Raw genomic sequence first — 47,827 nt, forward strand, 5'->3', positions numbered from 1 at the left:
GCGATCTTGTTCGCGGTGATTGCACCCGCCGCGATCATGCCAGCCGTGATCGAGTTTGCCGCGATCTTCCCGGCCGTGATGGCGCCGTCGACGATCAGTTCCGCGTTTGCGCGCCGGAAAAGCCCGACATAGCCGACGCGCCAGGTTCCCGTTATTGTCGCCGGAAGGTTCACGTCGACTTGAGCAAAGACGGCGCTCGTAGGATCGGGCACGTCAATATTCATTGACTGCCTTACATAGTCCGATCCCGGTTGAGACGATGGAAACGTCATCGTCGAGGTTGAGACCAGGGACCCTGCAGCGTTTGTGAAGCGCACTCGGACTTGGATATTGCCGCTTGCGCCGACATTCTTGGTATAGGCCGCCAGCAGGAATTGATCGCCAGGAGCCACTTTAACGAAGTTGGAGTTGCCGGCCGCGATAGCATTCGTTCCGGTGACGGCCAGGGAATACCTGCCCGTATAGGAGGTTCCTGCCGATACGTTGTTATCGACGATCGTCCCGTTGGCGCCAAGGTTCCAGGCGGCGCCAGCGGCTTCAAATGCAGGCTCGATAGCGAGGTTGGTGTAGTCCGTCAGGATCATCTCACGGGCGGTGATCGTGCTGGCGACCAGCTTGTCGCCGGTAATGGTGCCCGCTGCGATCTTTGCGCCGGTAATGGAGCCTGCCTGGATTTTGACCGCGGTGATCGCATTGGTTGCGATTTCTGTTGCAGTGACGGAGCCCGCCGCGATCTTGGCCGTGGTGACGGAGTTCGTAGCGAGCTTGTCAGCGATGATCGATCCATCGACGATCAGTTCCGCAGTCGACTTGCGACGAAGCACCAGCGCTGCGGCGCGAACGGCATTCGTGCTCGGCACGTTGTTATACACAACGAAGCGGCCACGACGCGCCCCGGCGACAGCGGGAATATTCACCGCAACGTCGGTCATCGCCGTGTTTGTCGTATTGCCGACCGTATAGGAATTGAGTAGCGTCAGCGCGCCGGCCGCATCGACAGAGAACGTCTGGAACACCAGCGTGACATTGCCGCCCGAAAGGTTCCAGATAGTGCCCTTGGCGAAGTGCTCAACCGTATCCTCGATCGGGATATACCCCGTCGTGACATAGGTTTGCGTTGCCGGCGTATTCGGGACCGCAAGGAAATTAAGCCCGGTCTGTCCGCTGGCCGATGCAACGAATGAGTAGCCCGTAGCCGTTCCGCTGTAGAACGCCGGGTCAACCATATCGTAGTCGGGATAAATGTTGCTGTAGTCCTGAAGGAACAGCTTGCTGGCGATGATCGACTGAGAGGCGATTTCTGTTGCGCTGACCGCTCCAGCCGCGATCTTGCCGGCAACGATGGAGCCAGCAACGATCTTGTCGGAAGTCACCGCATTGGTGGCGATCGAGTTCGCAACGACCGCGCCCGCCGCCAGCTTGGGCGTCGAGATCGCCCCATCGCTGATCTGGGTTGAAGTGATCTCACCAACAAGATCGCCGGCAGCCGTGGCGGCTGTGAAGCCTGCCGCGCCCGAAGGCGAACCGGCATGGCGATAGAGCTTGCCGTCCGTTGTCAGGAACACCATACGCCCGGCAAAATTGCCCGTCGCCGGAAGCGCGCCAAGTATCTCGACCGGGCGAATGCCCGATGCGAACTTCGAGATGGTAAGAGCGGCATCCTGTATCTTGGCGGCGGACACCGCGCCGGAAGCCAGGATCGCTTCGGTGACCGCACCGACCTGAAGCTTTGCCGTCGAAACGGCCTCAGCCGCCAGTTTCAGTTCGGTGACCGCCTCATTCTCAAGCTTTGCCGCATCGATCGCCGCGTCCGCGATCTTGTTGCGGATGATGGCATTGTCGAAGATGTCGACAGAGTTGATTAGCAGTTCGAGCGTGGTGACCGCCAGCCAATCCGACCACAGGGTCTCGCGATCCGAACGCGGCAAATACCGGCCGCGAACCTGATACTCCGTCAACGGCAAAAGGTTCTGCGAGATGAGGATTGCGCCCGCTTCGGGGTTGTCCGTCCGGCCCCGATAGTCGACGGCTAGATTGCTTGCCTTACGAACCTCGAAAGCGACCGCTTCAACGTCGCGCTGATCACCGTCCCAAGCCAGGAGGATCGCCGGGCGTCGTTGCATGCCGGTGCTGTCAGTGATCGACGAAGCCGTGGCCGACCAGTCAATGATCGGTTGCGGAACGGGCCGGTTAGGTCCGACAGGCCCATCCACCGGCACTCGGTAATCGGTCCCATCATTCCAATCGAAGTCAGCCGGATCGACTTCGGTGAGGTCCACCATCACGTCGAGGTTGGCGCGGTCTATGACGCCGTCGACCCGGAATAGCTTGGTCACATAGCCATTGCGCTCTGAGGTCCAGGAAATGACATCGCCCGGCTCCAGCACCCAATATTCGGGTGGCAGCACAAAGGTATGGCGGCGCGCGCGCTGCGCTTCCTCGATCGCCGATTTCATCAGGCGCTGGACCTGATCTGCGTACGGCACGAAGTCGAAGGACACATCCGCCAGCAATCGGCGATTGCCCGACAGCACTTCGAGGTCGGCACGGTAGATCGGCGGCGCGACCTTGACGTTCCAGCCTTCAGCCGGGTTCGGATGCTTGGCCGTGATACCGTTGATGGTGTCGGCAAGACCGAAGAACGGCGTGAAGCTCTGCTCGTCGGTCGAGATGATCACGCCGTCGTCGATGTTGGCGACCAGCGCACCAGGCGCACCAACGAATAGCTTGTAGACGCCGCCGGCTTCCGAAAGCCTGGCCTGACATGTCGTCAGCAGGCCCTGGAATGCGTCGCCGAGCTGCGCGCTGACTGCAACCTCACCGCCACTGCGATAGGTCGGAACTGTTGCCCCGCCGGATGTGATCGGAGCGCGGCACTTCTGGATCTGTCCGATCCAGTGTGCAGCCGGCAGTCGTGCCGCTGTTACGCCCTGCAGGCCATAGAACCACTGCCCGGCATAGGTGATGCCGCGCCCGAGATTGTACATTTGGACGGCCGGCAGATGGTCGCCGTCACCGCCCCAGGTCGAGGGATCGGACCAGCGGTGCGTGCCGGAGCCGCCCGCCGTGCTGTCCTTGGAGAGGTCATAGAGCTTCGCGCCGTTGACGGCGAACTTGAACGAGGGAAAGCCGGTGAACAGATCTTCCTTGACCTGCGACGTGATGATCGCATAGGCGACGCCATGTCCAACGCGCGTGCTCTCATATGGACGCTCGGCGCTGGAAACTTCATTGACCAGATACGGATCGGCGACGGTCTGCGTGCCGTCATAGAACTTGATCCAAAGATTGTTGTCACCGCCGTCCTTTTCATACTCGACGATGTTCCAACCAGCATTGGAGATTGGAGGCTGGGTGAAGTCGGGAAGCGTTACTTTCTCGCCATTGACCCAGAGCTCGACCAATCCACCGATCGGCAGATCGGAAAGCGCGATAACCTGCGTCAAGTAAGCGTTTGGTGTTTTGCCAGCTTTGCCCCAGGTGTTCGCATAGACGAGCGAACCTGCGGTCGCCGTGTAGCCGAGCGGGAAGGAGCGCGGAACGTCGCCACCCGACTGCAGCTTGCCCTGAACAGCAAAGGACGGTCCTTCCGGCTGACCGGCGATTGCCTGCGCGGCGAGGTTTATGCCGATGCCGACCGCCGCCTTGAGCAGCAGCGTGCCGAGTCCGCCGGATAGGAAGGTGGACGTGAGAAGGCCGCCGATGCTCGTAGCAATGGCGGTGATCGTGGAAAAGATCATGTCGCTATAGAGCTTTCAGGAAGTTGGTTTCGGCGACGCCATAGCCGCGGCGAAGGTAGAGTTTTGAGACGACGGGATCGGCGCCCATGCCGGCCATGCCGGCAAAGGCACATCCCTGATCGCGCGACCACTTCTCATAAGCATCGAGCATGCGCACGGCAGCCGAACCGCGATGCGTGGGATCGATCCACCACAGCGTTTCCTGGCTGATCCAGACCGGGCCGAACATGTGCTCAAAAGCGCGCGCCATAAGCACGCCCTGCGCTCGGCCTTCCGGTGCGTAGACCAGGCAGAGCGCGCGAGGATCTGCGCAGTGCTGCTTGAACATGGCCTCGGCATAGGCAGCGACAAACGGGAATGTGAAGCCCGTAGGCCCGGCCCGATCATCAAAACCAGCACCGGAGCGCGAATCCTTCAGCAACTGAACGACACGCAGCCGGTCGTATTCCTTCGCTAGCCGGATCATCGGGTGCCACCGGACGATGAGGGGGCAGCTTCGCCGGCATCACGCCCGCTCGGTTTCACGGCGCCGCCGCTCGGCTTCGATACCGTCGCGATTTTTCCGGAGCTCTTGCCCCAGAACTGTTCCCACTCCCCGACAACAGCCGTGTCCTGATAGAAATTGTCGGTCGCGCTGCGCAGCTTCTGGCTTTCGTGGCTGCGCGTGTCGGGATTGGAACGGGTGATTTCCTGCGTGTGCGACACGCCGGTCAGTTCAACGCCACCGTTCTCATTTTCCGAGGGGGTCTTGATCTCGATGTTGTCGCAGAAGCCGACGAAACGGCAGGCAGCAGCGGCAACCATCTGGCGCGACACTGTGCTGAACAGGCCGCGATAGACCTCGATGCGCGCCTGTTTACAATCGTAAAGCCGCACGGCCTGCTCGACCAGGTCGTCGATCTGCGACATACGGATAGTAATCGACTGCACCGTCAGATTGGCGACAAGCGGAATGTCGTCGATGCCAATCAGCGTGCCGGAGCCGTACCAGTCGCGCGTGACATCAAGACCGGTATCGGGATTGACCACGGCCGCCGCGACGTTGCCGACATCGGACCAAAAGCCCACCGACTGCGGCGCGCCGGTCGAGCGGTCGCGCGCCACGATCCAGAGGAAGTCACGAGCCACCAAGGCACGCGCCTGTAGCGCCGCGAAGTTCGCAGCCGAAAGATTGCGCATGGATGATCCTGAAATGTGGGGGCGTTCAAATTGACGCTTGAAAGCAGCCTAAAAGGCTATTCTCACAGAGGCTTAATCGCCTATTCTGTAGTTTCGCGTCAGGCAGGAGAAGGCAACAGAATGCATTGCATGTTTCCCCAAGAGCAGGAGGCGTTGGAGATGTTGGCTGGCCTCCGGCCCAGGACATCCGAAGCCTGGGTCCATGTATGTCTGAAGAACCTTCACAAGGATGGCCTTTGCACCGAAGGCCCCAACTATCACCTGACCGACGAGGGGCGGATGCTGCTCCAGCAGATCACCTCGACTCAATCGCCTGAAAGCTGACGCTACCGCGTCCGGTCTGAAGATCAGCCGTTGACGATATCGACCCGGGAACGATCGTCATCAGGGTGTACGGTTTGACGATGTTGACGGCTTGGCCAACATCCGCAGCGGGCCAAAGATGCGGACGGATTTCAAACTGATTGGTTGGCGTTCCGGTTGCCGGCTCCTGCACGCGGTGGAGATCACGGCCGCCAACCCGGATCATGTCGCCGATGCTAAGACTGACACCGGCAAGTCCAGACACAGAAATAGCTTTGCGATTGGCATTGATCGTTGCGATTGAACCGACCGGCAGTGCTGACGAACCCGGATGCTTGATCGGCCGGCACCGAGACAGCGGCCATCCCCGGAATTGCTGAATGCCGTTTTCCATGACATCCAGGCGCGCCCGCCATTCGTCGAGTAGGTTCGGCGACAACGAGCGCGTGACATAGGAGGTCTTCCAGAGTGGCGAACCGAGATCCTTGGCCCGCGTGACGCCGTTGGCCTGCCGCGACTGCTCCTGTCGCCACAGCAATTCGAATTCTGTCGACCAGCCAGGGAAGATGTCGAGAAAATCGAGGGGATAGGTGATCGCCATCTGTTACCACCTACCGTTCGGTCTGCCCTTGACGATCATCTTGACCCGGGACTCGAATTCCATCTGCTGCTTGGCGACCACCTTCTGAAGCCGATCAACGGCAGCCGCATCTGCTCCGCGCGCGTCGATGACGGGTGCGAATGTCATGCTTGGACCGTTGTTCTGATTGGCCGGCGAATGAATGCGTGGCATGCTAGGAGCGCCTACAAGGCCGCCGTTGGCGTAGCCCTGCATCTTCCGCAGATTGTCGACACCTATTCGCTTCGTCGTCTCCGCATCGAAGACGTACTCGCCTTTGTGGACAATGCCGGCTGGCTGGTACTTACCTCCGGGGCCGGTGTAACCGCCTTTGTCGAAGCGTAGGCCGGCCCAAGGATCGGACCCGCCAGAAGCAAATCCGCCTCCGCCGCCTCCACCAATACCGAATAGCTGACCTATCAGACCGAATCCATTTCCATTGCCGCGACCGAACAAGTCGTTCATGGCTAGTTCTAGGAGTTGATCGCCGATCTTCTTCAGGACATTGGCAAACGCATCGCCCGCTGACGCACCACTAATCAGGTCATCAATGAACCCGCGCGTCGCATCGCGGCCGACGCTCATCCATTCCTGTAGATCCTGCTGGGCTTCTTCCGCCTTCCGCAAAGCTTCCGCCTGGCGAGCATAGGCGTCGGAGACCTCGTTGATCTTGGCAATCTGCTCGTCGGTAAGTTTGGCATTTTGCCAATCTTGGTCGCCCTTCTTGCGGGCTTCCTCGCGAACTTGCTTTAGAGCTTGCTGCTCGAGGTCAAAGGCAGTCTTCCGTTTGGTCTGAGCCTCAAAGGAAGCGCCAACCATCGCAGTTTCCTGCGCGAGTGCCGCCGTGCGTTGCCTGATAGCCTCGATGTCCTCAAAGAAGCGATCATCCGCAGTTTTAGCTGGAGCTTTAGTGCGCGGTGTCTTGGTCTTTTTCGACTTGTTCGGATCGAGCTTGCTGTCGTTGTCGTATCCGAAGCGGCGCCACATGGTGAGCGCGTCGTCATACTTCGACTGCGCATCGTCCATCCGATTGAAGCCAACACGATCTTGCGTCGGCGTCGTGTGAGCAAGACCGAGGGCGGCACGCTGAGCGCGCTCCAACTGATCGGCCAAACCTGAAATCTCAGCGATAGCGCCGGAGAAGTCCGGAGTAATTCCGGACAGCGCGGCGAGCGCATCCTTAAACTGATCGGCGGAAATCTTCCCGCTTTTCAGTCGGTCGATCAGGTCTTCAACATACTTGCGCTGCTCATCCGACAGTTGCGAGAGGCGGGAAGACACGTCCCGACCCAGAGCGTCCGCCATGTCGGCGATTGCTTTTGCGGCTTCGTTAACCGAGCCAGAAACACCACGAAGACTCTGTTCAGCGCTGTATGCCTCGTCCGAAGCAGCCTTTAGGTCCTGCGCGACCTTTTCAGTAATCCGGCCTGATAGAGCAAGTTGAGCAATCGTCTCCTGAAACTTAATCGCTTCTGGATTTCCGGCTTTAATCGAGGCGATGAACGCGTCAATGGCGTCCTTAGCACCAGAAAAGCGAGAGGAGAAAACCCCTTCCGCTCTGACAATATTCTCTATTGAAGTCTGCGCATCAGCCGATCGCCTCTTAAGGGCATCATCGGCATCACCGCGAAGACGTAGGTTTGCCAAAGCCGCACTCTCATTCGAGTACATTTGAGCGGCCTTGAGCGCTTCCTCGTACGCAGGTCCGAGACGCTTTATGTTTTCTTCGTGAGTCTTAAGAACCTCATCAACCGTTTTGACCTTGTCCTCGGCCAAGAATTGATATGCTGCAAGTGCAGCACCTGCGGCAACAATCGCTGCTGTAGCGAGAGGAAATCGCGCCACGAGCCCCATGACTGACTCGCCGATTGCTTTCAGAGATCCTTTGATGCCGTTCGGTCCGCTCTCAAGCGCGTCATAAATCTGGCCGGCCTGTGACGCGAAAATCTGCATCGGCGGCGCGCCGAGGGCAAACATGGTGATAACATCGTTGCCCTGCCGCGACAGATTGAGCATCTGGTTAGCGGTTAGCTTCGCCGCTCCTTCTGCCTTCTTCAGGACGTTGTTCGCGCTGTTTATTGCAACGACATTTCCGGCGAACGACGCCTTCTCTCGCATCACGGCGGATGCCATTTCGTTGGCACTGATAGCGCCAATGGCATGTGCGGTCTTTATGTCGCGCAGATTGGCGAGGTATGTCTGCTGCGCAGCGAACAGCGGGCTGTACTTGGCCCGCAACTGTTCAAGTGCCTTTCCCTGATCCGCAAGCGCCCCACCCCACTCTTTGGTGCCCTTAGATGCAATTCCAACCATGTCATTGATGCGGGACTGCAACGCAGTCGTCATAGATCGGTCGATGCCCTGTCCGACTCCGTCGAACTTTTTACGGATGCCGCTCGTGGTGGCGTCAATATCCTGCCCAAGCTGCCGAAGTTGCCTTTTGATCGACGTCAGATCAGTACTGACGCTAATCAGGATATCGTCGTTATTGTCAGCCATGCGGGATTCCTGATAAACAGCGGGTCGAGGGCTTGGGGGTGGCATGATGAAATGGCTTATCGGGACGGCCTGCGCGGCCATCATTCGTTCGGCGACCGCAGTAACGGGAACGGTTGCCTACAATTGGAAGAAAGAAAGCGACCGCGCGGCCGGCATTGCAGAGCGGGAAGCGGTCGCTGGATGCAACGGAATGATTGCAGATGGTGAGGGGCGAAAGGCAGGACGTGACGCGACAGGCTTAGAATCTGGCGCGCTACTCAGTCTTCGCCTCAGAGGTTGCCGCGACCAGTTTCCGTGGCTCGCCGCGCAAATCAACGCAATCGGCGTCGACTAACCGCCATACCGCCGCACCAGTTCATCAAGTTGATCGTCGCTCGGGCCTTCGGTTTTTTCCTCGCGCCCGTTGACCTTGTTGTAACCGTCAATGGCCGACATGTACTCAGTGAGGGTGGCGCGCCAGAATGTTTCTGGCGACCATTGAAGAGCGCCAAACGCGCTCCTCATCCACTCTCGCCAAGGGAAAGGCTTGGTTACGCCGCCTCTGCCTTCGCGGCGTCCCCGTTTCCCTCGTCATCCTCGAACTGATGCGCCAACGCCGAGTTGATCGCTTCGGCGCACTCCTTGAAGTGCTTAAGCTTCAGCTTCGATGCCGCCTTCTTGCCGTCACCCTTGATGGCCAAAAGTTCGACGGCTGCGGCAGTAGCTGCAGGCTCAACACCCGATAGCCGCTGAAACAGGTCGGCCATCGACTTACATTCCAGCCTGGTCGACACAGCGGACAACCCGGCCATAGTCGCAGCAATCACAAGGTCAACGTCGCCAATCTTCAGTGCGACTTCTCCTCGTGCGCCATTAACCTCATGTGCCATGATTATACCTCAGCTGCGAAAGTAAGAACGCCGGCCGCAACGAAGGTGGCATCAAAGCCCATCGTGCCTTCCTGCTCACCATTGAAGGTAAAGTCGGTCACGTACCAAGCGCCGGTAAACGTACCCAAGCCGGGGACAATAACCTTCGCATTGAAGACCGTCGCGTCGGTAACGTGCTGAATAAAGGCCGTCGAACTCGCGCCCGCCACATACTTGCCAGATCCTGAGAAGGTGCGGTTCTTGATGCCTGGAGTACCAGTTTTCTGCGGCGTATTAGCGGGAGTCACGCAGTCCGGAATCGTGGTGTCGACGTCGTTGGCCGACATGTTGAAGCTTCGCGTCTGAATGCCGCAAAGGTTCGAGAACACTTCCGGCTCGGCACCATCGCCGATCTGGATGAGCAAAAGACGGCCAGTCTGCTGGCCGGGAGTGATCGCCATGCGACCTTCCTTTCAAAGAAAAGGCCGCGCGATGGCGGCCTATATGTTGGGGGATTTTGGCTTTGATCTACGATTCAATGATCGCAGAGAACTCAACGATGCCGTGACCGGTGGTTCCGTCGGGATCGTAAAACACCCGCTCGCCGCGGTGCTCGAGCGTGACTAGCCGCTTAGTTGGCAAGGCGAGAGGATAGTTGTGCAACGCGTTCACTACTTCGAATCCTATCGCCCTAGCGTCCTGCAGTGCGCCGCCCCCGTTCGAAAGCGGATGACTATCGTCGGTCCAGACGTGGATGTTCAACGTTACGGATAGGCCGGAAATGCACGATGCGTCATCACGCGTGGAATACGCATCGTCGAGCACAACGTATGGGGCAACCATGGTCGCCGACGGTCTGTAAAAGACTTTGTTGGCGCCCATCAACGCCGTCAAAGGCGCGTAAGTTCGCAGCCTTGCCGTGGCCACGCCAATCAGCTCGTGTGTCGGTGCGGCCATTCATTTACCCAACGAGGTTTTGACGGCCTTGCTGATGGCCCGGCTGATTTTGGCTTTGGCGTTCTTGCGGTAGGACTTCCACGTCGGGAAAACATGCGGTTGCCGTATCGTCCCCGGATGCGCTGTTCCCGGAAACAGGCCGCCATTGATATGCGGAGCAGTTCCGAACTCCAAAAAACGCCAGATGTAGTCAGCGTAAACGGCCGTCGCGTCGGGATCTTTCGATTGCTGGCCGCCTACCGGCGTGATGCCTGGATTGTCAGCCTGCCGGGCGCCCTTAATGCTGGCTTTGTAGTCACCAGAAACACCAACTGGGGCGACCGCGGCAATTCGTTTCGCAGCTTCCTGAGCAACCTCAAGCTTGGCCTCTGCCGCCGCCTCGGTGACACCGGGCGTGATACGCTCAAGCTTTCGCATAAGGGCTTCGCGGCCAAGGACTTTTGTTTTGAAAGCCATTACGAACTTTCACCCGCTACGACGAGAAGTTCCAAATAGGCATTGCGCTCGTCGATATTCACGATCGCCTTGATGTTGTAAGTCACGCCCGTTCGGCTATTGACGGCCCGCCACGCAGGAGTGATTTCTCGCGTGCGGATGGAACTGCGAACGGTCAAGAGAAACGGCTGTACGCCGGTTAGGCGGGCGGCAATGACGGGCTCACTGCCCAGCCGAGGTGCAAGGCGTGCCGGCTCGGTGAACTGATCCGCGAACGGCCCGGTTATCGGATTGCCGTAGCCGTCGTCCACTTCGCCGCGAACCTGAAAGACAATGCGCTCTGACAGTGAGCCGGCGCCGCTACGTTTTCTCATCGGCAACCTCCGGCTTCTCACCTTTACGTGGTGTCTTCAACCGCACGGCCTTGCCCGCAGCAACGGCGGCATCAGCCGCCGCGCGCGTGACATTGCCCATCCAACCGGCCTTGTAGGCAATCGTGCTTCCGGGAAGTCGAAAGTCGTAGTCGGCCGTAAAGCGGAGCCAAGGCATTAGGTGTAAAACCTATAGTTCGAGAGAAGGCTATCGAAAGCCGACCAGTCAGCATCATCGACACTGCCGCGGTTCTCGTAGAGATCCTCGATGCGTAAAAGCATTGCGTGTTTCACGGCGGGTGGGCAATTGGTGAATCCAGCAACGGCCGTAAGGGTAATGAGCGAACCGGGCTGTGTAGCCGGCCAAGACTGGCCGTACTTCAGAACGAGGCCGTCGCCACGTAACTCGAAAACCGTGTCTGGCAACGCCGTCACAACACCGGCCGTATCGACATACTCGATGTCAGCGTCGGTCACTGGTGTGACCGGCAAGCGCGCCATGTCGACCCAGCATGTCGCCTTAGCCTCGATAACCTGAGACGCAAAACGCGCGCCGCAGTATTTCTCGACGTGGTCGCGTGCAGCGGCAATGATGCCACCAATCAGCACATCGTCGTCGTCATGGAAGAGGTTAAGATGCCGCTTCGCCTCGGCCAGCGATATCGGCTCCGCCGACGGCGCTGTCGTCACCTTCGGTGGATACCACATCGGGTTTGCCCTTCTTTCGCTTTTCGATGACGGGCGTCGAAACAGCGCGCTCGATCGTTACGTCAGCGGCAAGGATCGCGTACCCGGCTTGGATTAACCGGATTGCCTCACCCTGCGGAAAGTCGCGCTCGTCGCCGGGCGCGAGCGAATATTCATTGCCAGATAGGCCGATCAACATCTTGATTTTCATGGTCTCTCCTTGGAAGGAGGCGGGCCGAAGCCCGCCATCCAAGATTAGGCAGCAGCCATTATGAGGTGCTTGACTGCAGCGGTATCGCCGAGCTCACCGTCGAATCGGATCAAGCCAGCGATGCCGAGATCCGGCCAGAAGCGCTCGCGAAGGACGCCGATGACCGGCGAGCCGACCTTGCGGACGAAATACTTCGAAAAGTCACCGAAGATCACCGGCTTCGCAGACGCGGCGATGAGCGGAACGTCGTCGTTGATCTCGTAGCGGAAACCAAGCAGCGTGCCAGGCTCGCCCTTCTGGATGTCGCCGGCCGACCAGATGTAGCGGCCTTCAGCGTCCTTCAGCTTGCGGATGGCAGCGAGCGTTAGGTCAGCGAACTGCCAACGGGTCTTCGGCGAACGACGGTAAGCCGCGTTGACCGAGTGCAGCAGGTCGATGAGCTCATCCGTGGTCAGTGCTGCGGATGCGGCTGCGGTCTTGCCGAGCGAGGACGCGGTCACGACACCATTCGGGTCGCCAGTGCCATCACCGATCGTCAACTCGCGGTTCGCGATACGGCCAAGACGTTCGCCGAGCAGGCTGCCGAGAAGCGACTCCATATTGAAGATCGAGTCAGCGGCCAGTTCCATCGAGAACTTCACGAACTCGGTGTCGTAGACGTAGGCGGCCAGTTCCTTGTTACCGAAGACAGCGTCCTGCGAACCATCATCCGCAATCGCAGCGCCTTCAGTATGCTTGGCGCCGGTCTTGGACGTGTCGTCGATGGTCGGGATGTTGATGACATTACCGCCCGAGGTCGTAATGACCGTGGCAATGTCTTCATTGTACATCGGACCCCAGTCCTTCATCGAACGGATGATGAAGTCTGCGAGTTCGACCGGCACGGTATAGCCGCCGGCAGAGGCGGTTCCGGTGTTCTGGGCGCGGAATTCCTTTGCGGACTGCACACCGGCCTTCAGAATCGTACGCTCTTCAGCGTCGAGCTCGTCCAGCGAAGCGCCACCAGCGAGGAACTTGTAGAATACCTCGCGGTACTCCTTCTTTTCGCCTTCGTCCTGGCCACGCTGCTCTGAATCTCCGGAGTTCGGGCGCTGTCGCTTGCGCTCTTCTTCGGCAGCAGCGTTAATGCGGGCTTCAGCTGCAGCCATGCACTGTTCACGTTCAATGGTTTTCTCGATCTTGTCGAAGTCAGCCATGATTGCGTCGTGACGTGCATCAAGCTCAGCGGCACGGGTTTCGTCGGTATTCTTCTTGATTTCGGCAAGCGCTTCTCGAGCCTGCGTGACGAGAACGCCGCGCTTTTCGTTCAATTCTTTGAGAGACATAAATCTACCTTTCGGGAATAAAAAAGGCCCGCCGAAGCGAGCCGCATGTGATGAAATGGCAGGACTGTTCGTCCGTGCCCTCCGGCTAGGCCGGGTGACTACGAAGCGTCCTGCCGGATGCCCCGAATTCTCTGTTCTTGCTGCGCCGCCCGCTCGGCTATGCGCCGTCGTGCGGCCGCAGCATTCTCTTCCTTGCGCTTAGCTCCATCGCGGACGGCATCGAGTTCTGCACGAGCAGACTCTAGGGAACGCGCGGCCAGCGAAGTGTCAGGATAGGCAGGGTTGGCTGTAGCGGTCACCTCGTACAGTTCGGCCTCGATGACCGTCCTATGCGGAATGTCGCCAGTGTCGTTCCACTCCTGCTTAGTGGCTCGGAAAGCAAAACTCATTCCAGCGACATCTCCGCGAGCAACGAGCGTCCACAGGTCGTTACCGTCCGACGTATCGGGAACATCAATCTCAACTCTGAGGCCGTGATAGTCCTCCGACAGACGCAACGTTTTTGATTTCGTACGGCCGAGCACCCGACCCATATCATGGTCGTAAAGCGCCAGAATGTCGCCGCCGATAGCCTTGCTAAATGCGCCTGGCGCAATGCGCTCAACGAAATAGTCGCCAATCGTGGTGTCACTATTCCAAACGGCTGCGTAACCGATCAGTGTGCGCTTACCGTCAGCGTCGCGCGTCTCAACGCCAAGGCAGCCGCCGCGTTTCTCTATGTCGATCATGCGGCCGCTGCCTTCTCGTCTGGTTCGATGTTATCATTGGCTGGCACGATATCTGTCGACGTCGGTTGTTTGCCCAGCGGTACCGTCGCGCCCTGAATCAGCAGATCGTTGCCATCCTTATGGGCCGGTCTGTTTTCCAATGCCCTCGCCTCATTGGGCGTGATGATCGCGGTTTGAATACCGCGCGCCAGACCATCCATTCGGGTCTTGAAGTCACCGCGCAACAGACCATCCAGATTGTGCTCGACATAGCGACTGGAGTTTCCGCGGCCGAACAGTTTCAGATTCAACTCGCCTTCAAGCGCCTCAGCCCATTGGCCGATCAGATGCTTCACTAGGTGTAAGTCCTGCTGCTCTGCATTCGTAAAGGTTGCCCTCGAGAGGTCTTGCAGGAATATCGGCGGTAGCTGATAACCGCGCGCAATCTCTTCAACTTGGAACCGGCGCGCCTCAATCATCTGGCCCTTCGCAGGGTCCAGACCGACAGCGTTTAGTTTGTATCCAGCCGGAATCGGGAAGATCGGCTCGTTGGCATTCTTTGCGCCGTCTACGGCACGTTTGATGTCTGCTTGTGCCCGCTTAACCGCATCCGCGCCTGCAGGGAGCGGGCCTTCAAGAGCAAGAGGCGGAACACCGCCACCGGCAAAGAAGTTCGACCCATAATCGTTCATCGCCAGAGCAAGTTGGATCGCTTTCGCCGACATGGCGATCGGGCCGTAGTGTTTCAGTCCGTCCGCTTTCAGCATAAATGGGACGTCGATAACGTCTGCCGCAGGATATTCCTTGTTCTCGAACTGGTAGACGACTTTGCCGCCGTGTCGCTTCACGACAGTCTTTGTCGGGTCCATGGGCCACAAGGCTTCGATGCCTTGGGGAGTGCGCTCAATCCAAGCCAAGCCACGGCCGCCGGTAAAGACCTGCTGCCAGAAATATTGCCGGAACTTAAAACTGTCCTGGCCATCATTTGGCGCATCGTGGACAACGGATTCGAGCTTACCGCTAATCTTCTGCGGTCCGTCTTTTGTCGTGCGGTACGCGTGGAGCGGGAGTGCTGCTAGCGTGCGCGACAGGAATGCGACGGCCGCCCAGACCGCAGGCACTGTCAACGCCCGATCGATTGTGACGTTAGGTAGATTTGCCGACTGTACGCCGAAGAATGCCAAGAAATTCTCGGCGCTCACCGGTACGGTTGGATTTTCGATAGTATTCCGCGATTCCGTTGCGTTAGCCACGAACTCTGACCGCTCTTGGCGGCGAAATGGCCACATGAATGGGCCTCCAATTATGCTGCCAATGAGAATTCAGGATCATCCCAAGGGGATGTTGCCTGTACGGCGTCGAATTCATATTCCGCTGCGCCTGTCGCCATTGCGATCGTGACCATTCCATCAATTCGACCACGGGATCGCTTCTTGTCGAAGGCTCTGTTGCCCTGGCCATCCGCATCCAAGAATGCATTGCCAGCGCACATATAACTGACCGGCGACGCGTCGATGGTGATTGTCTTCGCTAGAATACGATCCTCCAGCTTCTCAACGGATCTGGGCATGCAGAGCGCCCTATCCTCGAACACGATGCGTTTGCCCTGCCCGTGGGCGACCAGCTTCAGGCCCGTACCTTCTGGCTTGTCGTTGCCTTCGAATTTCCACACGGGAAATCCAATCTGCTCGCATGCTGAAATGAAGTCGGCCATCCCGGCGCTGTCAAACGCGAGGAATTCAACCTCATGCTCGGCACAGAGTTTTTTGACTTGTTCGGCCACGAAGGTCTTGTCGATTACGGCGCCAGATACGGCAGTGAAGTCCACCAATGGATCAGCCGCCCACTCGACATATTTGGCGTTGTCGGCGAGTGCGCGTTCCTTCAACCCGCTCTGCGTGGTCCAGTAGTACGTCTTGGCGTAAAGGTGTCCAGCTTCATCCCGCCAGATGGCCGTTAACGCTGTAAGGTCGTTTTTGTCTGATAAGTCCAGCGAGAGCCAGCAACGTCGGCCCTTCATTTTAATGACGTCCACTTTGCCCTGAACGGCAGACCAAGCTTCTTCCGCAATCCAGAAATCAGCGGCGCCGATTGGAATTCCGAAGTATAGGCGCTTCACCGAAAATGCGGTTGATAGCAGCACGCGCGCTGTATTGACCTCGCCACGGATGTTCTCGATCGGAAATGTCACGCCAAGGGCTGGCAGGGATTTCTGCCAGACCTGCTCATTGTCGAAGACGATTTCACGGTCCGCCTTGTCGACCCGCGCGATGAATGCAAATGCCTCATCGTCGTCGATCTCGCCGAGCACGACCTTCTGATAGAATTCCGAATACTCCGTCCCGACAATCTGCGTTGATGCAGGAGTGTTGGTGCCGAGCAGCATCAAAGCATCACCAGGCATCTTCGCAATGGCGCGCTTCCACGTCTCGATCGATGAGTTGTCGCGGAACTCGTGGATCTCGTCGGCTGCAACCATAATGGGACGCGGACCGCTGATCGCCTGTCCGTTGGCCAGGGACTGGAACTTGCTCCCGACTTCCGGGAATTCAATTTTCCACGCGTTGTCGCCTTCACCACGGATGACCACATCGCCACGAGAGACTAGGGTATCTTCAGCATCTTCCTCGCCGCCAGGGATTGGAGCCCGGCACATCGCAACGGCGTCCTTAAATAGGACGTTCGCTGTCGCACGATCCTGACCGATGGAGTAAACCTCGGCGCGTTTTACGCCGTAGAAGCCTCCCATGTATAGGCCGGTGGCGGCCATCCATGGCGACTTAGCCTGGCCCTTGCCCGTCTCAACCCAAGCCGACCGGAAACGCATTCGGCCGCTATCTTTTCGCCAGCCGAACAAGCTGCCCGTGCAGAAAACCTGCCATGGTAGCAAGTTGAACGGCTTGCCTTCCGCAGTGCCGGCCGTGATGGAGAGAACTGCCGGTGGAAAGCCGATTGCGCGATCTGCGAACTCTGGCCTCCAGTGAAGCCCCCTTGCCTGACCGTCCTTCAAATCCCGAAGATGACGTTCTGCAGCGGCGATATGGTGCTCGCCAGCAATGATCTTTCCCCCAACAACGTTGGTCGCGTAATCCGTAACTGGGTCAGTCTGCTGCCTTGAGGTAGGCGTCCGCCGCGCGGGTTTTGGTTTTGCCACGCTGCACCTTAGTTGTCTTTCCGCGGCTTACTGGGTCCAATCCAAGTTTGGATTCGAGGACCACGATGCGGGCATCTGCCTGCTGCATAGCCGACCAGTAGGGGTTCCATTGCCCGACTTTGGCGCGTTTGTTTGAGAGTATGGCGCCGTATGCCGCTACATGCCGTGCTGCCTTCCGATACTGCACTCGAAATTCCACGAGCCGGATAACCGTGTGAGCGTTCGCATCTGCCAGTGTTCCGGCCGCTTGAAGATCAGCCATGACCGCACGCCATTGATCCCCAGCCTCAGCAACATCAGTGCTTTCCGGGAAGATCGAAGTCCAGTCAGGGGCGATGATTTGCTCGTTTGACATGATCATCCCCCCATCTCAAATTTCATTGCAGTGCAAACGCAGGGGCGACACGGGTGCGCGGTCGAAAGGTTGTGGGCATTCGACCCACCCCTCCCAAGCTAACGCCCTTGACGCCTGTCGGCTGGATTGTTTTCATTTGAGGATGCTGCAGGTCCATCAGCAGGGTCGCGAATAAGCGCCAATCTATAAACAACCATTGACGCGCCTACTATTAGAAGAAACGAATAGATTAGCAGAAGATATCCCAAGAACGAACCCGCCGCGCGGACATACAAAAACATTGTTTGGGCTTGTGGGTAGTACGGTGAAATTGCTTGGAAAAAATCAAAGGCCCAGGAGCCGCTGAATAGAAATGCACAAATCAACGCACACACCTGGACGAATATAAAATGAAAAAAGGTTGCGTTGACTTCCTCTAGGCGGGTTACGCCACTCAAATTCTTACTACCTTGCAGGGCGCCTTTCAAACGTACGTTAATTAGGCTAAACAAGATGGCATACGTTCCCAGCGAAAAGCCCAGCAAACTTGGGATGATTGATTCCGCGAGAGGAATCCATTTTGCCTCGAGCCAAACGGAATAATTTAGCGCCGTTATCAAGGTTGCCAACTGGAACAACGGTGACAAAAGAACAGCGCGCCACCCACCGTAAGCTTTGAAATATTTGCCAAGCCATTTCAAAAATGGGCGCACTTGTGCAAACATTCTGCCTACCCGTTTGGAATGATGCCTCGGAGCAAGGCAAAGAAGGCACTCCGTTCCGAAGTGACTTCGGGATCATATCTCGCCTGAACGATATCAGGAAAATCCTCAGTCGATTTCCGCACTGCGCCGGTATCGTCGCGGCCCTTAACTTCCACCTTGCCGTTTTCAAGCGCAACAGCACTCACTTGACGGATTTCGGGGGTTGGCTGGATAGAAGAACCGATGTCGGCCTCGTAGGTCAGCGTGATGGATCTGCTATGCGTGACTTCCAGGTGCGCTTCAATTTGTTCATCGAAGTCATCCGAAAAAATATCCGGATTAGGTTTTAGAAGAGTGATCTTGATCTCACTTATCTTTTTGAGCGAAAACAATCGCTCAAGTCCTTCAGCGTGCTGAACAATTGAGATTTTGGCCTCACCAAAGCTCGCCATTACAGCCATATCGCGGGATAAGCTGCTGAAGAATTTTAGCGCCGAACCAGGCGTAAGCCACTTACCATTGGAATAGTCCTGAAATGCCAGCTGGTGTTTGGCAAGATCAAATTCAAAATAGAATGTTGCGGCATTTGGGTTCAGGTTTGCGGGGATACTGATTTTCGATACTTGGTCATCTGTTGCCTCCTTCATTTCAGAGGTATTGAACCAGGTTCCTTCGGTATCGATTTTCAAGAACGTCGTTATAATCCCGGAAATGAATCCTTGTTGCTCTTGGCGCGAGTCAAGCTGACTAATCATGCCATAACGATCGCCATGCACATGGCCAATCGCCCTCAGGTCATAGATTTTCCTAAGAAACGCCGAATACCTTTCACGCGAATGTGGATGAAGCCGAATATTAAGCTTGCCCGCAGAAATTTTGAGCTTACGCGCCATTTTCTCTCCCCAACCCTAGCGTATTCAATCCGCTATTTTGGTCGGAGTCGAGCCTGAAGGGGCCCGCGATGCACTGTTTTTTACTATGCTAGACGTTCCATGGATGTTTCAGATCAACCGGCCTGCCGTTGATGTCCGACCCGATTGAGTAGCCCCGCGCCTCCTCGCGCTGGACTAGCGCGTCGTGATGCGGAGCACATATGCTTTCGCGGTTATCGGGATCAATAAACAGGGACCATTCACCTTTGTGCGGCTGGCGGTGATTCACGACCGTTGCCTCGGTGACCGTGTCCGATTGCAGGCAGCGTTCGCATAGCGGCTGTAGGGCCAGTTGCGTTTGGCGAGCGTCCTTCCAGACCTTCAGGCCGTACCAGCGCCGGTAGGCTTGGGCTTCTTGGCTGCGGGTATGGGAGCGCTTGTGGCTTCGAACCATGTATCCTTCAAATTGGAAAGGGTTCACAAGTATTTGTTTGTTGACGAGAGAATTTCCACTACACAGGTTCTCGTTTCGTTCAACGAAATCTTGTATGCTTCATCGTTGCGATTCGGAAATCAAAATGAACGAAGAGAAAATTGCACATCTACAGATGATTCAGGGCGTCGTCGGGCGGATGGCTTCCGACATCCAGACATTGAAGAACCTAGCTATCACTATAACTGCTGCGATTATTGCGCTGGCGCAACCGACGGGGAGCATCAAGCTCGTTACAGCCTTAGCCGGCATGGTTCTCCTCGCCATCTTCTGGTACCTCTCGGCACACTATCTCCACATAGAGAAGGCATATCGATACATCTATGACGAGGTTCGAAAGGGTAAAGAAGAGATAGAACCCTTTACCATGGCATGGCGCAATTTCGCTCAAAAGGTGGATTCACCTTGGAAGCTGTCCCTGTCGATAACGCTGCTTCTTCCGTATTTGGGAATAATCATTGTTCTGTTGTGCATGGCGTTGTGGCCCTGCTTTGTGGAAGTTTGATAATGTCTGAGTACAAATCCTCGCTGGATCAAGCGGAAATACTTCGCCTGGCCATTCTGAGATCAATCGCGAATCCCAGCAAGCCGACGCCTCCCAGCTTGGCTTCATTGTTTGGTCCAGCGTCTTCGCCTCAGCCGTCAAGCCTTCTGGGCCTTCTTGGAAGCATGGCAGCAATGCCGCCAGCACTGTTGAAGTCCGTCCGCACACCAAGAAAAGTATTCTTTTCGTTTCACTATGACGACATCATCAGGGTCAACAATGTCCGCAATATTCGTGAATTCCAGGACGGCACAAGCATTGAAAGTCAAGCGTTTTATGATCGCAGCCTCTGGGAGAGTTCAAAGCGAGCCAATCCTGAGAGCTTAAAGCAACTTATCAGAGAAGGAATTAAGCACTCCTCTGTTGTCTGCGTCCTGATAGGAAGAAATACTTGGGAAAGACCCTGGGTTCGATATGAAATAGGAAGAAGCGTTATAGAGAACAAAGGACTTCTGGCGGTTGACCTCAACGGAGTACGTCACCATCGGGATCTTTGTCCTGACATTCGCGGCCCAAACCCGCTCGACTATATGGCCGTCGGCAAGATGCACGACGGAACATTTAGGCTGTTCGAGTTCACGCAGAGTGGCTGGGTTCGTTACGGCAATTACTTACACGCGGTGTCTTTGCCGCATTATTTGCCCATGCCGCAGGTCGACTATGTGACGCCACTCTCGCGTGGAACCATTCGGTACGATTTTGCTCAGCAGCAGGGCGCAAAGAACTTGGGGGCATGGACGTCACTTGCGGCGACTATGGCACGTCGATAGCGCGCACGGCTGCCACGACGCAGCAAGTCTGGGCTTCCCCGCATTCCGAAATGGCGCCTTGTGAGCCTGAGGCATTTCTGATCTTTTGCGGTTGGGCTTAAGGGGGGAGCGATGCGTTGCGGCGTCACGATAGCGTTAGCACTTGCTGTTTTTTTGCAGCCACCGTCGGCGTTCGCATTTTGCTCTGAACCCTCGGCTCCATCCTGTGCATCTCGATATGGATCGTTCGATGATGAGTGGGATTTCGACAGTTGCAAGCGCGAAATGGAAACTTATCGATCAGAAGTCGAGGATTTCATCTCTTGTAACAACAATGAGGCCCAAGAAGCTGTCGATCAGGCGCGAAGCGACAATGAAAACGCGGCGTCTGCTTACGGTACAGCCGTCGACGACTTCAATAGAAGGACACGGCAGTAGTCTGTGAATGATATCGAGACCGCCCCGCTCAACTGCTAGTCCCTTGCGACCTGCAGGAGCGGGGCCACACCGCTTCGCGATCTCGCGCGCTGCGGTGGAGTAGTTACCCAGCCCTCGTCATGATCGGAGCCGGGGCGACCGTGGTCGCAAACTGGAAGAGCCGCCCGAGGCGGCTCTTTGGGGTTTCTACCCCTGTCAGTTTATAAGGGTGCTTGGCGGGAGAAATCCGACCCTATGCGGCAATCTTTTTTATCACTGCGGCAAGATTGTCGTTGGCCACACGCAATAGGCGCTTACCGGCCTTTTCGGCATAGGCACCCGAATGCCCCATGGCGCGTCCGATATCGCCAAGGTTCTTTGCCTTCATTGCGGCATCGATAACCTGTACGTCGGCCTCCAGCATCTCAGATCTGACGTTGCGCCATTCCTCGCGGCTTGCGAGCCCTGAGCAGTCATCCTGCCACGATGGTGCACCGCCGGCGGCACACCTACCTTTCTTCATGCCGAGAAAGAGGTCGGCAACACGAGCCGGGGCGTATGGGAGACCGGTCGGACATTTCGTAATTTTGGGCAGTACGGGCGTGTTGCCGTAAGCCTGGGCCAGCATCTTGGCAGCTTCGGTGCGCCTGTAAGACTTGCCACCTTTTGATAGCCTTGCCTTTACATTCCGGGCGGGCACGGCATTCAACATTTCCGCGAAAGACGAGTTGCTGGCGCCAGAGACGGACGAACCTCCGCCTTTTTCCTTGCGCTGACGCTCTCGAGTTCCGAGCATCGCGCCTGTCGGCATTGCGGCGGAGAACTCCACGATCTTGCCGTCCTTTCGCTTAAAGGCTTTTTCAGTTTGACTGCCATCTGAAAAGCGAAGCGTTCCCATCCTGATTATTTGGCAAGTAGCGTTGCGTTCGACATCATCAGAATTCGCTGCCTTCATGATCTGCCCGACCGATGGCACGATCTCGCGGGCCATCTCGGCGTCATAGTCGCGTTCCTCCTCATCGGCGCCTTCCGGCTTTGAATTGTCATTGGCTGCGACCAGCGACCAGTTTGAGTTCAACGGCTCTTCTTCTGTTTGATCGCGCCAAGCCCGCAGTGGCTCAAACTGCTTGGCCTTCTGATTGCGACGCGGTTTCGACGGTGCCGATTTGCGCTCAAGATATGCGGAGAGACCATCGAGGAAGGAGCGGTATTTCGTTTCGTGGTCAGGCTGCATCTTTTTCCTCCAGCGGGCAATTGTCATTCGCGGCGACATACGGCCGTGGTGTAGGTGCATAGATCCCAGAAGCGGCGGCGTTAAAACGGTCCAATCCTGTGACGCCATCCGACGGCAGATGAAAGTCCTTGGTCATTGCTGGAGCCGGGCCGCGCCAGGCGGGCGCTCCCTGTTGGCGATGAGTTCTAAGGGGTGGCATCAGAAATCCTTTGAGACTTTGCAGGGGGCGGACACCGGAAGGGCTTCCAGCCACTTCCAGGGTGTTCCACCCTGTGGGGGGTATAAGGGGGGTGGAAGAACAGGGGGGTGGTAGGGGGGTGGAACAGGGGTGGTAGGGGGGTGGAACATCAGTTCTCCTGCGGCCCAAAGTCTTCGGCCGAGACAAGTAGACGCTGTCGCTGTTTCGACGGCGGCCCCTCCCAAACAACTTTGACGATGCCCGAGGCAAGCAATCGCTGCATTGCGGTCTCGAACTGCTTTTTGGGTATTCCGCCCGAATCGGGACGTTCTGCCATTACGGCCGGTGCGTAATTGACCCCCCTTGTTGAGGCGACGCGCTGGCCAGATCTATTGATTGCCGACAACAAATCTCGGAAAGCCTCGTCAGCTCTCCGGTTCAACAGGCCGGATGCAATCGATGGTTTGCCGTCATCGAGCACAAAGGCTCCATCCTGCCACCGCAGACGGATTTCGCCGCCGACCTTGCCGTAGTTGTTCTTCTTATTTGTTAGAATGCGCGCGTCTGGATCCGCATCTGCACCTTCAGGTCGTGTCAAATAGAGCCTGGATCGAGCCGAGTTGTTCCAGGCTGTGCTGCCTGACGACCCCGTTCCCGACTGCATGCCGGACACGGACGGATGCGACAGCAATAGGATAGCGCAATCGATCTCCATCGCCAGCTTACGGAGCATCGCAATGAATTGTCGAACCTGGCTGCGTTTGATTTCGTCTCCCCCGAACAAGTCAGCGGCAGTGTCGAGCACTATTAAGGTGGGCAGGAACTCGCGTGCATAAGCCTCAACTCCCCGCCACAAGGATGTGGGCTCCATGACGCCGGACTTTGACGGAACCGAAAGAAGAGCGTCCATGTCGGCCATCGGAAGGAGCCGAAAACACCTAAGGTCCGCCATGCACATACCGTGCATCGCAACAATATCAGCCAGTCGCCGTTGGAATTCGTCTTGGTCATCCTCTGCTCCGAGATAAAGTACGTTTCCCGCGAGAGGCTCTAGGCCAAGCGTTCCCACGGACATTGCGGATGCTGCGCCGATCTGAAGGGCAAGCAGCGATTTACCCGTACCGCCGTCACCGTTGAGAATCGTCACTTGTCTCATCGGGACTAGGCCGGGAATGAACTCATGCCGCGGTGGAACCGGTACTCCCTCCCAGTCCGCCGGGTTGATAACAGGGAATGTGTTCTCTGGCTTTTCGTTGTCGTTATCGGCCCTGGGAGGACTAGGGCGGAGATAACCAGCGAGGATTGTGCGATCGCCGCCAGCATCGAACGACACAGTGACACGTTCACCATCAACCGCGGTCACAGCGCCGACATCATACTTATCATGCACGACCCGATCGCCAGGCGCGTAGGCGGACTCTTCAAGCTGAGATTTCGGTAGCGGCGCCAACGGTCGACTCCATATGATGTGCGGCAAGTTGGGAAATCTGGTCACGAAAAGCCGGCGCCAGTGATGCGCAACGTCGACCGTCCTGCCGATCTGGTGGGTATATCTCCAACCGCCCAGATGGCGTCTTCACGAGGCGCAAGCCGTGCAGCGTGATGGCCGAGCCGAGCTCAAGGTCAAACGTCGCGATGCGTTGAAATCCCTTGGGCGACGGGCTCTCGCCCGCCGCTCTGAAGTGCCTGATTGCAGGTTCCATCAGGCGGCAGCCTCCATGTCTTCTTCCGCCACCGTCGCTTCGAATTCATCGAGATTCGCGAAGCGGTTTCCGTCGCAATCGATGACAGCGCCGCACGGTTGCTGAATCGCTGCGTAGCCCTCGTCAGTGCTCCGGCCTTCCAAGATCGCATAGTTGCCCCCAGGGCAAACCCGCCAACCGACCACCGCCCGCTCTTCGAAAAAGCGAACGCCACCGATTACGTCGGTGACAATGCCTCGATATCCGGCTGCCGCCGGCACGATCGGCCAGATTTTAGATTCAGGCTCGTTGGTTCGGCCGGTGGCGATGCTGCCATCGGTCATGAGGAATTTGTATTCGCCGTTTCTGAGCTTGGTCAATTTCACCACATGCGCGGTGTTCAAGACGTCGCCGTCATCGAGCGTAATCGTAGACATGGCTTCTCCCTTCCCGCTCATGGCGGGTTACTTGGTAGATTTGGAAAAGATTTAGGCGGCGCGGGCCGCAATGCGTGCGTTGATGAATTCCATTACCTCGGCCTTGACGAAGGCCACCCGCCGCTCACCCAGCGGGACGGCGAGCGGGAATTGACCGGACGACCGTAGGCGATTGATAAAAGTGCGCGACAAGCTGGTCATTCTAGCCGCGTCGTTGAGTGAAACGAGAACGGCGTTGTCGTTGGCATGCATACGAAATCCTCCTCGCGACCGAACGGAATCCGGGCGCGTAGTTGTGGCGTTGAATAAAAACGGGGATTTTTGGCCAAGGCAGCCGGGTTGCCGTCGCAGTCCACGGGGACACTGCGGGTCGGGAAAGCGTCCGACCAACGTTAGCGAAAACCTGCTAGTCAAAAACTATATAGGGTTTTAGAATCAATTTTCTCAACATGTGCGTCCATTTTATTTATCGTGGACCTACGCCTTCGGCAAACTGGCACAATAGTCCGCCCAGGCCGACATCAGTACTCGACGCTTGTCCAAAGCATCTCCACGCCGATAAGCGCGCTCGACGGCATCGCCGACCGCGTGCGCCAAGGCCGCCTCAGCCAATTCACTCGGATAATCAGTAGCCTCGGTCGCCCAATCCTTAAAAGCCGAACGGAAGCCATGTGGCGTGGCCACCCTCGGCTTTCCAACTGCATCAAGTTGTTTTGGATCAACCCAACCAACGCGGCCGGCTTTTAACTCGGCAGCCTGCATACGCTTGATCGCCGCCGAGAGTGTCATGTCACTAAGCTCTCCGCCTCGCACAGCCGGAAAGACTAGATTGATGCCCTCGAAGCGCGGCACGGCCCGAAGGAGCTTTATTGCAGCGTCTGACAGCGGAACACGGTGCTCCCTGCCCTCTTTCATGCGTTTCGCGGGGACGGTCCACAGTTTCCGTTCAAAGTCGATTTCTGACCAAGTGGTGCCACGCACCTCGCCACTGCGGGCGGCTGTGAAGATGGTGAATTCAAGTGCCCTTGCGCCCGTGCCTTCGATTGCAGCAAGTTTCTTCATGAAGATTGGCATCTGGCTATAGGGCAGCGCCGGATGGTTCGCTGTGTTCGTCAGATCGTCGGGCTTGTGCAGCACGTGTTCCAAGTTGCCTTTCCAGGCGGCTGGATTCTCTCCCGCTCGCAATCCTTCGACGCGCGCTGAGTCCAAAACTCGTTCAAGGCGCTCTCGAAGCTTTTCTGCCGTCTCCTGTTTTTCGCCCCAAAGCGGTCGCAGCACAGAAAGGACATCCTGAACGTCAATATCGGTAATCGCCTTGCTTCGTATCGCGGCGGCATGTTTGGTCAATGTGTTTCGCCACCCCGCTTCGGTCTTAGCGCCACGCCAACGGCTCGCCTTGACGGCAGCGTCGATGTAGGCGTCGGCATAGTCCCCGAACGTCTTTACCGCAGCGGTTGCCTTGGCCGCCTCGATGGCGCCAGCGCCCCGCCTGTGTTCGACGGGGTCAATGCCTTGTCGAAGTAGCACCCGAGCATCTTCAGCTTTCTGGCGGGCTTCCGCGAGGCCAACGGTATGAAGCGGACCAAGCCCCATTTCGTGCCGCTTGCCGCCGTAGCGATAATCGAGGATCCAGTATCGGCCAGCGCCTTTGCGAACGAGCCAAAGTCCACCGCCATCGCGGAGCTTATTTGCTTTGCTCGAGGCAATGGCCTTAACTGTCAGGGCATTCTTTGTATGGCTCCCCATCGTGGCGTTCCCCGCTTTTTCCCCGCTATTGGGTCATGCGCTAGCTGTAACCACCATGGACGTAATGGACAAGTGAAATGTTTCTTTTCAAGGAGTTGCTTGTAGCATGATTGCCACAATGGTTCCTTTTGGATACCGAAATGTATCCGGCCCGGGGAGCCACTTTTCTCAACTGTTTCATTGACGCTTGAATCCGTAGTCTCGCCAAGGCAATGCCTGGAGATGCCGTATGCGAGATGGCCTGGCTAGGTGACACGTCCGCTCGCTCGTCGTCGACGAGGTGCATGGCTGGTTTCCATTCCCGCCACGCACCGCGATTGAAGGTCTTCAGGCAGTGATCTGGCAGTATTGCTGTCGTTTTCGGAGTGTGATCTAAAAGCGCTGCCGGGGGGCGCTTCTAGTATGAAATGCGGTGCGTCTGATGGACGACCACGAAGAGTTTCGTCGCCTTTGCACGACGATCTATGGCTATGGCGCGCAATCCAAAGTGGCCCGAGAGTTTGGTTGGACCTTCCGATCAGTTCATCGCTGGTATCACGGCAAGACATCCGTGCCGAAAGAGGTCCTGGATGCGCTGAGGCGTAAGACGGAAATCGCGTCGCCTGCTTCGGGCGTCACCTGCAAGGATGCGATCGCGCTCCTTTTTACCCGCCTCGTGATTCGCGCGATGAGAGCCGGCTGGCAGGAGAATCAAATCCGGGCGGCCGTCATCGAACTGCCTTCGGACGGCGCCGCGTTCGATATCTAAACTCAGCCGGGCCACTCGATCGCCGGCAGGGAAACATTCAAGAAACCTGACCTTCTCTCCCGCCGAGTGGAACCTTGGGTGCCATTTCGCGTTGTTTCCCAATCAACCGGGAAATCTCATAGCCTGAAGGAGTGATTCCTCCGCCGCTGGGGCGTGTGGTTCATCATGATCATTCAGCTTCATGTGTTTGAGATTCCGGCTACAGGCGCAGATTGAGCGTATTGGCGTCAGGCCGTGCGTGATCTCGAAGCGAATGTCACCGACAAACGGAGATACTGGATGACGGACACTCACTGGTCGAAAAAATATCGAACTCCTCCGCTGGAGGAAATCCAGAGAGTGGGTGCCGATAATTGGGAGGTGTTCAAGCGTCAGGCCGAAGTCATCGAACCCGTGATCTCAAGCCATCTCAAATCGGAATTCGGGTTCTGGCCGTGGTCGAAACCGAGAAAGGTTCTGGATTTCGGCTGCGGCATAGGCCGCGTCGCGCTCAAGATGCACGCGGAGAAGAACTGGCCGACGCATGGCTGCGACGTGAACCGAATCGGGGCCGCCTATCTGCAAAGGCAAATTCCCGAGATACAGGTCTTTCATACCGAGTATGATCCGCCCCTCCCTTTCGAAGCCCGGACGTTTGACGCCGTCTATTCGGTTTCAGTCTGGACCCATATGCCGGAGGATGCCCAGGACCGCTGGCTGAAAGAGATGGCAAGGATCCTGAAGCCTGGAGGCCTCGCTCTCATCACAACCTCCGGCTACAAAGCTCTGGAAACCCGTCGAAAGCGCGGCGACCCGGGCTGGATCGACGTTAAAGACGAGGACCTGAAGGAGCGCGGGTTCATCTACATGGAATATGAGCGCTTTCGCGCACGCAAAACCACCGATTACCCCGGCATCACGGATTCCTACGGCCTCACCGCCCATGACGATGACTACATCCGCAGTCATTGGAGCGAGTTTCTCGACGTGCGGGCGATCAAGCGCGGCGTGATCTCGAATGTTCAGGATCTGGTGATCTGCACGGCAAGAAACGTTCACTAGGCAGCGCTGCATATTACGGGATTCGGGCAGCAAGCGCCCTGCCCCGAATCCCGCCGTTGCTTAGAGCGGTTGAGCTAGCTGAAGAGTTTGGGGCCGATCACCGGTATCGAATTAGCCGGAGATCCGCACATTGAGGCTTCCTCGGCCCTTGGCGAACAAGGCCTCTGAAAGTCTTGACCGGAAGAATTGCTCTGGCATCCAGAAATAGCAGCACCCGCTGCAAGCATTACACAGATCGCAAGCCGTTGCATTTGCCATCCTCAGTGTATTCATGCCCCCAGGACCATCATCACCGCACAAATCCAAAAGACAAGCCTCTGGTGCGGGCTGCCGGGTCCATGGTTAATTTTCTTAACGATTACGGCCTAGAATCTGCCATAGAGATTTCGGCTTCAACTGAAGGCATCGTAACGGTCCGGCCATGCAAGCACTTGTCTTCCTGCTCTGCGCCTGCGTTTCGCTCGAACCCGCCTATGTGGTGATCGATGGCGATACATTCGTGCTGGCCGGCGAACGCATTCGCATCGCCAACATCGATGCACCGGAATCGCAGGACGCCGGATGCAAGACTGAGAACCAGCTTGCGGAACAGGCAAAGCGGCAACTGGAAAGCCTGCTGGTTACCGGCTTCATCACCGTCAATCGCGGCGATCCGGTCACCGGTCGCCTCAAGGGCCCGGACGGCGATACGCTGGCCACCGTATCGATCGACGGGGCGGATGTCGGCGAGATGATGATCGAGGCCGGCGTGGCCCGCAAAGCGAGTGCCGGATCGGCGAGGCTGGCCGTGCTGCAGGCCTCATCCTCGAACGTGGCCTGCATTCAGGCCACCGCCGGGCGCTGACCTCAGGCAACCCAGTCCAATTCCAGCGCGAGGCCGGGCGGGCTGAAGTCGTTATATCGTTATATACGAATGAGGTATGCATATCGTCTTGCGTGCATCACGCAATCTATGCAATCTCGCCGTGCTCAGATGTACGTGGGCCTCTTTTGAGGCAGTTCATCCGGCCTGGGCTCCGGACGTGCGATTGAGTTCGCACGAGGGAGCCTTTTGCGCGTCCTGCAGCTTCTGCACGTCCGTAGTTTTTCAACATTGGTGACCACGATGCGGTGCGCACCGAAAACTATGGAGAATTCAGATGGTAGCGGAAGCGACGATCAACCAGTTCAGAGCTGGCAATCCCCTTGATATAATTGAACATACGGCGGAACTGCCTGGACAGACAGTTCAATCATTCTCTTCCACCAAGATCGTCTGGGGCAAGAAGAGCGGCAGCTTCTGGGCGCAGGACAGGATCGAGATCGAAGGCCAAAATCTCAGCTATAACCCGCTTACCGGCGTTGCGTCGGGAACGGTGACATCCATAAAGATCATCCCGGCAATCCGCCTTATCATCAACGGTGTCGCTCAGCCAGATCCCCTTGAGATCATCGGCCTGTCGCAACCCGTTGGTCCGATCGTGCAAGCTGTCATGGATGGCAATTACGCGGCGCTGACGGCAATGCTGGATGCACAGCCATTCGTGTATAATGGCAGCTCCGGCAATGACAACGTCACATTCGGAGCGGCTTACGACAAGCTGCACATGGGCGCCGGAAACGACGTGGCCCATGGTGGTGGCGGAAACGATCTTCTCGAGGGCTGGTCGGGTCATGACGTCCTTTACGGCGACGGCGGCGATGACCTGTTTTATGGCAATACCGGCAACGACAAGCTGTTTGGCGGAACCGGCAACGACACGATCTATGCTGCCGAGGATAATGACTATCTCGATGGCGGCGCTGGCAACGACACCATGTATGGCGGCACCGGCAACGACATCTTCGTCGTTTCCTCGACCGGCGACCGGGTGATTGAATCCGCCAGCCAAGGCACTGACACCGTACGTTCCCATATCGACTGGACGCTCGGCGCCAATGTCGAGCGGCTGGAGCTGCAAGGCACGACCAATCTGGTCGGCAACGGCAACAGCCTAGGCAACACAGTGATCGGCAACAGCGGCAATAACGTCCTGCGTGGCGGGGCCGGCAATGATTTGCTGTCCGGTGGCGCGGGCAAGGACACGCTGGTCGGCGGAAGCGGAAATGACGCCTTCCATTTCGACGCGCGATTGGGCTCCACCAACATCGACAAGATTACGGACTACAACGTCGCGCAGGACATGATCCAGCTGGAGAATTCGGTTTTCACCGGTCTCGCGGCTGGCTGGCTTTCGGCGGGCGCCTTTCATACCGGAAGCGCCGCCCACGATTCAACCGACCGGATTATCTACAACAAGACGACCGGCGACCTTTATTTCGACAAGGACGGGCTCGGTGGAGCGGCGGCAACGAAGTTCGCCACGCTCTCGCCCGGACTTGCGATGACTGCGGGCGACTTTTTTGTCGTCTGAAGTCTGAAACGGAAAAGACCCGCCACGCCTTTCGGCGTGGCGGGTCTGTGCACGTTCACGCCAGGCGCTCCGGCATCGAAGGGGCGTGGAAACCCGCCATCCTCGTCCAGGAAGGCGGGCTACGTTGCTGTTAACCGCGAGCGAAAAGGGAAGCTCTCATGGCTACGATCACTGTCTCACAATCATTCGGAAGCGACCTGCTCGGCTTCCTGCAGGACGTCATGGAAAATCAGACGAGTTCAAGCGGCACCGATTATCGGAAGACATATACGGGGCCAGACGGCTCGTCCTATGTGTCTTTTCGAGGTCAGCCGATCCCGGGCAGCCCCGGCCTGAAAACGATCGATAATATCCAGTTGATTGCAGCAACCACTGATCTTATCGGCGAGCCCAGCGCGATAACTTTGGGCACAATCACCGGGTTTTCTCTACCTGTGGCCGATGTGCTGGCGGCCGCAAACCAATCACCGCAGGCCCTTCTCAATCTTTTGGGCGACATAACATTCATGGGTAACGCCGGTCGCGACGTCGTCACGCTCGCAGACGGCAACGACGTGCTGCATCTCGGGGCCGGAAATGATGAAGCCCATGGTGGAGCCGGAAACGACCTTCTCGAAGGCTGGTCCGGCCATGACGTCCTTTATGGCGATGCCGGCAATGACCTGTTTTATGGCAATACCGGCAACGACCGTATCTATGGAGGCGACGGCAACGACACGATCCATGCCGGTGAAGACGATGATTACCTCGATGGCGGCGCTGGTGCCGACATCCTGCGCGGCAGCACCGGCAACGATACCTATGTTGTCTCATCGACGGGTGATCAGATCGTTGAATTGGCCGGTGAAGGCACCGACACCGTGCGTTCCCATACCGACTGGACGCTTGGCGCAAATCTTGAGCGGCTGGAACTTCAAGGCAGTGCCAACCTGACCGGCAACGGCAACAGCCTCAAAAACACCCTCATCGGCAATGCCGGCAACAACATCCTGCGCGGCGGGGCTGGCAATGATTTGCTGTCCGGGGGAGCGGGCAAGGACACGCTGGTCGGCGGCACCGGAGGCGACGCCTTTCACTTCAACGCCCCGCTCGGTTCGACCAACATCGACAAGATTACGGACTACAACCTCGCCGACGACATGATCCAGCTTGAGAATGCGGTCTTCACCGGCCTTGCGAATGGCTGGCTTTCGGCGGGTGCCTTTCATACTGGAGCCGCCGCGCATGATGCGAGTGATCGCATTATCTACAACAAGACAACCGGCGACCTGTATTTCGACAAGGACGGGCTGGGCGGTGCCGCGGCAACGAAGTTCGCCACGCTCTCGCCGGGACTTGCCATGACGGCCGGAGAGTTTTTCATCGTTTGAGGTGTGCAATGAAAAAAGTCCGCCACACCTTTCAGCGTGGCGGACATGTCTTAGCTTTGGGTGAGGTCGCCAACCTCGCCCTTCAAGGTTACACGAGGAAGAAGTCGCCAGCCGTCAGAGCCAGCCCAGGCGTAAGCAGGGCGAATTTGATCGCTGCCGCGCCGCCCAGCCCATCCTTGTCGTAGAGAAGGTCGCCGGTCGTCGAGTTGTAGATGATACGATCGCTCGCATCATGTGCGCCGGTGCCGATGTGGAAGGCTCCCGCCGACAGAAAGCCAGCGCCGGTGTTGGTGAAGTAACCGTTGTCCAACTGCATCGTGTCGTCAGCAACATTGTAGTCGTTGACCTTGTCGATGTTGTTCGACCCGAGCGGCGAATTGAAGACGAACGTGTCACGGCCGGCGCCACCCAACAGTGTGTCGGTGCCTTTGCCGCCGTTCAACGTATCGTTACCATCGCCGCCGCGCAGGATGTTCTTGCCGTCATTGCCGACAAGGGTGTTGTTGAGCGTATTGCCGTTGCCGGTGAGGTTTTCCGCACCCTGAAGCAGCAGGCGCTCAAGATTTGCACCGAGCGTCCAGCTGAACGCCACCCGAACCGTGTCGGTGCCCTCGCCCACAGCTTCGATCAATTGATCGCCGGTCGAGGATACGACGTAAGTGTCGTTTCCGGCTCCACCAAGCATGGTGTCGTTACCAGCCGCGCCATCGAGGAAATCATTGCCGCCTCCGCCTTCGAGGCGATTGTTTTTCTCGTTGCCGGTAAGACTATCGGCATGGGCAGACCCGATGAGATTGTCGATACCGGCCAACGTGTCGCCTTCGGCGTCGCCACCGTGACCGATAGTGACATCCTGCAGACCGAGCGTGAGACCCAGGATCTCAAGCTCATTGTCGCCGGTCTCTGACAGGTTGATCGTCACACCTGCTGAAGACCCGGTGTAAGAGGCGGTATCGTTACCGGCCAGTTCCACCGTTCCAACTCCGAGACTGACATTAAGAATGCCGCCGATCAGCACATCGGCGCCCTGGCCGCCGTTGAGCACATCATTGCCGGTCCAGCCCATCAGCAGATCGTCGCCGCCGAGCCCGTTTATCTCATCATCTCCTAGCGCCTGAAGTGGCGCGAGAAGCAGTGGGGGTAAGATTTCACCGCTGTTGGTTCCATTGAACGTTGCCATCAGTTCCTCCTGCAACCTGGGCGTCATGATGCCCACGCCAAACATCCCATAATTGTGTTGACGGCTAATTGAATGTAATGAGATTTTTATAGTATAAATTAATTTAACTTTAATAATTATTACTGTAAAATGTGAAAGTAGAGTCAAAGCATAGCCCTTTGTATGCTGTCAAAAAGACACTTAATCATTCAGCTTTATTAGCAAAAGCTGAAGCACGAAACCTGTGCGCCCGAAGCGAAAGGCGCTCGGCGCAATGGGTTCTGCTGTTAATCAAGCCGGCTAAAGAGCGGGAGGCGGGCTACGGCGGAAAGCGCCTCGGGTGGCATCGCCTATCGAAACAGGGGAACCCCGACACCTGCGCAATACAGTGCGCTCGGTGAGCCGAAGATGACGATCATGGCGTTCCTGCCAAGGCGCGCGATCTTACGGTGAGAAAGTTTTCTTCCAGGCCAAGTATTCCAAGGCGCGGTATCGAACCGAGCCACTGCACAAGGCAAAAGCCGGGATCGATTGATACCCGGGAAGAATCGCAATCAGCGGGGCAGCGGCCCCTTCTCCAACCCGAACGAAGCAGGTTCTATACGACGAAGAAGTCGTTGGCCGTCATCGCCAGTCCGGGCGAGAGCGTGGCAAACTTCATGGCCGCAACGCCGCCCAGGCCGTCCTTGTCGAACAGCAGGTCGCCCGTCGTCGCGTTGTAGATGATGCGATCGGTGGCATCGTGGGCGCCCGTGCCTGTGTGGAAGGCACCGGCAGCCAGCCAGCCTGTGACCAGGCCCGCAAAGTATTTCGTGTCGAGCTGGATCGTGTCCTGGGCGGGGTTGTAATCATTGATCTTGTCGATGTTGGTCGACCCGAGAGGCTTGTTGAACACGAAGGTGTCATTGCCGGCGCCGCCGACCAGCGTGTCCGATCCCTTGCCGCCGTTCAGCGTGTCGTTGCCGGCCCCGCCACGCAGGATGTTCTTGCCGTCATTGCCGACAAGCGTGTTATTGAGCGTGTTGCCGTTGCCGGTCAGATCGGCAGTGCCAAGAAGCTCCAGCCGCTCGATATTGGCTGCAAGAATCCAGTCGACGTCGGAACGCACCGTGTCGGTACCCTCGCCGGCAAGTTCGATCGTTCGATCACCTGTCGAGGATACGACGTAGATGTCGTTACCGACACCGCCATACATTTTGTCGTCGCCGGTCATGCCATCGAGAAAGTCGTTGCCGGCCTTGCCATCGAGCACGTTGTTCCAGGAATTCCCGTCCAACACATTGTCGAGAGCATTGCCCGTGCCATTCAGGGCGCGATCGACCAATACGAGCTTTTCGACGTCGTCCGAAAGGGTCCAACTCACGTAGGAATGGACCGCATCGTAACCTTCGCCGGCAAGTTCAATCGTCCTGTCTCCGAGATGCACAATGTAGACATCATCGCCTGTGCCTCCATAAAGCATGTCACCGCCGGCACCCCACAGCGTATCGTTCCCACCCATGCCGTAAAACGTATCATGACCTCCGTAACCCTGCAGTGTGTCGTTGCCGGATCCCAACTGGACGACATCGGAACCTGACGCCCCAACGAATTCAATATCACCGAAGAGGTCGATAAACGTGTCGATCGACGTAGACAAAGCATCGTAGCTGTCGACCAAGGAAACCGAGGACTCGATGAATCTTATTATTGGGGCCTTGTCTAGCGTACGGGAGACATAAAATGCCGTGGCCGTGCCAGCGACAGGTATTGGATCATTTTCATTAGCACTCAGATATTCAAAGCCGTAACCGGCCCAGCCTGCGTCAACACCATTTGCTTCTTCACCGCCCTTGTGCATCGAAAGCGTTGTCGCTGATCTATAGGACGTAATCGGACCCTCCCAATCGATATACTCTTGCAACTGGGCGCGAAGATTGCTGTCCTGGCCTTCACGCGCCGTCACTGTGATTTTGGTCATTTTCCCGCTCCTCCTCAGCAACGCTACACTATGTTGATTTTGGCTTCAGGGCCGCGCATGGCAAGACCTGATGTCATAATACCAGGGCAGATCAGACGATGAAGAAGTCATTGGCGGTCATCGCTAATCCTGGCGAGAGCAAGGCGAATTTCAAGGCTGGCGCACCGCCCGGGCCGTCCTTGTCGAACAGCAGGTCGCCGGTCGTCGCGTTGTAGATGATGCGATCGGTGGCATCGTGGGCGCCTGTGCCAGTATGGAATGCGCCGGCAGCCAGCCAGCCGGCGACCAGGCCCGTAAAATACTTCGTGTCGAGTTGGATCGTGTCCTGAGCGGGGTTGTAGTCGTTGATCTTGTCGATATTGGTCCCGCCGAGAGACCTATTGAACACGAAGGTGTCATTGCCGGCGCCGCCGACCAGCGTGTCCGATCCCTTGCCGCCGCTCAGCGTGTCGTTGCCGGCCCCGCCGCGCAGGATGTTCTTGCCGTCATTGCCGACAAGCGTGTTGTTGAGCGTGTTGCCGTTGCCGGTGAGATCGGCCGGGCCGAGAAACTCCAGTCGCTCGATATTGGCTCCGAGAATCCAGTCGACGTCGGAACGCACCGTGTCGGTGCCCTCGCCGGCAAGTTCGATCGTTCGATCACCGGTCGACACGACATATGTATCGTTGCCGGCCTTGCCATCGAGCGTGTTGTTCCAGGAATTCCCCACCAGCATATTGTCGAGAGCATTGCCCGTGCCATTCAGCGCGCGATTGACCAATACGAGCTTTTCGACGTTGTCCGGCAGGATCCAGCTTCTGTAGGCGTTTACCGTGTCGTAACCTTCGCCGGGCAGCTCGGTGATCGTGTCTCCGGGAACAGTCACAATGTAGACATCATTGCCTGTGCCTCCATAAAGCATATCACCGCCGGCACCCCACAGCGTATCGTTCCCGCCCATGCCGTAAAACGTGTCATGACCTCCGTTACCCCGGAATGTGTCGTTGCCGGATCCCAGCTGGACGAAATCAATCCCCTGCCCTCCAAAGAATTCAATATCACCGAGGAGGTCGAGAAATGCGTCGATCGACGTAGAAAGAGCATTGTAGCTATCGACCAACGAAACCGAGAATTCGCTGAAATTTAGTTCTGGAACCAATCCATCGGAGCGGAAGAGATGGAACTCGGTAGCTATTCCAGAGATAGGGGTCGGGTCATCATCGTTTGTGGTAGCGTATCCAAAGCTGGTTCCACTCCAGTGCGCACGGCCAAACAATCCTTCAGGATCGCCTCTTGTTATAGAAAGCTGGGTCCCGGCCTTTACGACGGTGGTGGGGCCAGCCCAGTCAATATACTCCTGCATTTGGGCGCGAAAGTCGGTACCCATCCACTCTTGGCCAGAGACCTCAATAGTCGTCATCGCCTGGTTCCTCCTCAGGGATCGCTAAACTATGTCAACGTCGGCGTCAGGGCCAGCAGCCACGTGCGGCAAGGCCCTCCCGGCACTCTGAAGACTGACGCGCTCGGCAGCCTACACGACGAAAAGGTCTCCAGCCGTCATCGCCAGTCCGGGTGTGAGCGTTGCGAACTTGATTGCTGCCGCACCGCCCAGGCCGTCCTTGTCGAACAGCAGATCGCCGGTCGTCTGGTTGTAAATGATGCGGTCACTCGTATCGTGCGCGCCGGCCCCGGTGTGGAAAGCGCCAGCCGACAGCCAGCCCGCCGCGAGACCGGTGAAGATACCATTCTCCAACTGGAACGTGTCCTGCGCGACGTTATAGTCGTTGACCTTGTCTATGTTGCTCGAGCCGAGCGGGGCGTTGAACAGGAACGTGTCGTTGCCGGCTCCGCCGACCAGCGTGTCCGATCCCTTGCCGCCGTTCAGCGTGTCGTTGCCGGCCCCGCCACGCAGGATATTCTTGCCGTCATTGCCGACCAGCGTGTTGTTGAGCGTGTTGCCGTTGCCGGACAGGCCGGCGCTGCCTTGCAGTTCCAGCCGCTCCAGATTGGCGCCCAGCGTCCAGTCGATATGGGAGCGCACGGTATCGGCGCCTTCGCCGGCTGATTCAATGATGCGGTCGCCGGTCGAGGACACGACATAGATGTCATTGCCGGTGCCGCCATACATGCTGTCCTTGCCGGCCTTGCCATCAAGGAAATCGTGACCGGCCCCGCCATACAGCGCGTTGCCGTCGGCATTGCCGATAAGCGTATTGGCAAACCTGTTGCCCGTTCCAGTCAGATTGCCGGTGCCGATCAGTTCGAGCCGCTCCACCTCGTCGGCAAGCGTCCAGCTGATATAGGATCTGACCGTATCGGTGCCCTCTCCGGTATACTCGAATGTCTGGTCGCCCGGGGACGAGACGATGTAGATGTCATCCCCTTCCCCGCCAGTCATCCTGTCCTTGCCGGCGCCACCGTCGAGATAGTCGTTGCCTCCAAGGCCGGACAAACGGTCGTCGCCTTCGCCGCCATAGATATGGTCGACCTCATCGCTGCCCATAATGCCGTCATTGCCTTCGCGGCCATAAATCGTGCTGCCGGAGGAGCCGCCGTAGATGGTGTCGTTGCCCGTGCCGCCGTCGAGAATGTTCGCACCGGAGCCGCCGTAAATCTCGTCGTCGCCGGCTTCGCCATAGACCCAGTTGATCGTGCCCGGACTGTCCCGATGCGTATCGTCATAATAATCGGCGTAAAGGGTGTCGTTGCCGTCACCGCCGTAGATCCTGTCACTGCCTTCCCAGCCGAAAATCCAATCGTCACCCCCCAGCCCGGTGAACGTGTCGTCTCCGGATGTTCCATTGAGGGAATCGTTTCCGGGGCCTTCTGGAATTACTGCCATTTCGTATCATCACCTCGTTGACGGGAAGGTCGGATATGGCGGACCTGAACCTTCTTTCAACCCCTCATTGTATTTTTCGTTGGTCTCGACGGTTGAGGCAAACGAATTCAACGCACGGCAGAAGCCGCATCGACGGCGGTCCGGGACCGTCGTCGATGCGGCATTCCTCAAAGCCGAATTACTGCCCCCTTGGAGCAGACCTACACGATGAAGAACTCGCCGGCGCTGAGGGCGAGGCCGGGCGTCAGCGTCGCGAACTTGACGGCTGCCGCGCCGCCGATGCCGTCCTTGTCGAACCAGAGATCCCCGGTCGTCTTGTTGTAGATGATGCGGTCGGAAGCATCGTGCGCCGAGGTGCCAACGTGGAATGCGCTCGCAGCCAGTTTGCCAAGGGCAAGGCCGCTAAAGACGGCATCGTCCAGCCGGATCGTGTCGTCGGCAGCGACGTAGTCGGCGATCCTATCGATGTTGGTCGAGCCGAGGCGGGCGTCGAAGACGAAGGTATCGGCTCCCGCGCCGCCCGTCAGCGTGTCCTTGCCCGTGCCACCGACAAGCACATCATTACCGGTACCGCCATCCAGCGTATCATTGCCTGCTCCACCGGACAGCGTATCGTTGCCGCCGCTGCCGCGCAGCACGTTGTTGCCGCTGTTGCCGATGAGCGTGTTGGCAAGCGTATTGCCGTTGCCGGTCAGATTGGCAGTGCCGCGCATTTCAAGGCGTTCGACATTGGCGCCGAGAGTCAGATTGACATAGGCCAGAACCGTATCGGTGCCCTGCCCGGCCAACTCCACCACCTGATCGCCGACATCCGACACGACATAGCGGTCGTTGCCGGCCCCGCCGGCCATGTAGTCATTACCGAGCCCGCCATCGATGGTGTTGTTGCCGGCATTGCCATAGATGGTGTTGTTCAGCGTGTTGCCGGTAGCATTCAGGTTGGTTGCCCCAAGCAGCTCAAGCCGCTCTATATTGCTACCAAGCGTCCAGCTTATATAGGAGAGAACGGTATCAGTGCCTTCGTTTGCGGCTTCGATGGTCTGGTCGCCGGCCGCGGAGACATAGTAGATGTCGTTGCCGGTGCCGCCCTGCATACGATCGTTGCCGGAGCCACCATTGAGCGTGTCGTTGCCTTCCATTCCGTAGAGAATGTCATTACCGGCGCCGCCGTTGAGGTTGTCATCCCCACTGTACCCATTGAGCGTATCGCCACCATTGCCCCCGAACAGGACGTCGCCGTAGAAATTGGAACCGTGGACCGTCAGATCTGCCGAATTGGTGTTGAAGATGAAGTGCGATGCGTTCAGCGCCGCCTTCGAGACACCGTTCAGCGTGATCCATTCCGAAGTACCACCAAAGCCGAGCTTGATGACGGCATTGCCATTGGCATCCTGCGTGATGAAACGCGACAGCGTGCTGAAGTCGGCGACATTAAACAGTGACAGGTCGATCTTGTCCCCCGCCTTGAGGTCGGCAATCGTATCCCGGCCGAACTCTCGAGCAGTGTATGCAAATGTGTCATCGCCGGCGCCGCCGACTAGGATGTCATCACCAGTCATGCCGATGAGCTTGTCGTTGCCGGCGCCGCCGCTCAGCGTATCGCTGCCGCTCAGGCCGTTCAGCGTATCGTTGCCGTTGCCGCCGAACAGGATGTCGCCGTAGAAATTGGTGCCGTTAACCGTCAGCGCTGCCGGATTGGTGTTGAAGATGAAGCTCGATCCGTTGAGCGACGCCTTCGAGACGCCTTCCAGCGTGATCCATTCATAGCTGCCGCCGAAGCCGAGCTTGATAACGGCATTGCCAAGCGAATCCTGGGTAATGAACCGCGACAGGGTGGCGAAGTCTGCAACATTGAACCGCGACAGGTCGATCTTGTCGGTACCCGGCGCAAAGTCCTTGATCGTATCCCGACCGAACTCGCGGGCAGTATAGGCAAATATATCGCTGCCCGCACCACCGATCAGCGTATCATCGCCAGACATGCCGATGAGCTTGTCGTTGCCTGCACCACCATTCAGCGTATCGCTGCCGCTGAGGCCGTTCAATGTGTCGTCGCCATTGCCGCCGAACAGGACATCACTGTAGAACTCGGTGCCGTTGACCGTGAGGCCTATCGAACTGGTGTTGAAGATGAAGCTCGACGCTTTCAGCGTCGAAGCGGGAACACCTTCCAGCGTGATCCACTCATAGCCGCCACCAAAGCCGAGCTTGATCACGGCATTGCCGAGGCTGTCCGTGGAAATGTAGCGTGACAGGGTCGCGAAATCGGCCACGTTGAGCGCCGAAAGATCGATCCTGTCCTGCCCGACCGTGAAGTCCTTGATCGTATCACGACCGAACTCACGGGCGGTGTAGGCGAAGATGTCGTTGCCGGCTCCGCCCACCAGCGTATCGTCGCCCGCCATGCCAATGAGCATGTCGTTGCCCGCGCCACCATTCAGAGTATCGGCGCCACTGTAACCGTTCAGCGTGTCGTCGCCGTTGCCGCCGAACAGTACATCGCTATAGAAATTGGTGCCATTGACCGTCAGGGCTGCCGGATTGGTGTTGAAGATAAAGCTCGACGAAGTCAGCGTCGAAGCGATTACACCTTCCAGTGTGATCCACTCATTGCTGCCGCCGAAGCCGAGCTTGATCACGGCATTGCCGAGACTGTCCGTGAAGATGTAGCGCGACAGTGTATCGAAGTCGGCAATATTCAGGGCCGACAGGTCAATCCTGTCCTGCCCGAGCGTAAAGTCCTTGATCGTGTCCCGGCCGAAACCACGGATGGTGTAGGCGAAGATGTCGTTGCCCGCGCCGCCGATCAGTGTGTCGTCGCCGCGCATGCCATTGAGGGTGTCGTCGCCGCCCTTGCCGTCAATTGTATCACCCGAACTCGTCCCCACGAGATTTGGGTTATTGCCATCGTCACCGTTAATTGTTGCCATGTATCGGTCCCATATCTGGATAGACAATATTTCTCACACCCTACGCCTCCCAAGCATTAGCCAGGCGAAGGTGATATCAACTCGAGATCGAATTTAAGGAAGGTTATGCCAACCTATATTTTTAACGCCCCGACATCTTCCGATGTCATACCCCTGTTTCTTCATGTCCCTGGCAGACGGCATCGACCCGGAAAAGATCAACCGGATTTTGCCAAGAAACCCCTCCTTTCACTTCTTCTGGATAGTCCGTTTAGACTCGCACTCCCCGCCAATTACTTGGAGGAAAATTCTTATTGCACAACTTATGGGACGTCGCAATTCGCGCAATACGGGCAATCGTCGACTTGGACTTGAGAAAATCGGGGAACGGCCTCGCCGCTAAAAATCAAAGCCCGCCACTCCTTTCGGAGTGGCGGGCTTTTTTGTACTTCAGACCTCAGACGATGAAGAACTCGCCCGCGCTGAGGCCAAGTCCAGGCGTCAGCGTCGCGAACTTGACGGCTGCCGCGCCGCCGATGCCGTCCTTGTCGAACCAGAGATCCCCGGTCGTCTTGTTGTAGATGATGCGGTCGGAAGCATCGTGCGCCGAGGTGCCAACGTGGAATGCGCTCGCAGCCAGCTTGCCAAGCGCAAGGCCGGAAAAGACGGAATCGTCCAGCCGGATCGTGTCGTCGGCAGCGACGTAGTCGGTGATCCTGTCAATGTTGGTCGAGCCAAGACGGGCGTCGAAGACAAAGGTGTCGGCTCCTGCCCCGCCCGTCAGCGAGTCGCTGCCGTTACCACCCACAAGCGTGTCGTTGCCGGCGCCGCCGGACACCGTGTCGTTGCCATCGCCGCCGCGCAGCACGTTGTTGCCGCTGTTGCCAACGAGCGTGTTGGCGAGCGAATTGCCGTTGCCGCTCAGATTGGCAGTGCCGCGCATTTCGAGCCGTTCGACATTGGCGCCAAGGCTTAGATTGACATAGGCCAGAACCGTATCGGTGCCCTGTCCGGCCAGTTCCACAACCTGATCGCCGACAGCCGAGACGACATAGCGGTCGTTACCCGCGCCGCCGGCCATGTAGTCATTGCCGAGCCCGCCATCGATGGTGTTGTTGCCGGCATTGCCATAGATGGTGTTGTTCAGCGTGTTGCCATTGGCATTCAGGTTCTCCGTTCCGAGCAGTTCGAGCCGCTCGATATTGGCACCCAATGCCCAGCTGATGTAGGAGCGAACGGTATCGGTGCCCTCGTTTGCGGCTTCGATGGTCTGATCGCCGGCCGCGGAAACATAGTAGATGTCGTTGCCCGTGCCGCCCTGCATGCGGTCGTTGCCGGAACCACCATTGAGCGTGTCGTGGCCTTCCATTCCGTAGAGAATGTCATTGCCGGCACCGCCGTTCAGGTTGTCATCACCGCTGTACCCATTGAGCGTATCACCGCCATTACCGCCGAACAGGACGTCATCGTAGATGCTGGTGCCATTGACCGTCAGGGCCGCCGCATTCGTGTTGAAGATGAAGTGCGATGCATTCAGCGCCGCCTTCGAGACGCCGTTCAGCGTGATCCATTCATAGCTGCCGCCGAAACCTAGCTTGATGACAGCATTGCCGTTGGCATCCTGCGTGATGAAACGCGACAGCGTCGCAAAATCGGCGACGTTCAGCAGCGACAGGTCGATCTTGTCGCCGCTCTTGAGGTCGGCAATCGTATCCCGGCCGAACTCGCGGGCCAGGAAAGCGAAGGTGTCGTTGCCTGCGCCACCGATCAGCATGTCGTTGCCGGTCATGCCGATGAGCTTGTCGTTGCCGGCACCGCCGCTTAGCGTGTCGTCGCCGCTCTGCCCGTTCAGCGTGTCATGACCATTGCCGCCGAACAGGACATCGTCATAGATGGTGGTGCCGTTAACCGTCAGATTTGCCGGATTGGTGTTGAAGATAAAGCTCGACGAAGTCAGCGACGCCTTCGAGACGCCTTCCAGCGTGATCCATTCATAGCTGCCGCCGAAGCCGAGCTTGATGACGGCATTGCCAAGCGAATCCTGGGTGATGAACCGCGACAGGGTGGTGAAGTCTGCGACATTCAACAGCGACAGGTCGATCTTGTCGGTACCCGGCGCAAAATCCTTGATCGTATCCCGGCCAAACTCGCGATCGGTATAGGCAAAGGTGTCGCTGCCGGCGCCGCCTACCAGCGTATCGTCGCCAGTCATGCCGATAAGCTTGTCATTGCCGGCGCCGCCGTTCAGCGTATCGCCGCCACTCTGGCCGTTCAGCGTGTCGTTGCCGTTGCCGCCAAACAGCACATCATCATAGATGGTGGTGCCGTTGACCGTAAGGCCCGCCGGATTGGTGTTGAAGATGAAGCTGGATGCGCCCAGCGACGCCTTCGAAACGCCTTCCAGCGTGATCCATTCATAGCTGCCGCCGAAGCCGAGCTTGATGACGGCGTTGCCGAGGCTGTCCGTGGTTATGTAACGCGACAGGGTCGCGAAATCGGCCACGTTGAGCGCCGACAAATCGATCTTGTCGGTACCCGGTGCGAAATCCTTGATCGTATCCCGGCCGAACTCGCGACCGATGTAGGCAAAGGTGTCACTGCCGGCACCACCCACCAGCGTATCGTCGCCACCCATGCCGATGAGCTTGTCATTGCCGGCGCCGCCGTTCAGCGTATCGCCGCCACTCTGGCCGTTCAGCGTGTCGTTGCCGTTGCCGCCAAACAGCACATCATCATAGATGGTGGTGCCATTGACGGTCAGATCCGAGGAGCTGCCGTTAAAGATAAAGCTCGACGCATTCAGCGACGAGGCCGAAACGCCCTCCAGCGTGATCCATTCATAGCTGCCGCCGTAGCCGAGCTTGATGACGGCGTTGCCGAGGCTGTCGGTGAAGATGTAGCGCGACAGCGTAGCGAAATCGGCCACGTTGAGCGCCGACAGATCGATCTTGTCGCTGACGGGCGTGAAGCCGGAAATGGTCTCCTTGCCCCAGCCGCGGGTCGCAAATGTGTGAGTAGTCATGTGTGTTGGTCCCACGTTCTGTTGGCAAAAACTTCCCGAGCCCTCCCCGACATCCGGACGGACATCGACGGGCAGGTTCACTCAGGATCGAATTTGCGGAAGGTTGTTCTGACGTTCTTGTTCAGAAGGCCCGGACATCTCGCTGTTTCGCGTCCGGGTATTCTTGTTTCCTTGGCATCCATATCGACCTTCATGCCTGGCCGGGAGAAACCTCGCGTCAGGCCACGCAGAAATCGATTATTCGATAAGTGCCAAAGAGCCTCCTTTCACTCTACCGATAGTCTGGTTCAGGCTCGCAACGTGCGGCCGGTTACTTGGGGGCGAATCTTTATTGCACAACTTACCGCACCCCGCAATTCGCGTAATACGGGAAATGGCTTATTTCAAATACCTCAAAAGGATGAGGCCGCGCGATCAACTCTGCCGGATGGTGGCAGACTTCCAAGGGTTGCCGGCAAGCAGCGCCCGGCACGGAAATTTCCTGTTCACCTCCCTTCGGAGGTACTTCCCATGCACGGTCTGTTGCAATGTTGTGGCAGGATTGCCGTGATTCGAGGTCAAGTTGCGGTCGCAGGGAGTGAACAGTGGCTTCTCCAACTCAGAACTATGTGCCGGTTTCAGACGTCAATCCTGCCGTGGCAGGCAACGCCATCTCTCTGATCTACGGTGCCAAATGGGGCGGCGGTGCAGGCACCGGCGTGACCCTGACCTACAGCTTTCCGACCGGAACAGCCTACCACATCAACCCTTATTCCAGCAGCTACGAATGGGATAGCTGGTCGCAGATCTCCACCGGCGAACGAGCGGCGGTGCGTGACGTCCTTTCGGCCTGGTCGAATTCCGCCAACATCCGTTTCACCGAAGTTGCCGACAATTCGTCGACGGTCGGGGAACTGCGCTTTGCCTATACGGAAAATATCGACGCATCCGCCGCCGCGTATGCCTATCTGCCGGTCGATCATCCTTCGGCGGGTGATGTCTGGTTTAGTTGGACTGACTTCAACCCGACTGGGAGCGCGAATATCGCTCGTGGCACCTTTGACTACTACTCGATCCTGCACGAGGTGGGCCATACGCTCGGTTTGAAGCACCCGTTCGCGGGAGAGAACACCATCCCGGAAAATCTCGACAATCTCTTCTATACCGTCATGAGCTACACTGCTTCGCCCTGGTCGGCGCAAGATGATAACTACGCGTCATTCTATCCAACCACGCCGATGTATTACGACCTTCTGGCGATCCAGGCGCTTTACGGCAAGAACACCACGATCAACAGCGGCAATTCCACCTACACTTTCAATGACGGCACGCGTTACTGGCAAGCAATCAACGACAGCGCCGGCCACGACAGGATCGTCTACAACGGCTCGGAAAACAGTTCGATCAACCTTAATCCCGGAAGCTTCAGCGACCTGAGCGAGGCGATCTTCTTCACTGACGGGCAGTCCTCGCGATCCACCGTGACGATCGGACCCGGCGTCGTCATCGAAGACGCCCGTGGCGGCAGCGGCCACGACACGCTGACCGGCAACGGCGTCGCCAACTATCTCGACGGCGCTACCGGCAATGACAGGCTCGTCGGCAATGCCGGCAACGATACGCTGAATGGCGGCACCGGCAACGACACCATGATCGGCGGCACAGGCAACGACATCTATATCGTGTCGTCCACCGGCGATCGGACGATCGAGTATGCCGGCCAGGGCACGGATATCGTCCGGGCCTATACGCACTGGACGCTCGGCGCCAACATCGAGCGGCTGGAGCTGCAGGGAAGCGCCAATCTTGTCGGGACAGGCAACAGCCTGAACAACACGATCGTCGGCAACAGCGGTGCCAACACACTGCGGGGTGCTGCCGGCCACGATTACCTGACCGGTGGTGCCGGGGCTGACACCGCCTATGGCGGCACCGGCAACGACACCTATATCGTCACCTCCGCAGGCGACCGGACCATCGAACTCGCCGGCGAAGGTTCGGACGTGGTCAAATCCTCGGTCGACTGGACACTGGCTGCGAATATCGAACGCCTTGAGCTTATGGGCACCAGCAATCTCACCGGCAACGGCAACGGGTCCAACAACACCCTCATCGGCAACAGCGGAACCAATGTCCTGCGGGGCGCTGCCGGCAACGATCGCATTGTCGGCGGTGGCGGCAAGGACACACTGGTGGGCGGCTCAGGCAACGACACGTTCCTGTTCAACGCCGCGCACAGTGTCACCAACATCGACAAGATCACCGATTACAACCCGGCCCAGGACACGATCCAGCTGGAGAACGCCATCTTCACCGGCCTCGCAGCGGGCTGGCTGGCGACGGTGGCGTTCCACATCGGCACTGCCGCGCATGACGCCAACGACCGCATCATCTATAACAGCGCGAATGGCGACCTGCTCTTCGACCGCGACGGAAGCGGCAGCGGCGGCACCATCAAATTCGCCTCGATCTCGGCCGGACTTGCCGTGACGGCCGGCGACTTCTTTATCGTGTAGCGAAGGCTGCAGTTATCGGGGCGGCCGCAGGCGTCGTCACCGGGGACCGGAAGCGAACCGAGTATGGCGAGCCGACGCAACTCCATCTAACGGCGAAGTCCCGGTCATGGACTGGGCCGAGGTTTGCTCATCCCTCTTCGGTCGATCCTGGTGATGAGCGCCGGTCCGGCCTCATCACGAGCACCCGCAGATCATCCAGGCTTCGCTTTCTTCGCAGCAGCAAGGTCCACCCATTTGGGTGTTGCACGCTTTGGTTGGCTGCTGCATCTGCCCATTGAGGGTTTCGGCGAATTCGCGGCGGGATGACGTGATGGCAGACATTATCGGCACTGATCTCAACGATTATTTTTCCCCCGCAGGTGTCGTTCCTGACCTTCCTCCGGGTTACGCCCACTTTGCTTACGGTCCGGGGGATCATGTTTTTGCCCTCGCCGGAGATGATATCATCATCGGCGCAGGGTCTGGGGCCTTCTATGTTCCTGGCGAAGGCTACGATACTCTGGACTACCAGAGCTACACCCGGGGCATCGTTTTTGCCGACAACGACCTGGGCGGCTACAGCAGTATCCATCATTTGGACGGCACACCCATAGGCTATTACTGGACAGTAGCGGGAAGCGGCTTCGAACGATTCTATGGCACGGCTTTTGACGACACGCTGCGTTCGGGACACGATACCGAAAGGCTTTACGGCTATGGCGGCAACGACACGCTGATTGCCGGTGCTAATGCCGAAACCCTGGACGGCGGCGGTGACAATGACACCGTCAGCTACACCAACTCCACGGCAGGCGTAACGATAGACCTGAGCCTCTTCCTGCAGATTTCCGGCGGCTATGCCAGCGGCGATACTGTGTACAACATCGAGAACGTCACCGGTTCAGCACACACCGACAGCCTGACGGGCAGTGATGGAAACAATGTGCTGGCCGGCCTTGGCGGCGCGGACATCCTGGTCGGAGGGCTTGGTTCGGACACTGCCGACTATACGGTCTCTACGGCGGGCGTCATCGTCAGTCTTGAGACCGGTTCGGGAACCGGCGGCCATGCCGAAGGCGATACCCTGGCCGGCATCGAGAACCTCACCGGATCGGCCTTTGTAGATACGCTGACCGGCACCGATGCAGATGCGAACGTCCTCAATGGCGGGGCCGGCAACGACGTCCTGATCGGGCTTGGCGGTGCGGACAGCTTGATTGGCGGCCTCGGTACGGACACCGCAGATTACACCGCCTCGACGGTCGGCGTCATCGTCAGCCTCGTGGCCGGCACGGGAGCCGGCGGCCACGCCGAAGGCGATACGCTGACCGGCATCGAAAACGTGATTGGTTCTGCGCACGCAGACAGCCTGACGGGCGATGGCGGAAACAATGTGCTTGCCGGCCTCGGCGGCGCGGACAATTTGACTGGCGGCCTCGGTACGGACACCGCAGATTACACCGCCTCGACGGTCGGCGTCATCGTCAGCCTCGTGGCCGGCACGG

At 57.8% G+C, this 47,827-nt stretch carries 44 protein-coding genes and 1 pseudogene; 10 read left to right on the forward strand and 35 right to left on the reverse strand.

Translation table 11 applies throughout. The annotated features are described in order from the left end of the window. The 5 genes from WBQ96_RS26405 to WBQ96_RS26425 form a co-directional block, all read right to left on the reverse strand. The coding region (locus WBQ96_RS26405) for a phage tail protein (protein ID WP_336555770.1) at nt 1-3,740 on the reverse strand (3,740 nt) is incomplete at its 3' end. A 4-nt stretch (nt 3,741-3,744) separates the two neighbouring features. Further along, the gene (locus tag WBQ96_RS26410) at nt 3,745-4,206 is read right to left on the reverse strand and encodes a GNAT family N-acetyltransferase (RefSeq protein WP_165121365.1); all 462 of its coding nucleotides are present in this window, start codon (nt 4,204-4,206) and stop codon (nt 3,745-3,747) included. Then, nucleotides 4,203-4,919 carry a hypothetical protein gene (locus WBQ96_RS26415; protein WP_165121364.1) on the reverse strand — a complete coding sequence of 239 codons (717 nt, stop codon included), beginning with the start codon at nt 4,917-4,919 and terminating at the stop codon, nt 4,203-4,205. Before WBQ96_RS26415 ends, WBQ96_RS26410 begins: the two co-directional genes overlap by 4 nt. 295 nt (nt 4,920-5,214) lie before the next feature. Beyond that, entirely contained in the window at nt 5,215-5,823 is a 609-nt protein-coding gene (locus tag WBQ96_RS26420) for a hypothetical protein (RefSeq protein ID WP_165121363.1), read from the reverse strand. A 3-nt stretch (nt 5,824-5,826) separates the two neighbouring features. After that, on the reverse strand, nt 5,827-8,340 hold the full coding sequence (locus WBQ96_RS26425) for a phage tail length tape measure family protein (RefSeq protein WP_336555767.1): 2,514 nt from the start codon (nt 8,338-8,340) through the stop codon (nt 5,827-5,829). A 43-nt stretch (nt 8,341-8,383) separates the two neighbouring features. On the opposite strand from WBQ96_RS26425, the gene WBQ96_RS26430 reads away from it, so the two are divergent. Next, nucleotides 8,384-8,674 carry a hypothetical protein gene (locus WBQ96_RS26430; protein WP_336555765.1) on the forward strand — a complete coding sequence of 97 codons (291 nt, stop codon included), beginning with the start codon at nt 8,384-8,386 and terminating at the stop codon, nt 8,672-8,674. Here the strand turns inward: WBQ96_RS26430 and WBQ96_RS26435 are convergent. From WBQ96_RS26435 to WBQ96_RS26515, 17 genes and pseudogenes are all read right to left on the reverse strand, one after another. Then, nucleotides 8,671-8,850 (reverse strand): annotated as a pseudogene (locus WBQ96_RS26435) (phage tail assembly chaperone); the annotation flags it as partial. The gene WBQ96_RS26430 and the pseudogene WBQ96_RS26435 sit on opposite strands and share 4 nt — an antisense overlap. 20 nt (nt 8,851-8,870) lie before the next feature. Then, a complete protein-coding gene (locus WBQ96_RS26440) occupies nt 8,871-9,086 on the reverse strand; it encodes a hypothetical protein (RefSeq protein ID WP_336555763.1) in 216 nt (71 codons plus the stop codon). A gap of 125 nt (nt 9,087-9,211) precedes the next feature. After that, complete coding sequence (locus WBQ96_RS26445) at nt 9,212-9,643, reverse strand: phage tail tube protein (RefSeq protein ID WP_165121398.1); 432 nt, start codon at nt 9,641-9,643, stop codon at nt 9,212-9,214. A gap of 73 nt (nt 9,644-9,716) precedes the next feature. Then, a complete protein-coding gene (locus WBQ96_RS26450) occupies nt 9,717-10,145 on the reverse strand; it encodes a DUF3168 domain-containing protein (protein WP_336555761.1) in 429 nt (142 codons plus the stop codon). Beyond that, entirely contained in the window at nt 10,146-10,601 is a 456-nt protein-coding gene (locus WBQ96_RS26455; RefSeq protein WP_336555759.1) for an HK97 gp10 family phage protein, read from the reverse strand. Further along, entirely contained in the window at nt 10,601-10,954 is a 354-nt protein-coding gene (locus WBQ96_RS26460) for a head-tail adaptor protein (RefSeq protein ID WP_336555758.1), read from the reverse strand. Before WBQ96_RS26460 ends, WBQ96_RS26455 begins: the two co-directional genes overlap by 1 nt. After that, a complete protein-coding gene (locus WBQ96_RS26465; RefSeq protein ID WP_336555756.1) occupies nt 10,941-11,129 on the reverse strand; it encodes a hypothetical protein in 189 nt (62 codons plus the stop codon). The genes WBQ96_RS26460 and WBQ96_RS26465 overlap by 14 nt, the downstream gene beginning before the upstream one ends. After that, nucleotides 11,129-11,641: a head-tail connector protein gene (locus tag WBQ96_RS26470; RefSeq protein ID WP_337035947.1), complete on the reverse strand. Its 513-nt coding sequence runs from the start codon at nt 11,639-11,641 to the stop codon at nt 11,129-11,131. The genes WBQ96_RS26465 and WBQ96_RS26470 overlap by 1 nt, the downstream gene beginning before the upstream one ends. Further along, nucleotides 11,583-11,849 (reverse strand): hypothetical protein, encoded by a 267-nt coding sequence (locus tag WBQ96_RS26475; protein ID WP_336555752.1) that lies wholly within the window; start codon nt 11,847-11,849, stop codon nt 11,583-11,585. Before WBQ96_RS26475 ends, WBQ96_RS26470 begins: the two co-directional genes overlap by 59 nt. A gap of 44 nt (nt 11,850-11,893) precedes the next feature. Further along, nucleotides 11,894-13,174, reverse strand: a complete 1,281-nt coding sequence (locus tag WBQ96_RS26480; RefSeq protein ID WP_336555750.1) for a phage major capsid protein — start codon at nt 13,172-13,174, stop codon at nt 11,894-11,896. A 98-nt stretch (nt 13,175-13,272) separates the two neighbouring features. Next, a complete protein-coding gene (locus WBQ96_RS26485; RefSeq protein WP_336555748.1) occupies nt 13,273-13,902 on the reverse strand; it encodes an HK97 family phage prohead protease in 630 nt (209 codons plus the stop codon). Then, the gene (locus tag WBQ96_RS26490) at nt 13,899-15,170 is read right to left on the reverse strand and encodes a phage portal protein (protein ID WP_336555745.1); all 1,272 of its coding nucleotides are present in this window, start codon (nt 15,168-15,170) and stop codon (nt 13,899-13,901) included. The genes WBQ96_RS26485 and WBQ96_RS26490 overlap by 4 nt, the downstream gene beginning before the upstream one ends. Nucleotides 15,171-15,184: 14 nt before the next feature. Beyond that, entirely contained in the window at nt 15,185-17,035 is a 1,851-nt protein-coding gene (locus tag WBQ96_RS26495) for a terminase large subunit (protein ID WP_336555743.1), read from the reverse strand. Next, entirely contained in the window at nt 16,983-17,390 is a 408-nt protein-coding gene (locus tag WBQ96_RS26500) for a P27 family phage terminase small subunit (RefSeq protein ID WP_336555741.1), read from the reverse strand. The genes WBQ96_RS26495 and WBQ96_RS26500 overlap by 53 nt, the downstream gene beginning before the upstream one ends. A gap of 98 nt (nt 17,391-17,488) precedes the next feature. After that, nucleotides 17,489-18,094, reverse strand: coding sequence for a hypothetical protein (locus tag WBQ96_RS26505; protein WP_336555739.1), 606 nt, complete (start codon nt 18,092-18,094; stop codon nt 17,489-17,491). Between the two features lie 5 nt (nt 18,095-18,099). Beyond that, entirely contained in the window at nt 18,100-18,966 is an 867-nt protein-coding gene (locus WBQ96_RS26510; RefSeq protein WP_336555737.1) for a DUF4747 family protein, read from the reverse strand. Between the two features lie 88 nt (nt 18,967-19,054). Further along, a complete protein-coding gene (locus WBQ96_RS26515; protein ID WP_336555736.1) occupies nt 19,055-19,399 on the reverse strand; it encodes an HNH endonuclease in 345 nt (114 codons plus the stop codon). A gap of 124 nt (nt 19,400-19,523) precedes the next feature. Here WBQ96_RS26515 and WBQ96_RS26520 point away from each other — a divergent pair, with 124 nt between their 5' ends. Together WBQ96_RS26520 and WBQ96_RS26525 are read left to right on the forward strand one after the other, a co-directional pair. Next, entirely contained in the window at nt 19,524-19,943 is a 420-nt protein-coding gene (locus WBQ96_RS26520) for a hypothetical protein (protein ID WP_336555734.1), read from the forward strand. A 2-nt stretch (nt 19,944-19,945) separates the two neighbouring features. After that, nucleotides 19,946-20,752 (forward strand): TIR domain-containing protein, encoded by an 807-nt coding sequence (locus WBQ96_RS26525; protein WP_336555732.1) that lies wholly within the window; start codon nt 19,946-19,948, stop codon nt 20,750-20,752. 649 nt (nt 20,753-21,401) lie between these two features. On the opposite strand, the gene WBQ96_RS26530 is transcribed toward WBQ96_RS26525, so the two are convergent. The 7 genes from WBQ96_RS26530 to WBQ96_RS26560 all read right to left on the reverse strand — a co-directional run bounded on the left by WBQ96_RS26530 (nt 21,402) and on the right by WBQ96_RS26560 (nt 26,425). Beyond that, entirely contained in the window at nt 21,402-22,382 is a 981-nt protein-coding gene (locus WBQ96_RS26530) for a hypothetical protein (RefSeq protein ID WP_336555730.1), read from the reverse strand. Continuing rightward, nucleotides 22,372-22,518 carry a hypothetical protein gene (locus WBQ96_RS26535; RefSeq protein WP_336555728.1) on the reverse strand — a complete coding sequence of 49 codons (147 nt, stop codon included), beginning with the start codon at nt 22,516-22,518 and terminating at the stop codon, nt 22,372-22,374. The genes WBQ96_RS26530 and WBQ96_RS26535 overlap by 11 nt, the downstream gene beginning before the upstream one ends. A 211-nt stretch (nt 22,519-22,729) precedes the next feature. Continuing rightward, nucleotides 22,730-24,010, reverse strand: coding sequence for an AAA family ATPase (locus WBQ96_RS26540; RefSeq protein WP_336555726.1), 1,281 nt, complete (start codon nt 24,008-24,010; stop codon nt 22,730-22,732). Beyond that, entirely contained in the window at nt 23,982-24,263 is a 282-nt protein-coding gene (locus tag WBQ96_RS26545; RefSeq protein ID WP_336555723.1) for a hypothetical protein, read from the reverse strand. Before WBQ96_RS26545 ends, WBQ96_RS26540 begins: the two co-directional genes overlap by 29 nt. Then, complete coding sequence (locus WBQ96_RS26550; RefSeq protein ID WP_337035948.1) at nt 24,263-24,679, reverse strand: hypothetical protein; 417 nt, start codon at nt 24,677-24,679, stop codon at nt 24,263-24,265. The genes WBQ96_RS26545 and WBQ96_RS26550 overlap by 1 nt, the downstream gene beginning before the upstream one ends. Nucleotides 24,680-24,730: 51 nt before the next feature. Continuing rightward, complete coding sequence (locus WBQ96_RS26555) at nt 24,731-24,931, reverse strand: helix-turn-helix transcriptional regulator (RefSeq protein WP_336555720.1); 201 nt, start codon at nt 24,929-24,931, stop codon at nt 24,731-24,733. Nucleotides 24,932-25,156: 225 nt separating this feature from the next. Beyond that, the gene (locus tag WBQ96_RS26560; RefSeq protein ID WP_336555719.1) at nt 25,157-26,425 is read right to left on the reverse strand and encodes a tyrosine-type recombinase/integrase; all 1,269 of its coding nucleotides are present in this window, start codon (nt 26,423-26,425) and stop codon (nt 25,157-25,159) included. A 421-nt stretch (nt 26,426-26,846) separates the two neighbouring features. Between WBQ96_RS26560 and WBQ96_RS26565 the strand changes: the two genes are divergently transcribed. From WBQ96_RS26565 to WBQ96_RS26585, 5 genes are all read left to right on the forward strand, one after another. Then, entirely contained in the window at nt 26,847-27,173 is a 327-nt protein-coding gene (locus tag WBQ96_RS26565) for a hypothetical protein (RefSeq protein ID WP_336555717.1), read from the forward strand. 279 nt (nt 27,174-27,452) lie between these two features. After that, complete coding sequence (locus tag WBQ96_RS26570; protein WP_336555715.1) at nt 27,453-28,214, forward strand: class I SAM-dependent methyltransferase; 762 nt, start codon at nt 27,453-27,455, stop codon at nt 28,212-28,214. A 421-nt stretch (nt 28,215-28,635) separates the two neighbouring features. Further along, entirely contained in the window at nt 28,636-29,058 is a 423-nt protein-coding gene (locus tag WBQ96_RS26575) for a thermonuclease family protein (RefSeq protein ID WP_336555713.1), read from the forward strand. Nucleotides 29,059-29,353: 295 nt separating this feature from the next. Continuing rightward, a complete protein-coding gene (locus WBQ96_RS26580; protein ID WP_336555712.1) occupies nt 29,354-30,607 on the forward strand; it encodes a calcium-binding protein in 1,254 nt (417 codons plus the stop codon). A 158-nt stretch (nt 30,608-30,765) separates the two neighbouring features. Beyond that, nucleotides 30,766-31,977: a calcium-binding protein gene (locus WBQ96_RS26585; protein ID WP_336555710.1), complete on the forward strand. Its 1,212-nt coding sequence runs from the start codon at nt 30,766-30,768 to the stop codon at nt 31,975-31,977. A gap of 88 nt (nt 31,978-32,065) precedes the next feature. Here the strand turns inward: WBQ96_RS26585 and WBQ96_RS26590 are convergent, their stop codons facing one another. The 6 genes from WBQ96_RS26590 to WBQ96_RS26615 all read right to left on the reverse strand — a co-directional run bounded on the left by WBQ96_RS26590 (nt 32,066) and on the right by WBQ96_RS26615 (nt 43,848). Next, complete coding sequence (locus WBQ96_RS26590) at nt 32,066-33,157, reverse strand: calcium-binding protein (protein WP_165119895.1); 1,092 nt, start codon at nt 33,155-33,157, stop codon at nt 32,066-32,068. Between the two features lie 577 nt (nt 33,158-33,734). Next, on the reverse strand, nt 33,735-35,096 hold the full coding sequence (locus tag WBQ96_RS26595; protein ID WP_336555707.1) for a calcium-binding protein: 1,362 nt from the start codon (nt 35,094-35,096) through the stop codon (nt 33,735-33,737). Between the two features lie 91 nt (nt 35,097-35,187). Beyond that, nucleotides 35,188-36,495 (reverse strand): calcium-binding protein, encoded by a 1,308-nt coding sequence (locus tag WBQ96_RS26600; protein WP_337035949.1) that lies wholly within the window; start codon nt 36,493-36,495, stop codon nt 35,188-35,190. A gap of 111 nt (nt 36,496-36,606) precedes the next feature. Beyond that, a complete protein-coding gene (locus WBQ96_RS26605; RefSeq protein WP_336555705.1) occupies nt 36,607-37,917 on the reverse strand; it encodes a calcium-binding protein in 1,311 nt (436 codons plus the stop codon). Nucleotides 37,918-38,117: 200 nt separating this feature from the next. Continuing rightward, nucleotides 38,118-40,847, reverse strand: coding sequence for a calcium-binding protein (locus WBQ96_RS26610; protein ID WP_336555703.1), 2,730 nt, complete (start codon nt 40,845-40,847; stop codon nt 38,118-38,120). A 436-nt stretch (nt 40,848-41,283) separates the two neighbouring features. Further along, nucleotides 41,284-43,848, reverse strand: a complete 2,565-nt coding sequence (locus WBQ96_RS26615; RefSeq protein WP_336555701.1) for a M10 family metallopeptidase C-terminal domain-containing protein — start codon at nt 43,846-43,848, stop codon at nt 41,284-41,286. A gap of 584 nt (nt 43,849-44,432) precedes the next feature. Here WBQ96_RS26615 and WBQ96_RS26620 point away from each other — a divergent pair. Continuing rightward, entirely contained in the window at nt 44,433-46,343 is a 1,911-nt protein-coding gene (locus WBQ96_RS26620) for a M10 family metallopeptidase (RefSeq protein ID WP_336555700.1), read from the forward strand. A 310-nt stretch (nt 46,344-46,653) separates the two neighbouring features. Further along, nucleotides 46,654-47,827: calcium-binding protein (locus tag WBQ96_RS26625; protein ID WP_337035950.1), on the forward strand; the 1,174-nt coding region annotated here is incomplete at its 3' end.

It is taken from the genome of Mesorhizobium sp. CCNWLY176, from assembly GCF_037153935.1.
Taxonomy (GTDB): Bacteria; Pseudomonadota; Alphaproteobacteria; order Rhizobiales; family Rhizobiaceae; genus Mesorhizobium_M; species Mesorhizobium_M zhangyense.

Excerpts from the sequence above, each read along its gene's own strand:
- WBQ96_RS26610 (WP_336555703.1), bottom strand. The coding sequence starts at position 40,847 with ATGGCAACAATTAACGGTGACGATGGCAATAACCCAAATCTCGTGGGG.
- WBQ96_RS26595 (WP_336555707.1), bottom strand. The coding sequence starts at position 35,096 with ATGACCAAAATCACAGTGACGGCGCGTGAAGGCCAGGACAGCAATCTT.
- WBQ96_RS26585 (WP_336555710.1), top strand. The coding sequence starts at position 30,766 with ATGGCTACGATCACTGTCTCACAATCATTCGGAAGCGACCTGCTCGGC.
- WBQ96_RS26485 (WP_336555748.1), bottom strand. The coding sequence starts at position 13,902 with ATGATCGACATAGAGAAACGCGGCGGCTGCCTTGGCGTTGAGACGCGC.
- WBQ96_RS26510 (WP_336555737.1), bottom strand. The coding sequence starts at position 18,966 with ATGGCGCGTAAGCTCAAAATTTCTGCGGGCAAGCTTAATATTCGGCTT.
- WBQ96_RS26600 (WP_337035949.1), bottom strand. The coding sequence starts at position 36,495 with ATGACGACTATTGAGGTCTCTGGCCAAGAGTGGATGGGTACCGACTTT.
- WBQ96_RS26520 (WP_336555734.1), top strand. The coding sequence starts at position 19,524 with ATGAACGAAGAGAAAATTGCACATCTACAGATGATTCAGGGCGTCGTC.
- WBQ96_RS26560 (WP_336555719.1), bottom strand. The coding sequence starts at position 26,425 with ATGGGGAGCCATACAAAGAATGCCCTGACAGTTAAGGCCATTGCCTCG.
- WBQ96_RS26535 (WP_336555728.1), bottom strand. The coding sequence starts at position 22,518 with ATGACCAAGGACTTTCATCTGCCGTCGGATGGCGTCACAGGATTGGAC.
- WBQ96_RS26490 (WP_336555745.1), bottom strand. The coding sequence starts at position 15,170 with ATGTGGCCATTTCGCCGCCAAGAGCGGTCAGAGTTCGTGGCTAACGCA.
- WBQ96_RS26545 (WP_336555723.1), bottom strand. The coding sequence starts at position 24,263 with ATGGAACCTGCAATCAGGCACTTCAGAGCGGCGGGCGAGAGCCCGTCG.
- WBQ96_RS26450 (WP_336555761.1), bottom strand. The coding sequence starts at position 10,145 with ATGGCCGCACCGACACACGAGCTGATTGGCGTGGCCACGGCAAGGCTG.
- WBQ96_RS26440 (WP_336555763.1), bottom strand. The coding sequence starts at position 9,086 with ATGGCCGACCTGTTTCAGCGGCTATCGGGTGTTGAGCCTGCAGCTACT.
- WBQ96_RS26475 (WP_336555752.1), bottom strand. The coding sequence starts at position 11,849 with ATGAAAATCAAGATGTTGATCGGCCTATCTGGCAATGAATATTCGCTC.
- WBQ96_RS26460 (WP_336555758.1), bottom strand. The coding sequence starts at position 10,954 with ATGAGAAAACGTAGCGGCGCCGGCTCACTGTCAGAGCGCATTGTCTTT.
- WBQ96_RS26515 (WP_336555736.1), bottom strand. The coding sequence starts at position 19,399 with ATGGTTCGAAGCCACAAGCGCTCCCATACCCGCAGCCAAGAAGCCCAA.
- WBQ96_RS26420 (WP_165121363.1), bottom strand. The coding sequence starts at position 5,823 with ATGGCGATCACCTATCCCCTCGATTTTCTCGACATCTTCCCTGGCTGG.
- WBQ96_RS26410 (WP_165121365.1), bottom strand. The coding sequence starts at position 4,206 with ATGATCCGGCTAGCGAAGGAATACGACCGGCTGCGTGTCGTTCAGTTG.
- WBQ96_RS26565 (WP_336555717.1), top strand. The coding sequence starts at position 26,847 with ATGGACGACCACGAAGAGTTTCGTCGCCTTTGCACGACGATCTATGGC.
- WBQ96_RS26505 (WP_336555739.1), bottom strand. The coding sequence starts at position 18,094 with ATGTTTGCACAAGTGCGCCCATTTTTGAAATGGCTTGGCAAATATTTC.
- WBQ96_RS26555 (WP_336555720.1), bottom strand. The coding sequence starts at position 24,931 with ATGCATGCCAACGACAACGCCGTTCTCGTTTCACTCAACGACGCGGCT.
- WBQ96_RS26455 (WP_336555759.1), bottom strand. The coding sequence starts at position 10,601 with ATGGCTTTCAAAACAAAAGTCCTTGGCCGCGAAGCCCTTATGCGAAAG.
- WBQ96_RS26500 (WP_336555741.1), bottom strand. The coding sequence starts at position 17,390 with ATGTCAAACGAGCAAATCATCGCCCCTGACTGGACTTCGATCTTCCCG.
- WBQ96_RS26615 (WP_336555701.1), bottom strand. The coding sequence starts at position 43,848 with ATGACTACTCACACATTTGCGACCCGCGGCTGGGGCAAGGAGACCATT.
- WBQ96_RS26415 (WP_165121364.1), bottom strand. The coding sequence starts at position 4,919 with ATGCGCAATCTTTCGGCTGCGAACTTCGCGGCGCTACAGGCGCGTGCC.
- WBQ96_RS26550 (WP_337035948.1), bottom strand. The coding sequence starts at position 24,679 with ATGTCTACGATTACGCTCGATGACGGCGACGTCTTGAACACCGCGCAT.
- WBQ96_RS26480 (WP_336555750.1), bottom strand. The coding sequence starts at position 13,174 with ATGTCTCTCAAAGAATTGAACGAAAAGCGCGGCGTTCTCGTCACGCAG.
- WBQ96_RS26605 (WP_336555705.1), bottom strand. The coding sequence starts at position 37,917 with ATGGCAGTAATTCCAGAAGGCCCCGGAAACGATTCCCTCAATGGAACA.
- WBQ96_RS26425 (WP_336555767.1), bottom strand. The coding sequence starts at position 8,340 with ATGGCTGACAATAACGACGATATCCTGATTAGCGTCAGTACTGATCTG.
- WBQ96_RS26590 (WP_165119895.1), bottom strand. The coding sequence starts at position 33,157 with ATGGCAACGTTCAATGGAACCAACAGCGGTGAAATCTTACCCCCACTG.
- WBQ96_RS26530 (WP_336555730.1), bottom strand. The coding sequence starts at position 22,382 with ATGCAGCCTGACCACGAAACGAAATACCGCTCCTTCCTCGATGGTCTC.
- WBQ96_RS26570 (WP_336555715.1), top strand. The coding sequence starts at position 27,453 with ATGACGGACACTCACTGGTCGAAAAAATATCGAACTCCTCCGCTGGAG.
- WBQ96_RS26465 (WP_336555756.1), bottom strand. The coding sequence starts at position 11,129 with ATGCCTTGGCTCCGCTTTACGGCCGACTACGACTTTCGACTTCCCGGA.
- WBQ96_RS26580 (WP_336555712.1), top strand. The coding sequence starts at position 29,354 with ATGGTAGCGGAAGCGACGATCAACCAGTTCAGAGCTGGCAATCCCCTT.
- WBQ96_RS26575 (WP_336555713.1), top strand. The coding sequence starts at position 28,636 with ATGCAAGCACTTGTCTTCCTGCTCTGCGCCTGCGTTTCGCTCGAACCC.
- WBQ96_RS26430 (WP_336555765.1), top strand. The coding sequence starts at position 8,384 with ATGATGAAATGGCTTATCGGGACGGCCTGCGCGGCCATCATTCGTTCG.
- WBQ96_RS26525 (WP_336555732.1), top strand. The coding sequence starts at position 19,946 with ATGTCTGAGTACAAATCCTCGCTGGATCAAGCGGAAATACTTCGCCTG.